Source organism: Mammaliicoccus vitulinus, assembly GCF_029024305.1.
Taxonomy (GTDB): domain Bacteria; phylum Bacillota; class Bacilli; order Staphylococcales; family Staphylococcaceae; genus Mammaliicoccus; species Mammaliicoccus vitulinus.
Genome location: NZ_CP118974.1, coordinates 692057 through 749727, shown reverse-complemented (window position 1 = coordinate 749727; position 57671 = coordinate 692057). Strand labels below are relative to the sequence as shown.

The 57671-nt window shown below is 32.7% G+C and carries 68 protein-coding genes, 1 pseudogene and 1 riboswitch (2 of these 70 running past the window's edge); of the genes and pseudogenes, 8 read left to right on the top strand and 61 right to left on the bottom strand.

The window, feature by feature from the left end:
- From PYW35_RS03700 to PYW35_RS03625, 16 genes are all read right to left on the bottom strand, one after another.
- A protein-coding gene (locus PYW35_RS03700; protein WP_103322390.1) for a Tex family protein crosses the window boundary here: on the bottom strand, positions 1-847 show its 5' portion. Its footprint begins 1307 nt before the window's first position; the window shows 847 of its 2154 coding nt (coding positions 1-847); its start codon is at positions 845-847; the stop codon falls past the left edge of the window.
- Positions 848-978: 131 nt separating this feature from the next.
- Positions 979-1749, bottom strand: coding sequence for an RNA polymerase sigma factor SigB (gene sigB, locus PYW35_RS03695; RefSeq protein WP_103322389.1), 771 nt, complete (start codon positions 1747-1749; stop codon positions 979-981).
- Positions 1724-2200, bottom strand: a complete 477-nt coding sequence (gene rsbW / locus PYW35_RS03690) for an anti-sigma B factor RsbW (RefSeq protein ID WP_016910939.1) — start codon at positions 2198-2200, stop codon at positions 1724-1726. The genes sigB and rsbW overlap by 26 nt, the downstream gene beginning before the upstream one ends.
- 4 nt (positions 2201-2204) lie before the next feature.
- Positions 2205-2528 carry an anti-sigma factor antagonist gene (locus PYW35_RS03685; RefSeq protein ID WP_016910940.1) on the bottom strand — a complete coding sequence of 108 codons (324 nt, stop codon included), beginning with the start codon at positions 2526-2528 and terminating at the stop codon, positions 2205-2207.
- Between the two features lie 73 nt (positions 2529-2601).
- The gene (locus PYW35_RS03680; protein ID WP_016910941.1) at positions 2602-3606 is read right to left on the bottom strand and encodes a SpoIIE family protein phosphatase; all 1005 of its coding nucleotides are present in this window, start codon (positions 3604-3606) and stop codon (positions 2602-2604) included.
- Between the two features lie 102 nt (positions 3607-3708).
- Positions 3709-4080 (bottom strand): type II toxin-antitoxin system PemK/MazF family toxin, encoded by a 372-nt coding sequence (locus PYW35_RS03675; RefSeq protein WP_016910942.1) that lies wholly within the window; start codon positions 4078-4080, stop codon positions 3709-3711.
- Positions 4081-4248: a type II toxin-antitoxin system antitoxin MazE gene (gene mazE, locus PYW35_RS03670; RefSeq protein WP_016910943.1), complete on the bottom strand. Its 168-nt coding sequence runs from the start codon at positions 4246-4248 to the stop codon at positions 4081-4083.
- Positions 4249-4332: 84 nt separating this feature from the next.
- Positions 4333-5481: an alanine racemase gene (alr, locus tag PYW35_RS03665; protein WP_103322388.1), complete on the bottom strand. Its 1149-nt coding sequence runs from the start codon at positions 5479-5481 to the stop codon at positions 4333-4335.
- Positions 5482-5528: 47 nt separating this feature from the next.
- Complete coding sequence (gene acpS, locus PYW35_RS03660) at positions 5529-5897, bottom strand: holo-ACP synthase (RefSeq protein ID WP_016910945.1); 369 nt, start codon at positions 5895-5897, stop codon at positions 5529-5531.
- 11 nt (positions 5898-5908) lie between these two features.
- The gene (locus PYW35_RS03655) at positions 5909-6391 is read right to left on the bottom strand and encodes a PH domain-containing protein (RefSeq protein WP_016910946.1); all 483 of its coding nucleotides are present in this window, start codon (positions 6389-6391) and stop codon (positions 5909-5911) included.
- Positions 6381-7892, bottom strand: a complete 1512-nt coding sequence (locus PYW35_RS03650; protein WP_103322387.1) for a PH domain-containing protein — start codon at positions 7890-7892, stop codon at positions 6381-6383. The genes PYW35_RS03655 and PYW35_RS03650 overlap by 11 nt, the downstream gene beginning before the upstream one ends.
- Complete coding sequence (locus PYW35_RS03645; protein WP_016910948.1) at positions 7882-8361, bottom strand: PH domain-containing protein; 480 nt, start codon at positions 8359-8361, stop codon at positions 7882-7884. The genes PYW35_RS03650 and PYW35_RS03645 overlap by 11 nt, the downstream gene beginning before the upstream one ends.
- Positions 8362-8446: 85 nt before the next feature.
- Positions 8447-9991, bottom strand: a complete 1545-nt coding sequence (cshA, locus tag PYW35_RS03640; protein ID WP_103322386.1) for a degradosome RNA helicase CshA — start codon at positions 9989-9991, stop codon at positions 8447-8449.
- Between the two features lie 172 nt (positions 9992-10163).
- The gene (locus PYW35_RS03635; protein ID WP_016910950.1) at positions 10164-10844 is read right to left on the bottom strand and encodes an alpha/beta hydrolase; all 681 of its coding nucleotides are present in this window, start codon (positions 10842-10844) and stop codon (positions 10164-10166) included.
- Positions 10841-12193, bottom strand: a complete 1353-nt coding sequence (locus PYW35_RS03630) for a UDP-N-acetylmuramoyl-tripeptide--D-alanyl-D-alanine ligase (protein WP_103322385.1) — start codon at positions 12191-12193, stop codon at positions 10841-10843. The genes PYW35_RS03635 and PYW35_RS03630 overlap by 4 nt, the downstream gene beginning before the upstream one ends.
- Positions 12194-12201: 8 nt before the next feature.
- Positions 12202-13275 (bottom strand): D-alanine--D-alanine ligase, encoded by a 1074-nt coding sequence (locus PYW35_RS03625; RefSeq protein WP_103322384.1) that lies wholly within the window; start codon positions 13273-13275, stop codon positions 12202-12204.
- Positions 13276-13455: 180 nt separating this feature from the next.
- On the opposite strand from PYW35_RS03625, the gene PYW35_RS03620 reads away from it, so the two are divergent.
- Complete coding sequence (locus PYW35_RS03620) at positions 13456-14664, top strand: FtsW/RodA/SpoVE family cell cycle protein (protein WP_016910953.1); 1209 nt, start codon at positions 13456-13458, stop codon at positions 14662-14664.
- A gap of 53 nt (positions 14665-14717) precedes the next feature.
- Here PYW35_RS03620 and PYW35_RS03615 read toward each other — a convergent pair whose 3' ends face one another.
- On the bottom strand, positions 14718-14852 hold the full coding sequence (locus tag PYW35_RS03615) for an Lmo0850 family protein (RefSeq protein WP_016910954.1): 135 nt from the start codon (positions 14850-14852) through the stop codon (positions 14718-14720).
- A 137-nt stretch (positions 14853-14989) separates the two neighbouring features.
- Positions 14990-15193, bottom strand: coding sequence for a copper ion binding protein (locus tag PYW35_RS03610; RefSeq protein ID WP_016910955.1), 204 nt, complete (start codon positions 15191-15193; stop codon positions 14990-14992).
- A gap of 149 nt (positions 15194-15342) precedes the next feature.
- Here PYW35_RS03610 and cls point away from each other — a divergent pair, with 149 nt between their 5' ends.
- Together cls and PYW35_RS03600 are read left to right on the top strand one after the other, a co-directional pair.
- Complete coding sequence (gene cls / locus PYW35_RS03605) at positions 15343-16824, top strand: cardiolipin synthase (protein ID WP_103322383.1); 1482 nt, start codon at positions 15343-15345, stop codon at positions 16822-16824.
- 69 nt (positions 16825-16893) lie between these two features.
- Positions 16894-17559: an HD domain-containing protein gene (locus PYW35_RS03600; RefSeq protein ID WP_103322382.1), complete on the top strand. Its 666-nt coding sequence runs from the start codon at positions 16894-16896 to the stop codon at positions 17557-17559.
- 27 nt (positions 17560-17586) lie between these two features.
- On the opposite strand, the gene yidC is transcribed toward PYW35_RS03600, so the two are convergent.
- The 6 genes and pseudogenes from yidC to PYW35_RS03570 all read right to left on the bottom strand — a co-directional run bounded on the left by yidC (position 17587) and on the right by PYW35_RS03570 (position 22924).
- Positions 17587-18450: a membrane protein insertase YidC gene (gene yidC, locus PYW35_RS03595; RefSeq protein WP_016910958.1), complete on the bottom strand. Its 864-nt coding sequence runs from the start codon at positions 18448-18450 to the stop codon at positions 17587-17589.
- A gap of 81 nt (positions 18451-18531) precedes the next feature.
- The gene (gene thiE / locus PYW35_RS03590) at positions 18532-19173 is read right to left on the bottom strand and encodes a thiamine phosphate synthase (protein ID WP_103322381.1); all 642 of its coding nucleotides are present in this window, start codon (positions 19171-19173) and stop codon (positions 18532-18534) included.
- Positions 19174-19965, bottom strand: a complete 792-nt coding sequence (thiM, locus tag PYW35_RS03585; RefSeq protein WP_103322380.1) for a hydroxyethylthiazole kinase — start codon at positions 19963-19965, stop codon at positions 19174-19176.
- A complete protein-coding gene (thiD, locus tag PYW35_RS03580; protein WP_016910961.1) occupies positions 19958-20770 on the bottom strand; it encodes a bifunctional hydroxymethylpyrimidine kinase/phosphomethylpyrimidine kinase in 813 nt (270 codons plus the stop codon). Before thiD ends, thiM begins: the two co-directional genes overlap by 8 nt.
- Before the next feature lie 115 nt (positions 20771-20885).
- Positions 20886-20984, bottom strand: a riboswitch (TPP riboswitch).
- A gap of 125 nt (positions 20985-21109) precedes the next feature.
- Positions 21110-21382: pseudogene (locus PYW35_RS13290) on the bottom strand (aggregation-promoting factor C-terminal-like domain-containing protein); the annotation flags it as partial.
- Positions 21383-22345: 963 nt separating this feature from the next.
- Positions 22346-22924, bottom strand: coding sequence for a single-stranded DNA-binding protein (locus PYW35_RS03570; protein WP_016910963.1), 579 nt, complete (start codon positions 22922-22924; stop codon positions 22346-22348).
- Between the two features lie 181 nt (positions 22925-23105).
- Here PYW35_RS03570 and PYW35_RS03565 point away from each other — a divergent pair, with 181 nt between their 5' ends.
- Positions 23106-23543, top strand: a complete 438-nt coding sequence (locus tag PYW35_RS03565) for a YwpF-like family protein (RefSeq protein WP_016910964.1) — start codon at positions 23106-23108, stop codon at positions 23541-23543.
- 34 nt (positions 23544-23577) lie between these two features.
- On the opposite strand, the gene fabZ is transcribed toward PYW35_RS03565, so the two are convergent.
- From fabZ to PYW35_RS03415, 30 genes are all read right to left on the bottom strand, one after another.
- Positions 23578-24015, bottom strand: coding sequence for a 3-hydroxyacyl-ACP dehydratase FabZ (fabZ, locus tag PYW35_RS03560; protein WP_016910965.1), 438 nt, complete (start codon positions 24013-24015; stop codon positions 23578-23580).
- Entirely contained in the window at positions 24015-24299 is a 285-nt protein-coding gene (locus PYW35_RS03555) for a DNA-directed RNA polymerase subunit beta (protein ID WP_103322378.1), read from the bottom strand. Before PYW35_RS03555 ends, fabZ begins: the two co-directional genes overlap by 1 nt.
- A 1-nt stretch (position 24300) precedes the next feature.
- Complete coding sequence (gene murA, locus PYW35_RS03550) at positions 24301-25596, bottom strand: UDP-N-acetylglucosamine 1-carboxyvinyltransferase (protein WP_016910966.1); 1296 nt, start codon at positions 25594-25596, stop codon at positions 24301-24303.
- Between the two features lie 152 nt (positions 25597-25748).
- Positions 25749-25979, bottom strand: coding sequence for a DUF1146 family protein (locus PYW35_RS03545; protein ID WP_016910967.1), 231 nt, complete (start codon positions 25977-25979; stop codon positions 25749-25751).
- 57 nt (positions 25980-26036) lie between these two features.
- Positions 26037-26441 (bottom strand): F0F1 ATP synthase subunit epsilon, encoded by a 405-nt coding sequence (locus PYW35_RS03540; protein ID WP_016910968.1) that lies wholly within the window; start codon positions 26439-26441, stop codon positions 26037-26039.
- A 22-nt stretch (positions 26442-26463) separates the two neighbouring features.
- Complete coding sequence (gene atpD, locus PYW35_RS03535; RefSeq protein WP_103322377.1) at positions 26464-27879, bottom strand: F0F1 ATP synthase subunit beta; 1416 nt, start codon at positions 27877-27879, stop codon at positions 26464-26466.
- Positions 27880-27897: 18 nt separating this feature from the next.
- Positions 27898-28767 (bottom strand): ATP synthase F1 subunit gamma, encoded by an 870-nt coding sequence (gene atpG, locus PYW35_RS03530; protein WP_016910969.1) that lies wholly within the window; start codon positions 28765-28767, stop codon positions 27898-27900.
- 31 nt (positions 28768-28798) lie between these two features.
- The gene (gene atpA, locus PYW35_RS03525; RefSeq protein WP_016910970.1) at positions 28799-30313 is read right to left on the bottom strand and encodes a F0F1 ATP synthase subunit alpha; all 1515 of its coding nucleotides are present in this window, start codon (positions 30311-30313) and stop codon (positions 28799-28801) included.
- A gap of 18 nt (positions 30314-30331) precedes the next feature.
- Positions 30332-30871, bottom strand: coding sequence for a F0F1 ATP synthase subunit delta (locus tag PYW35_RS03520; protein ID WP_016910971.1), 540 nt, complete (start codon positions 30869-30871; stop codon positions 30332-30334).
- On the bottom strand, positions 30871-31395 hold the full coding sequence (locus PYW35_RS03515; protein ID WP_026023175.1) for a F0F1 ATP synthase subunit B: 525 nt from the start codon (positions 31393-31395) through the stop codon (positions 30871-30873). Before PYW35_RS03515 ends, PYW35_RS03520 begins: the two co-directional genes overlap by 1 nt.
- A 99-nt stretch (positions 31396-31494) precedes the next feature.
- Positions 31495-31713, bottom strand: a complete 219-nt coding sequence (gene atpE / locus PYW35_RS03510) for a F0F1 ATP synthase subunit C (RefSeq protein WP_016910973.1) — start codon at positions 31711-31713, stop codon at positions 31495-31497.
- A 52-nt stretch (positions 31714-31765) separates the two neighbouring features.
- Entirely contained in the window at positions 31766-32488 is a 723-nt protein-coding gene (atpB, locus tag PYW35_RS03505) for a F0F1 ATP synthase subunit A (protein ID WP_016910974.1), read from the bottom strand.
- 30 nt (positions 32489-32518) lie between these two features.
- On the bottom strand, positions 32519-32869 hold the full coding sequence (locus PYW35_RS03500; protein ID WP_016910975.1) for an ATP synthase subunit I: 351 nt from the start codon (positions 32867-32869) through the stop codon (positions 32519-32521).
- A 162-nt stretch (positions 32870-33031) separates the two neighbouring features.
- Positions 33032-34168: a non-hydrolyzing UDP-N-acetylglucosamine 2-epimerase gene (wecB, locus tag PYW35_RS03495; RefSeq protein WP_103322376.1), complete on the bottom strand. Its 1137-nt coding sequence runs from the start codon at positions 34166-34168 to the stop codon at positions 33032-33034.
- 21 nt (positions 34169-34189) lie between these two features.
- On the bottom strand, positions 34190-34819 hold the full coding sequence (gene upp / locus PYW35_RS03490; protein WP_016910977.1) for a uracil phosphoribosyltransferase: 630 nt from the start codon (positions 34817-34819) through the stop codon (positions 34190-34192).
- A 22-nt stretch (positions 34820-34841) separates the two neighbouring features.
- Entirely contained in the window at positions 34842-36083 is a 1242-nt protein-coding gene (locus PYW35_RS03485; protein WP_016910978.1) for a serine hydroxymethyltransferase, read from the bottom strand.
- Positions 36084-36107: 24 nt separating this feature from the next.
- A complete protein-coding gene (locus PYW35_RS03480) occupies positions 36108-36629 on the bottom strand; it encodes a TIGR01440 family protein (protein WP_103322393.1) in 522 nt (173 codons plus the stop codon).
- Positions 36629-37066, bottom strand: coding sequence for a ribose 5-phosphate isomerase B (gene rpiB, locus PYW35_RS03475; protein ID WP_016910980.1), 438 nt, complete (start codon positions 37064-37066; stop codon positions 36629-36631). The genes PYW35_RS03480 and rpiB overlap by 1 nt, the downstream gene beginning before the upstream one ends.
- Before the next feature lie 86 nt (positions 37067-37152).
- The gene (locus PYW35_RS03470) at positions 37153-37569 is read right to left on the bottom strand and encodes a low molecular weight protein arginine phosphatase (protein WP_103322375.1); all 417 of its coding nucleotides are present in this window, start codon (positions 37567-37569) and stop codon (positions 37153-37155) included.
- A complete protein-coding gene (locus tag PYW35_RS03465; protein ID WP_103322374.1) occupies positions 37566-38612 on the bottom strand; it encodes an L-threonylcarbamoyladenylate synthase in 1047 nt (348 codons plus the stop codon). The genes PYW35_RS03470 and PYW35_RS03465 overlap by 4 nt, the downstream gene beginning before the upstream one ends.
- Before the next feature lie 91 nt (positions 38613-38703).
- Positions 38704-39558 carry a peptide chain release factor N(5)-glutamine methyltransferase gene (prmC, locus tag PYW35_RS03460; RefSeq protein ID WP_103322373.1) on the bottom strand — a complete coding sequence of 285 codons (855 nt, stop codon included), beginning with the start codon at positions 39556-39558 and terminating at the stop codon, positions 38704-38706.
- On the bottom strand, positions 39545-40621 hold the full coding sequence (gene prfA, locus PYW35_RS03455) for a peptide chain release factor 1 (protein ID WP_016910984.1): 1077 nt from the start codon (positions 40619-40621) through the stop codon (positions 39545-39547). The genes prmC and prfA overlap by 14 nt, the downstream gene beginning before the upstream one ends.
- Positions 40614-41213, bottom strand: coding sequence for a thymidine kinase (locus PYW35_RS03450; protein ID WP_016910985.1), 600 nt, complete (start codon positions 41211-41213; stop codon positions 40614-40616). Before PYW35_RS03450 ends, prfA begins: the two co-directional genes overlap by 8 nt.
- A gap of 118 nt (positions 41214-41331) precedes the next feature.
- Positions 41332-41586: a type B 50S ribosomal protein L31 gene (locus PYW35_RS03445; RefSeq protein WP_016910986.1), complete on the bottom strand. Its 255-nt coding sequence runs from the start codon at positions 41584-41586 to the stop codon at positions 41332-41334.
- 108 nt (positions 41587-41694) lie between these two features.
- Positions 41695-43011 (bottom strand): transcription termination factor Rho, encoded by a 1317-nt coding sequence (gene rho / locus PYW35_RS03440; protein ID WP_016910987.1) that lies wholly within the window; start codon positions 43009-43011, stop codon positions 41695-41697.
- A 174-nt stretch (positions 43012-43185) separates the two neighbouring features.
- Positions 43186-44613 (bottom strand): aldehyde dehydrogenase family protein, encoded by a 1428-nt coding sequence (locus PYW35_RS03435; protein ID WP_103322372.1) that lies wholly within the window; start codon positions 44611-44613, stop codon positions 43186-43188.
- Positions 44614-44793: 180 nt separating this feature from the next.
- Positions 44794-45123, bottom strand: coding sequence for a winged helix-turn-helix transcriptional regulator (locus PYW35_RS03430; RefSeq protein WP_016910989.1), 330 nt, complete (start codon positions 45121-45123; stop codon positions 44794-44796).
- A 72-nt stretch (positions 45124-45195) separates the two neighbouring features.
- Entirely contained in the window at positions 45196-46452 is a 1257-nt protein-coding gene (locus tag PYW35_RS03425; RefSeq protein WP_016910990.1) for a UDP-N-acetylglucosamine 1-carboxyvinyltransferase, read from the bottom strand.
- Positions 46453-46732: 280 nt separating this feature from the next.
- Complete coding sequence (gene fdaB, locus PYW35_RS03420) at positions 46733-47590, bottom strand: class IIb fructose-bisphosphate aldolase FdaB (RefSeq protein ID WP_016910991.1); 858 nt, start codon at positions 47588-47590, stop codon at positions 46733-46735.
- Positions 47591-47676: 86 nt separating this feature from the next.
- Positions 47677-48030: a response regulator gene (locus tag PYW35_RS03415; RefSeq protein ID WP_103322371.1), complete on the bottom strand. Its 354-nt coding sequence runs from the start codon at positions 48028-48030 to the stop codon at positions 47677-47679.
- A 60-nt stretch (positions 48031-48090) separates the two neighbouring features.
- Between PYW35_RS03415 and PYW35_RS03410 the strand changes: the two genes are divergently transcribed.
- Positions 48091-48615 (top strand): DUF2529 family protein, encoded by a 525-nt coding sequence (locus PYW35_RS03410; protein WP_103322370.1) that lies wholly within the window; start codon positions 48091-48093, stop codon positions 48613-48615.
- A gap of 753 nt (positions 48616-49368) precedes the next feature.
- On the opposite strand, the gene PYW35_RS03405 is transcribed toward PYW35_RS03410, so the two are convergent.
- From PYW35_RS03405 to PYW35_RS03395, 3 genes are all read right to left on the bottom strand, one after another.
- Positions 49369-50970 (bottom strand): CTP synthase, encoded by a 1602-nt coding sequence (locus PYW35_RS03405; RefSeq protein ID WP_103322368.1) that lies wholly within the window; start codon positions 50968-50970, stop codon positions 49369-49371.
- A 157-nt stretch (positions 50971-51127) separates the two neighbouring features.
- On the bottom strand, positions 51128-51640 hold the full coding sequence (rpoE, locus tag PYW35_RS03400) for a DNA-directed RNA polymerase subunit delta (protein ID WP_103322367.1): 513 nt from the start codon (positions 51638-51640) through the stop codon (positions 51128-51130).
- Between the two features lie 104 nt (positions 51641-51744).
- On the bottom strand, positions 51745-52605 hold the full coding sequence (locus PYW35_RS03395; RefSeq protein WP_169925675.1) for a GNAT family N-acetyltransferase: 861 nt from the start codon (positions 52603-52605) through the stop codon (positions 51745-51747).
- A gap of 231 nt (positions 52606-52836) precedes the next feature.
- Here PYW35_RS03395 and coaW point away from each other — a divergent pair, with 231 nt between their 5' ends.
- The 3 genes from coaW to PYW35_RS03380 are packed head-to-tail and all read left to right on the top strand — an operon-like array spanning position 52837 to position 55066.
- Positions 52837-53634, top strand: a complete 798-nt coding sequence (gene coaW, locus PYW35_RS03390; RefSeq protein WP_103322365.1) for a type II pantothenate kinase — start codon at positions 52837-52839, stop codon at positions 53632-53634.
- A 19-nt stretch (positions 53635-53653) separates the two neighbouring features.
- The gene (locus PYW35_RS03385) at positions 53654-54283 is read left to right on the top strand and encodes a pentapeptide repeat-containing protein (RefSeq protein ID WP_103322364.1); all 630 of its coding nucleotides are present in this window, start codon (positions 53654-53656) and stop codon (positions 54281-54283) included.
- 12 nt (positions 54284-54295) lie between these two features.
- On the top strand, positions 54296-55066 hold the full coding sequence (locus PYW35_RS03380; RefSeq protein WP_103322363.1) for a TrmB family transcriptional regulator: 771 nt from the start codon (positions 54296-54298) through the stop codon (positions 55064-55066).
- Between the two features lie 72 nt (positions 55067-55138).
- Here the strand turns inward: PYW35_RS03380 and PYW35_RS03375 are convergent, their stop codons facing one another.
- The 4 genes from PYW35_RS03375 to PYW35_RS03360 all read right to left on the bottom strand — a co-directional run.
- Positions 55139-55672, bottom strand: coding sequence for a hypothetical protein (locus tag PYW35_RS03375; protein WP_103322362.1), 534 nt, complete (start codon positions 55670-55672; stop codon positions 55139-55141).
- Positions 55669-56289, bottom strand: coding sequence for an ABC transporter ATP-binding protein (locus PYW35_RS03370; protein WP_103322361.1), 621 nt, complete (start codon positions 56287-56289; stop codon positions 55669-55671). Before PYW35_RS03370 ends, PYW35_RS03375 begins: the two co-directional genes overlap by 4 nt.
- A 721-nt stretch (positions 56290-57010) precedes the next feature.
- Positions 57011-57535, bottom strand: a complete 525-nt coding sequence (locus tag PYW35_RS03365; RefSeq protein WP_239102398.1) for a hypothetical protein — start codon at positions 57533-57535, stop codon at positions 57011-57013.
- An 88-nt stretch (positions 57536-57623) separates the two neighbouring features.
- Positions 57624-57671: the 3' portion of a hypothetical protein gene (locus tag PYW35_RS03360; RefSeq protein ID WP_103322392.1), read on the bottom strand. Its footprint extends 723 nt past the window's final position; 48 of the gene's 771 nt are visible here — the last part of the coding sequence; the start codon falls outside the window, past its right edge; it ends in the stop codon at positions 57624-57626.

The window sequence follows — 57671 nt, the reverse complement described above, 5'->3', positions numbered from 1 at the left end:
TTTCTCGTTCAATTGAAGGTAGGATTAATCTTTTTAAGCTATCTTCAATTGCTTCAGTGATAATTCCAACATGTTTATGATTCTCTTTAATGTATTGAGTTACTAAATATTTTTTCATTGTATCATTATCAATTTCGAAACTCACTTTCAAAATACCTTCTGCTTCACCACGGTTAATAGCTAACACTCTATGAGGCACTATTTTTTTAAGTGGTTCTTCATAATCATAGTACATTTCAAATACGTTTTTTTCATCTTCTGCTTTCTTTTTCTTTTCTGTAACCAATTTACCTTGTCTTTCAATATTATTTAAAATATATTTACGATATTTCGGTTCATCTGAAACAATTTCAGCAATAATATCTTGTGCACCTTTTATAGCATCTTCAATCGTTTCTATTTCTTCAGTTAAATAGTGAGATGCTTCATTTGTTAATGACTCTTCAGAATTTCCTTCAATGATCCATTTCGCTAACGGCTCAAGTCCTTTGCGTTTCGCTTCAGTTGCTCTCGTTTTTTTCTTTTTCTTAAATGGACGATACAAATCTTCAATTCTTTGTAATTTTGTTTGTTTGAGTATATCGCTTTTTAAATCTTCAGTTAGTAACCCTTGTTCATCTATTAAACGAATAACTTCTTCTTTTCTTTTATGTAAGTTAACCGCGTATGTATATTCATTTTCAATGAGTTTGATTTCTACCTCATCTAATCCGCCAGTTAACTCTTTTCTATATCTTGCTATAAAAGGCACTGTATTTTTATCTTCTAGCAATTCTAGTACAGTTTTAATTTGTTTTTCTGTAAAAGGATGATTATTTTTTATAATGTCTATTAATTCTTGATTCATAATTTCCTCCTAAAAATGGTTATATTCTATTTTAACATAAAAATAATGTACGCTTTATGTGGTTGTAGCTGAATCTTTCACATATAAAATAAAAACAACCTGATCGAATAAAATCGATTAGATTGTTTTTATTATTTCATTGCTGCTTCTTTTAATTTTTTGATTGCCGTTCTTTGTAATCTTGAAACATGCATTTGGCTGAGACCGATTTTTTCTCCAGTCTCTTTTTGACTCAATCCAGTTATAAACGTATATTTAATAATTTTTCTTTCTCTATCTGTTAAGATAGGAAGAATTTTTTCTAATATCATTCTTTTTTCTGTTAAGTCATAACCATCTTCAGATTCACCCATTATATCTAGTAAAGTCACAGTCGAACCATCTTTATCAGCTTCAATCGAATGGTCCACACTTAAAGCATTATAGCTTTGACCCATTTCCATAGCCTCTAACACATCTTCTTCTGTAACTTCTAGCCTATTCGCTATTTCAATAATTTTAGGTGATCTTCCTAGCTCATTTGTCAGTTCTTCGTTAGCTTTTTTGATTTTAGGACCTATTTCTTTAATACGTCTCGGTACGTGTACACTCCACGTTTTATCTCTTAAATACCTTTTTATTTCACCGATTACTGTTGGTACTAAAAAAGCTTCAAACTTTCGCTCGAAAGATACATCAAACCTTTTAATAGCTCCTAACAAGCCGACCATACCTACTTGTACTAAATCCTCATGGTGAGCTTGCCCTTTAGAATATTTATATGCTAGAGACTCTACTAGTTTTTGATAATGTATAACAAGCTTTTCTTGAGCTTGTTTATTATCATTTTCTTGGTAATCTGCAATCCATGCATTAATATCTTTTGGAGAAACTTCTTTATAAGCTTTGGACTCTTCCGTCATGTGTTTGCACCTGCTCTTTAGATAAATACTTTGTCATACTCATAGTAACACCAGCATCTTTTTGAACGCTTACTTCGTCCATTAATGATTCAATAAGAAATAGTCCTAAACCACCTTGTCTTAAGAAATTAATATTATCACTTTCTTGATAAGGTCCAAGTACTTTTTTAGCTTCTTCATAGTTAAAGCTTTTTCCTGAATCAGATACAATGATTTCTATTTTATCTTCGAACACAAGATAGCCAATAAGAATTTCGCCTTCAACATTTTCAGTATATGCATGTTTAACAGCATTTGTTACTGCTTCTGATACAGCGATTTTCGAATCTTCTATATCTTCGTATGAAGCGCCAGCTCTATTGAATACACCCGACAAAGTCAATCTGACTAGTCCTACGTATTCTGGAGCAGCAGGAAATCTCATCTCTATATAATCATAGTTAGATGTCATCTTCTTATACCTCCGTTCCTTTGTTGACATGCATTAATTCTTTAAGGCCCGTAATATCAAATAATCTCTCAATTCTTTCAGACACACCAAGTACATATAGTGATTTGTCATGTTCATTGAGCGATTTTAATGTGCCAACAAATAAACCTAAGCCAGTAGAATCCATATAACTTACATTCTCCAAGTTAACATGTATATCATGTGTTCCTTTTTGTCTAATTGGTTGTAATACTTCTTGTAGTTCAGGCGCTGTATAAACATCTAGTTCTCCGCCAACTTTAATTTCATAGTGTTTTTCATGCTCAGTAGTTTCAATGTTAAGATTCATTCCTTGTTACACCCCTAAATATATTAGACTTTCATCATTTATGTTTACCCGATTATATATTTCTTAATCTTAATTATTTAACACGTTTTACAATAAGTATTGTTAAATCATCTCTTTTGTTAGGATTTTGTAATTTAACAAGTTCTTCATATAGTATTTGTACGATATCTTGTGGATGCAGTTGTTTATGCTCATTAATCATGTTAAGTAAATCTTTAGTTTTAATAAATTCATCTTGTTGATTTCTCAACTCGGTTACACCGTCTGTAAACACAATAATCATATCTTGTAATTCTATTTTAACTTCGCTTTGTTTATATCTTGTATGTTTATGGACACCCAGTACAATCCCTCGTTCTGACATCTCTTTAAACTCGCCAGTTTGACTTCTGAAAATATAACCTGGTTCATGACCTGCAGAACTATAGTAAAGCATATTATTGATTTCTTCATAAAGGCCATAAAACATTGTCACAAACATATTTTGATTAACGTTCTTTTCAACAACTCGGTTTAGACGCTTTAAACCATCACTTGGAAGTTGAGAATGTCCATAAGAGTCCATTCCAAATTTAATCATACTCATAGCCAATGCTGCTGGTATACCTTTACCGATTACATCGGCTACAGCAAAACTCATCGTACCATCATTATGATCAATTAAATTAAAATAATCTCCACTTACTTTCTGTGCCGGCACAGAAATGGCCCCTATTTGAATACTATCAAATTGAGGTATTTGTGGTTTAAGCATAGTTTGTTGCAGACTAGAGGCAACTTCCATCTCTTTATCATGCATTTTAATTTTGTTTAATAACTTTTTATAGTCACGGTATGTAAATCCATAGCCTATCATTACTTCTAAGAGAACATCAAATGAACTGATAATCTGTGATTTATCAAGACTTTGTTCATTATCTACGATTTCTTGATGTAATTGCACAATCTCTTCTGGCGAAACATTATCTTCAATTGCTTCAGTCGAATACGTTTGACAAGCTGATAAAAATTCATCATTACCAGTATTCACATAATCTACTAATAATTGTTGATACTGTTGCTTCTTTTGATCTGACACAAAGTCACCTCGTTTCAAATAGACTAAAAAAGCTTTAGGCTAATCCTAAAGCGGAGAATGTTTTAAAGGTATATTGATTCTTTTAAAACATTTTTAAATTGTTTATGTATTACCTAATGCATCAAATTTTTGTTGCAAAGTTAGGTTGAGGCTGATTGCTATAGCTGTATCAACCTCTTTCATCTTTGCATCAGATAAATATGTTAATTTTTCTTTTAAACGTTTCTTATCAATGGTTCTAATTTGTTCTAGCAAAATAACTGAATCTCTATCTAGTTTATATTTCGCTGCTTCAATTTCTACGTGTGTAGGTATTTTAGCTTTATTTATCTTACCAGTAATTGCTGCTACAATAACAGTCGGACTATATCTGTTACCCGTATCATTTTGGATAATTACGACTGGTCTTGTCCCCCCTTGTTCAGAACCAGTGACTGGTGAAAGATCTGCGAGATATACATCTCCTCTTCTCATCTATTCACCTTGTTGCGATGCTAAGTGCGATTCATTAGAATCACAAGCTTCACATTCACTATAGTATGCTTCAGATGCAAGGGAGAGATTTAAATCAGCCATAGAACGATATCCTTCTTTCAGTGTTTGTTCTATACTTTGAGTACGATTTTGTGTTAAAGATGTCATAACAAATACCTCCAGATAAATTAAGTGTAAATTATGTTCATTAAGTTATTAATATCATAACAAATGTAACTCTGTTTGACTATGCTATTTTAACAATTCGTTTGTAACTTCCTTATTTTCACCATCGTGATAAATACGGGGTAACCTCTTTTTTAAGTTACAAAGTACTTCATAATTAATTGTATCTAAAGCATTTGCAATCTTTTCAGCTGATTGTTCAGAATCAACGTGATTATCCATTAAAATCACTTTATCACCTGTTTCAATATCATCAGGTACTTTAATCATTGTTTGATCCATGCAAACTCTTCCAATAACAAGACAGTTAATACCATTTACATTAACTAAAGTATTTTGCATTTTTCTTAAGTATCCATCTGCGTACCCTATAGGGAGTGTAGCTACTTTAATACGCTCATCAGCTGTATAAGTAGTACCATAACTTACCGTGTCTCCTGGTTCTAAATACTTAGTTTGAACAATTTCAGTTACTAATTGGGCTGCTGGTTTCAATTTTAAATTCGAAATTTCTTGAATATATTTTGAAGGGTAATACCCATATAAAGATATTCCAAATCTTATCGCAGTACAAATTGAGGCATTGTATCTAAGTGCACCAGCTGAATTTTGTGAGTGAATATACTCAGGCGTTTCTGAAGATTGTACAAACTCTTCAAATAAGTCATATTGATTTTCAGAAAAATCATTTGGCTCATCTGCTGAAGCAAAGTGCGTATACACACCTTCAAATATTAAACGATCTTGTTGTTCTATTTTATTAACAACAGTTTGATAACTTTTAATGTCTCTCAAACCAATTCTACCCATACCAGTATCTATTTTTACATGCATCCATAACGGTTTGTCAGTATCGTCATCAAGTGATTCGATTGCTTCGTCTAACCATTTTTCAGATGGGATGGTCAGTGCAACTCTATGTTGAACTGCTTTATTAATATCTTTCGTGTTAATAACGCCTAACACTAATATTTTAGCTTTTATGCCGTGCATTCTTAACTCAATTGCTTCATCTAGAGTAGCAACCGCAAAGAAGTCAACGCCTTCATTCATTAAATAAGATGCAATCTGCACGCTACCTAGCCCATAACCATTCGCTTTAACAACGGCCATAATTTTCTTGTTTGGATGTAGCCTACCTACAGCTTGATAATTCTCTAATATTGCCTTTAAATCAACATTGATATAAGTTGGCCTATAATATTTTTCGGACAACAGCAAGGCACCTCCTCTTATAATATTTGTATTTTATCATATAGATATTATTCTTGCTTAATATCTTCTGTTTCTATCATAACAATAGCTTCTGCATAATGTTTTGTATGTGTAATAGAAGCATGCACATGAAAACCGTCACACGCTATTTCAGGTTTGCCATTTTCATCAGGTAAACAATTAATAGAATGAAATCCATATTTTTTTCCAATGCCCGAACCCATCGCTTTACTAAAGGCTTCCTTAACTGCAAAACGTCCTGCTACAAATTCAACTTTTCTATCTTCTAAATTTATGTTATTAAAAATTTTCAGTTCATCATCTGTTAAAATTTTGTTAACCATTGTTGGTCTTTTGACATACCAATCTCGGATACGATCTATTTCAACTAAATCAATTCCAATACCATGAATCATATTTTACACCTTCATTTATGTTGATTAAAGTCATTTTCAATTCTATTTTGTATTGCGTGTTTTAAATCATTCGCTTTATCTTTATTTAAATACTGTATCGTTTCATTACCACCAGCTGTAGATAACGTGATATTAGCTAAATGATACTTTCTCATAATGAAACCTTCATATAAGTCGACATTTTGAATTCTTCCCATTGGTATCGTTGTTTCTCTAATCATAAAAATTCCAGATTTAATATTAATTTCATCATCATGAATTTCATAACGAAAGTTTCGATACATGTAATAAGGTTGAATAATCATGCCATATATACATGTAAATACAATGAGTGCTAATGGAATACTTAAAAACCATTTAGAAACATCCTTCAACCAAATTTCAAACACTACTAACAATATAATAAATATCAATGTAAAAATTGAAATTGTAATTAAAGAACCGATTCTTTCTACGGTCATTCCTTTTTTATCCATTCTATATCTAGGAAGCATCGTCTCTACCTCCTTTATACCAATTGTAAATATTTAACGCATCTTTTTTATGAATAAATCTCATCCCTCTTGAAATCATGCTATTTCCATAAGCTAAATGAATATTGAAATGAGCTATATCTTTTCTTATGATAATAGGATTTTCATGTAATTCGAACGTTAAAATCTTATCTCTTTTCGCCCAAATGGTTGAATATTCAAATGGTGATGCATTCAATAACACAATCGAATCATCATAAACTTTGAAACCTGACTTCAAAGTAATAACAGTTGCAAAAAGTAGCATAATTAAAAATATCACGAGTCCAATTATCCATGTATATGACCATAAATATATATGGATAGGCACGACTGCTATCAATAATATTAACGTTGGTATAAATATTCTTCTGCGTATTCCTTGAATTGGTAGTCCTTTATCAACAGAATTAAATTGAAATTGTGGAATGATTTCTTCTAGTAATTTATAAGCTTCTTTCTTTTTCGTAAATGGAAGTATTGTAACATTCCCTATATCTGTTTCTTCATTACTATCAAAATGCCCATCTGTCGTAATAATTGCAGAAATTTTCGTATAACCAATTGCACGTCTAAATAGTGATTCTTCTTCTTTTAAAGCTTGAATTCTTCTGATCGGAACAGTTCTTTTTTGCACAGTTAATAAACCATATTTAACAGTAAGTAATTCACCATCAAACGTTAATTGATATTTATAGTTTCTAATGAACACGATAAGCGACCCTATAATGTAGCTGATAAAAATAAATAAAATGACAAATGAAATAATAACAAATGTTAAATTTACGATTTGATTAAGTAATGGGCTAATATAATCTTCAACATCTATAACTTGACTTAGAAATCCTAGTAATGAACCTAAGGCAGCAAAGACAATGAAAATACCACCGCTTGTAAAACTCATTTTTAATAAGTCTTTAACCGATAGCTGAAAGAAAACGACATCTTCTTTCGGTTTATACTCAGCTAGATTACTTTCATTTTGCTCACTTTCATTTTCTGAAGGTTCAACTTCAACTGCTTCTTTGTTTTTGAGTTTATGCTTTCTTTCTTTAATATATTTAGATAATTCATCACTTTGTTTTTTTGTAATTGTATCTAATTCTATCCCGTCACTAGGTGTTTTTACACTTAAATTAACACCACCTAATAATTGGTGCGCAATATTTTGTGAAGTATCCACAGATTGAATTCTTTCAATGTTTAGCTCTTTTCTATTTTTAGAAAAGACACCCCAAGTCATAATCAATTGATCATTTTCAATCCAATAACGCGTTTTATAAATTTTGATTGCTTTAAACACACTACTAATTAAAGAAATAGATAAAATAGCGACTGGAAAGATAAGGTCACCTATATTGTCGAGACCACGTGTCATAACGATAAATACTGCAAAAATTAATGGAAATACATTTTCTTTTAAACTTCTTAAAAAACCACTTACGTATGAAATTGGATGTAATTTTTGAGGATTAAACATCATCTGTCACCTCTTTAACTTTTGACATGATATTTAATCTCGTTTGTTCAGCAATATTTCGGTCAACCATGGGTAATATTTGAGAACTACCAGCCGTTACAACAACAACAAAGTATATATTTAACATTCTCGAAATGGGTCCATGCTTCACTTTTACAAACTGGACTCTATTATATGGTTGTACTAACCTTTTTTGATAATATAAACCTTTCTGAACTTCTATATATTGTTCGCCTATTTCAAATGAGGTTCTTCTTAATCTAATAATAGGATTAATAAATCCTGCCAAAATAATAACGATGGCTATTGGTAAAATTAAATAAATAAGATACGTCCACCATTCAAATTTGTACCATAAAAATACAAATACACTAAACAATATTAGGATAACTATGACATTTAAAATATGATGAATATACTCGTATTTTATAGACTGCTTTGACATTTTATTATCGAGTACTTGTTTATACATATAATCTCCTTATTAAACAATTTAAGTGTATTATATCACAAAAAAAGTGTGTGTAACCTTAGAGATTACACACACTTTCATGATTTTATTTTGAATGCTCAGCGAATGTTCTACCTGAGAATTGTTTTTTTGAACGTGGTTTACTTGAATTAGTATTTTTACCTTTATTGCGGTCAAAATTACTATTTTTGTCGTTATTACGGTCGTTACTACGACGGTTGCTGTTTTTACCTTCGAATCTAGTTCTAGATTTACCACGAGAGTTTCCTCCACCGCGATTACCTTGCTTACCTCTTTGACCAGATTTTTTAGATAATGGTTTTTCAAATGTTAATTGAACATCTGCATCGTTACTTGAAGTGATTAACTCTTGTAATAAAGCAGCAACTAATTTTTGGTCACCATATTCGCTGATTAACTCTTCAGCTATTTTTTCAACGCGACCTTCGATTGGGCTTTCTACCCAACCTTTAACTTTAGCTTTAACATCTGATTCTTTAGCTTTCATTACTTCACCAGGTGTTGGTGGACGTAATGACGTCATTTCACGTTTGAAAGCTTTTTCGATTTGACGGATATAATCCATTTCAACTGGGTTAACAAATGTTACCGCAGCACCTTTTTTACCAGCTCTACCTGTACGGCCAATACGGTGAGTATAGCTTTCAGTATCTTGTGGTATATCAAAGTTATAAACGTGACTTACGTCTGAAATATCCAAACCACGTGCAGCTACATCAGTAGCAACTAAAATGTCGATTTGATCATTTTTGAATTTCTTCAATACTTCTAAACGTTTAGCTTGTGTAATATCTCCGTGTAATCCTTCAGCGCGATAACCTTTAGTAATTAAAGCACTTGATAATTCATCAACACGACGTTTCGTACGACCAAACACAATCGCTAATTCTGGGTTTTGTACGTCTAGTAAATTAGTGAATGTCTCAAATTTTTCTAATTCTTTAACGATTGTATAATACTCATCGATTTGAGGATTTGATAATTCGTTAGACATTGTTTTAACGATTTGTGGTTTCTTCATGAATTTTTGCACTAAATCTTGGATAGCTTTAGGCATAGTCGCTGAGAATAGTAATGTTTGACGATTTTCAGAAGGAAGTTTAGACATTATAAATCTCATATCATCTATAAAGCCCATGTTCATCATTTCATCTGCTTCATCTAATATTAACGTTGTAATAGATTCCGTTTTTAACGTCTTTCTATTTAAATGGTCAATAACACGACCAGGTGTACCTACCACAATTTGTGGACCTTTTTTAAGTGATTTAATTTGTCTGTCTATTGGCATACCACCAAATACAGTTACAACAGTTACACTTTGTCCTTTACTAAAACTACGTAATTGCTCTGCTACTTGGTTAGCTAATTCACGTGTTGGTGCAAGGATTAATGCTTGAACACCTTGTTTATTTGCTACTTTATCTATTAATGGGATACCAAATGCACCAGTTTTTCCTGTTCCAGTTTGTGCTTGTCCTAGCACGTCCGTTCCTTTTACTGTGTGAGGAATACTTTCGATTTGTATTGGTGTCGGTTCAGTAAAGCCCATTCCGTCCAAAGCGTTTAAGGTAGCTTCGGAAATACCTAATTCTTTAAATTTTTGCAAAATAATTCTCCTTTTATATAGTTAATTCTTCTCTTGTTTTTATTCAACTTCTATATACTACCACCCTTTTACCAATAGCGCAATCGGATTAAACTGTCGTTTACATTTTGTTTTCATAGATTGAAACATGAAAAAACTGCACTAAAAAGGGATTTAGTACAGTTTTACATCATTATTTATTTTTAAATATAAATTTTTCAACTTCATAAAAAACCTTATTATTTACTTTTGACAGGCAAATTTCATGTGGTCCTCTATCAATTTCGACTAAACGAGCATTCTTCATTCTTTTTACAAGTTCTCGAGATTTATCAATTGGAACAAGGCCATCAATCGTACCGTGTATTATTAATGTTTTAGCATCAATTTGTTCAGGTACATATAATGCACTTTGTTGTAAGTTTTTAAATGCTAAAAAAGATTTGTAATTTATTTTAACTGTTCTTAACAACATAAATTCTAATATTTTTAAATCGGCGTGTCGCATATTATTGATAAAACGATATGGCGATTTAACAAAATGTTGAATATTAATATTTTCATAGGCTGGAGCGATTAAAATTAATTTATCTGGCTGCTCAATTTTAGCTAGTAGACCAGCAATAACCCCTCCCATTGAAAAACCAATAACAATAACGACATCCGATTTTTCTCTAAGTATTTCATATGACTGTTGCGCTCTTTCATACCACATATGTTCATTTGTATCTTTTATTAATAAATTGATACCATGTCCAGGATATTCTGGCGCTTCAAGAACAAAATCATAGCGACTACTTAAATATTCGATCAAAGGAAGTAATTCATATCTTCCACCAGTGTACCCATGCAAAAATAAAATGCCTATTTTCATATTAATGAATTAATAATCGTTTCGAGTGACATTCCCCTTGATCCTTTAAATAAAGTTACAGAATCATCATTCAAATTCGTTTTTAAATAGTCTGCTATTTCTTCTTTAGATTCAAAATGATATACGTTTTTAATATATGCGCTAGCAATCTTTGATATATGAGCCGCTTCATCACCAAATGTAATCAATGTTTGAATATGCTTATCTTCTAAGTAATATCCAACTTGTCGATGCATGTCTTTACTCATGTCACCTAATTCTAAAACATCTGCTAATACCAATGTCTTGTCATCTTGCTCCATGATGTGAAGCGTATCAATTGCTGCTTTCATACTTGTTGGACTAGCATTATATGCATCATTAATGAGTAACCCATATTGATTTGTTTCAATACGTTGCATTCTCATATCAGTTAATACTAAATTATCTAACGTACTTTGAATAACGTCTTCTGTCACGCCGAATTGTTTTGCAACTTGTATCGCATATGTAGCATTTTTAACATTATGCTCACCTAAAATATTCAAATGGTAAATAATATTGCTATTATTCAACTGAAAATTAATGCCGTTACTAGACGATTGATTCGTTTTGATCATCACATCATTATCATCGTTTATGCCAACAGAAACTTTAGCGTTATTTATTGAAGATTCTAGGGATTTGAGCAGCGGCTCATCCCCATCATAAATAAATAAACCATCATCATTAAGTCCTTCTGTTATTTCAAATTTAGCTTTCGCAATACCTTCTCTTGAACCGAGATCTTGCATGTGCGACTCGCCAATATTAGTAATAATTGCGATATCAGGTTCAGCTAAAAGTGTTAATTCTCTAATTTCTCCAAAACCGCTCATACCCATTTCTAAGATGGATACCTCAGTATCTTCATCTAAATCCAATATCGTAAGTGGACAACCGATTTCATTATTGTAATTACCTTGCGTTTTTTTCACTTTGAAAGATTCGCGAAGTACACATTCAACCATATCTTTAGTCGTCGTTTTACCATTTGAACCAGTAATGGCCACCACTTTAGGATTAACGTATTTTAAATAAGACTTGGCTAATTCTTGCAATGCTTCAAGTGTATTATCTACAAATATAATCGGCCCTTTAGGTGGATTAGGTATATCTTTTTGCCAAAACGAAGCACCTGCACCATTTTCTAACGTTTGATTTACAAATCGGTGGCCATCAACATTCTCGCCTTTAAAAGGAATGAACAAATTTGATTGTTCAATTTTTCTAGAGTCAATACAAGTTCCTTGTACTACATGATCTAGATATTCTTCCTGAATGTCACAATTAATCCATTCTTTTATTTTACGTAATTTAATATTCATTATGATTACCCTCAGTCAATTTTGTATTTAATATTTTTCTTGTTATCGTATCTCTCAATAGCAAGTTCAATTAACTTCGTTATTAATTCAGTATAGCTTAAATTCATATTCTCCCATAATAATGGATACATACTATATTGTGTGAAACCTGGCATTGCATTTGTTTCATTAATATAAATCGTATTGTCTTCTGTTAAGAAGAAATCTGCTCTCACTAACCCTGAACAATCCGTTGCTTTAAACGCTTCTATAGCCATATTTCTTAAAGTAGTAGCTGTCTCTTCATCGATATCAGCTGGAATTTGAAGTTGTACTTTTCCATCTTTGTATTTCGATTTATAGTCATAAAACTGTACGTCTTTAACAACTTCACCAGGTAAAGTTGTTTCTGGATAATCATTACCCAATACTGCAACTTCAATTTCTCTTGCATCAACACCTTGTTCAATTACGAGTTTACGATCAAATTGAAATGCTTCATCAATACCAGAGATAAGCTCTTCTTTATTTGTACATTTACTTATACCAACACTTGAACCTAAGTTAGCTGGTTTTACGAAAACAGGATATTCAAGTTTGTTTTGAATTAATTCAACTATATTATGTTCGTATTTTTCATATTCACTTTTTAAGAAGCTTACATACGGTAATTGAGGTAATCCTCTATGTGCAAATAAATGTTTCATCACTAATTTATCCATTGAACTTGAAGCTGCTAGAACACCGTTACCGACATATGGAATGTCTAATACTTCAAATAGACCTTGAATCGTACCATCTTCGCCATTAGGACCATGTAATAATGGGAATACAGCACTATAAGCTTCTCCATCATTACTTACTTCTAATAATTTAGAAATTGGCGTTAATTCATCACATTTTAATTTTAATTGTTCTATATCATTGATCTTTTCATTTATTGATTGATTACTTTTAATCCAATCACCATCATTTGTTATGTATATGATATCAATAATGTATTTTGATGTATCAACAGCATTTATAACATTTTGAGCTGTTAATATTGATACATCGTGCTCAGCACTTTTCCCACCATATATAACACAAATATTTTTTTTAGACATAAAGACGCCTCCATGTAGATTATTAGCCTACATTTTATCACGTTTTGCTCCTTCGATGCACCTATCAACATTACTATTTTAAAAATAAGCATTCTGAGAATAGCAAAATTGTACCACTTTATGTACAATCAAGTTATAATGATAATTATGAAATTCAGCGTTAATTAAAGGAGTCTTTTAATGGAAACTTCTACTCGAACATTAAATAAATCGTTCCTAGAAAGAATTGATTGGCGATTAATTACAATCATTCTTATATTATTCGGAACAAGTTGTTTAATCATCAATTCTGCAATGTCTGGCGGACAATATGAAACAAACTTTCTACTTAAACAAATCTTATACTATGTACTTGGATTTCTTTTAGCAATTGTCTTAATGTTTATTTCACCTAAGACTTTAAGGAAATATGTATGGCTTATTTACATAATTGGTAACTTATCTTTAGTTGGGTTATTAATATTACCAGAATCTAGTTTCACACCTATCATAAATGGTGCAAAAAGTTGGTATAGACTTGGACCTATAAGTCTACAACCATCAGAATTTATGAAGATTATTTTAATAATGGCGCTTGCTAATGTCGTATATCAACATAATCGGTTTACATATAATAAATCTTTATCAAGAGACTTGAACTTACTTATGAAAATTGGTTTAACGTCATTAGTTCCTATGGCATTAATTCTCCTTCAAAATGATTTAGGTACAACACTCGTACTCATTGCGATTATACTTGGTATCGTGATTGTTTCAGGTGTTACGTGGAGAATACTCGCCCCTGTTTTCATTGGTTTATTTGCAATCGGTTCAAGTATTATATTGCTCATGATTTTCAAACCTAGTGTGATTGAAAAGATATCTGGTATTAAGACATACCAACTAGGACGTATCAATTCATGGTTAGATCCATATGCATATAGCTCTGGTGATGGCTATCATTTAACTGAATCTTTAAAAGCAATTGGATCCGGACAAATATTTGGTAAGGGACTTAATAATGGTGAAGTTTACATTCCTGAAAACCATACCGATTTTATATTTTCTGTTATTGGTGAAGAATTAGGATTTATAGGAACTATGGTTGTTCTCATCGTATTCCTAGCATTATTTATTCACTTAATAAAATTGGCTACTACTACAAGCCATCCATTTAATGTGATTTTTATCATAGGATATTTGTCATTTGTGCTATTCCATGTCGTTCAAAATATCGGCATGACAATACAGCTACTCCCAATAACAGGTATACCTCTACCATTTATAAGTTATGGTGGGTCAGCGTTATGGTCTCTAATGGCTGGAGTCGGAATCTTACTATCTATTACTTATCACGAAAAAGATAAATTCACGATAGCTAAAGAAATTACAGAAAACGAAAAAGAATAAAACATAAAAAACGCACCCTCAACTGAGGATGCGTTTTTTAATTCATCATTATATTATTTTAGTTTATTTGTAGCTACGTTAGGTAAGCTACGCATAATTTCTATTCGTGACTTAGTTTCAGTTATGTTAACACCTAATGATGATAAAAGTTTGACCGCATTCTTTACCTTTGATTTAGGTTGTTTCATGGGTACCACCTCTTATTCAATTTAATTACCTTAACTACATTCTACTCTAAAATAATATATTTGACTATAGTTCATTCGGACTATATTGTTATTTTTTTGTTTAATTTGTTAATTTTTTATAATAATTATAAAAATGATTATACGACTTCATAACCTGCATCAAAAATTGCATTTTCAATATTATCTATGCTAGCAGGATCCTGATACACTACTCTAACTTGGTTATCATCTGGACTTGCTACTACTTCAGTCACACCGATTAATTGTCCAACTGATTCTTCTACTGCTTGTTTACAATGAGCACATGACATGCCTTCAACGTTTATAATTTGTTCTTTCATGTTAAACACTCCTATATATTTATTTGATTTAAGTTCATACCTTTTCATTTAATTATATGCATATGTGTTATAACGGTCAAATACAACCTTTTCAATTTTATTTTAAATGTATTATACTAGTTTAAAGATAAAGAAACGGAGGCATTGATATGAACTACTTATCATATTTTTCATTTGATTTTTCACTCATAGTATCAGTGCTACTTATTACGGCTTTTGTTTTAAACGTCGTATTTGGATTCATTATTATCTTTTTAGAACCGAGAGAAGCTGGTGCAATTTGGGCATGGTTATTAGTACTATTATTTATTCCTATATTAGGCTTCATACTTTACCTACTATTTGGAAGACAGATTCAAAGAAAAAGTATTTTTAACTTAGATGAAAATGATAAAATTGGTCTTGAACATATTATTAATGAGCAAATTAAAGCAATAGATGAAAATAATTTTGAAATTGATAAACCTGAAATATCTAATTACAAACATCTTATTCATATGCTTTTATATAATAATTCAGCATTCTTAACAACAGATAACAAAGTTGAAATGTTTACTGATGGTCATGATAAATTTGATGCTCTGATTGAAGATATTCGAAACGCTAAAGAATATGTCCATATTCAATATTATATTTTCAAAAAAGATAACTTAGGCAAGAAAATCTTAAATGAACTTGAAAAGAAATTACAACAAGGTATAGAAGTTAAAATGTTATATGATGATATGGGTTCTCGTAAATTGAATTTAGCATCATTCAAGAAATTCAGAGAACAAGGTGGCGAAGTAGCGAGTTTCTTCCCATCAAAATTACCTTTGATCAACTTTAGAATGAACAACCGAAACCATAGAAAAATTGTTGTGATAGACGGAAAAATTGGCTACGTTGGTGGATTTAATGTGGGCGATGAGTACTTAGGTCTAGATAAAAAGTTTGGATACTGGAGAGATACGCATTTAAGACTAGAAGGAGATTCTGTTAACGCATTGCAATTAAGATTTATGATGGATTGGAACTCTCAATCGACTCGTGATAAAATGCGCTACGAATCTAGATACTTTCCAGATGTGGAATCCGGGGGAAAAGTTGGTATTCAGATTGCTTCAAGTGGGCCTGATGAAGAATGGGAACAGATTAAATACGGTTATTTGAAAATGATTTCCGAAGCAAAAAAACGTATATATATTCAAACGCCATATTTCATACCTGACTTGTCATTTTTAGATGCCATTAAAATAGCTTCCTTATCCGGTGTAGAAGTAAATGTGATGATTCCTAATAAACCTGATCATCCTTTCGTATATTGGGCTACATACGCAAACGTAGGCGAATTAATTAAAGCTGGCGTAAATGTTCACATTTATGAAAACGGCTTTATACACACCAAAATGGTGGCCATAGACGATGAAGTAGTGAGCATTGGTACTGCGAATATGGATAATAGAAGCTTTGTACTAAACTTTGAAGTGAATGCATTCATTTATGATCATGAAATCGCAAAAAATTCACGACTTGCATATGAACACGATATGACGCATTCATCTTTACTTACTGTTGAAAAATATGAAAACAGAAGTACATGGATTAAATTAAAAGAAGGCATCGCTAGATTATTATCACCAATATTATAAAGTTTAAGCAGATAGAAGCGATTGTATATATATATCACTTTTCTATCTGCTTTTTTAAGGAGAAAAAAGATGAATAAAGAAGAAATTATTAAAAAAGCAGAAAAATACATTGAGCAGCTACATCAACACGATACAACTGGACATGACTTTAATCATATATTGAGAGTAAGGCATCACGCGTTAGACATTGCGCAATTTGAAGAGGTAGATGTATTTGTTGTTGAATTAGCGAGTCTTTTACATGATGCTGTAGATAAAAAATTATTCAAAGATACCACTACAGCATGGGAGCAATTAAACCTATGGATGAATGATGTGCAAATAAGTTCAGACATTCAAGAAGAAATTACTCATATTCTGAAATTCATGAGTTTTAATGGTGGTAAAAACAATGGGAAATTAACAAGTTTAGCCGGTAAAATTGTACAAGATGCAGATAGAATTGATGCACTTGGTGCGATTGGTATAGCAAGAACATTTCAATATGCAGGCCACTTTAAAGAACCTATGCATATATCAACTTATAAGGCTAGAGATTTAACTACTTTAGAACAACATCAATATCATGATGAACCGAATACAGCAATTAATCATTTCTATGAAAAATTATTATTATTAAAAGACATGATGAATACTGAAAGAGGTAAACAAATTGCACAAGAACGACATGCATATATGGAAAACTTTTTAGAACAATTTTATAAAGAATGGGATATAACTAAAAAAACAAACTAATCGATGTCGATTAGTTTGTTTTACTTTTTATTTCTTTTTGTTTGAAACAAGCTTAGCTGGTTTCTTATCTTTGTTTGCTTCTTTTTGATTTTTTTCATGTGCTTCGATAATTGGTTTCATTTCTTCTTCTACTTTTTTATTGTAGAACACATTACCTAACCAAGTTTGAACAACTAAGAATGCACCACCGACAGCCCAATATAAACCTAAAGCTGAAGCTGAGATATATGACATATAAATGATCATAATTGGAGATATGAACATCATCATTCTCATCATGTTCTTTTGTTCATCAGGAACATTTGCATATTTCATTGATACAAATGCTTGCAACGCATAAATAATACCTGCAATGATTGTAACGTAAAGGTCTGGTAAAGTTAAATTAAACCATAAGAAATTAGGATATTCTGTAATCCCACCTTCTGTAGGGTATTTTAATACATAGAACAGACCCATAACGATTGGCATTTGAATGACAATTGGTAAACAACCCATATTCATCGGATTAATACCATGTTTCTTGTATAAAGCCATCATTTCTTGATTGGCTTCCATTTTTTCTTCTTGCGTACGAGAACGTTTAACTTTCTCTTGAATTGCTTCCATTTCTGGTTTAGCAAGTTTCATTTTTTCACGCATTAATTTTTGATTTTTATACGTCTTCATCATAAATGGGAATAACGCAAAACGAACAATTAATGTTAATACTATAATAGCTAGACCATAGTCATTATTCAAATGAGCACCAAGCCAATGAATGACACTATCCATTGGTTTTACGAATGTATTATAAAAGAACCCATCCCTATTCTCAGGTTTAGAATAATCACAACCAGCTAGCACAACCATTACACCAAATAATAATGGCCACAAAGCTTTTTTCTTCATTTTTCCACCTCTATTGATATACTCACATAAAGGTTATTCTATCATAGAATGATGACAACATAAATCAATATATTAATTTTATTAAAGATTTTTATATTGATTATGAAAGCCCTTCACAGTTTGTTCAATATTTCCACTTCTTGCAATTGCTGAAATTACACTGACACCATTTGCACCAGCATCAACTAAAGGTGCTACATCTACTTCTGTGATACCACCTATAGCGACAATTGGTATTTCATTATCAATTTCCCTAAGATTTTTGATTAAATCATACCCACCTTCTTCTCCAGCATCAGCTTTAGAGTTTGTAGAATGTATTGGGCCTGTACCGATGTAATCTACTTCTGTAATATCTGATTGCTGATATTCTTCTCTATTAGCGACACTTAGACCGATAATTTTACCTTTAAATTTATTTTTAAATTCAGACACATTGCGATCATCTTGACCAACATGTATCCCATCAGCATTTAATTTTACAGCTAAATCTACATCATCATTTACTATAAAAGGTACTTCATACTTTTTACATAGTTCAAATAATTCTTTAGCGAGCACTTCTTTTTCTAATCCTTTTTTACTATTTTTTCCTTTTTCACGAAACTGAAACATCGTAATGCCACCTATTAATGCTTGCTCAACGACCTTGTATAAATCACCGTTAGGCACATCTTGACTTCCTGCAATAAAATATACTTTCAAAGTATTTATATTGAACATTTATTTCACTTCTTTCACATTCTTTTTCTCTGCTACTTGTTCATCTGTTATTATATTTAATTGGTCTATAAAAGCAATTTGGAATGTTCCAGGTAAATGAGCGCCAGGCTGTTGGCTTGCTAACTCACTTGCAATATTATAAGTTGATAAAGCTTCTTCTAAAAGTTCTATTTTTATAGATTTTTCGTTAGATAAAAATGCAGCTACAACAGCACCTAATAAACAACCTCCACCAGTCACTTTAGTCAACATTTCACTGCCGTTATGCAATTCTATAATTTTATTATTACAGGCAATAACATCTACTTTTCCAGTTAAAATAATTGGTAAATTTAATTGTTGATGTGCTTTTTTGGCGATTTTAACAGCGTCTAAAGAACCATCACTGTCAGTACCTTTCATCGTCGTATCTTCTTCGATAAGTGCCAATATTTCAGATGCATTACCTCGAATGACATCTACAACTTCATCATTTAATAAAGTTGTACAGAAAGTCTTTCTTAACAGTGATGCACCTACTGCTACTGGATCTAGAATAACTGGCACGCCATGTTCGTGCATAATTGCAGCATACTCTTTCATATCATATGCTTTATTTGTTGTAATCGTGCCGATATTAATTAAAAAGGCACCAGCTGCTTTTGAAAATTCTTCTGCTTCATCAGGTTCTTCACTCATAGCAGGACTAACACCTAACGATATTAATCCATTCGCCGTAAAATTCTTAACTACATCATTTGTATAACAAACGATTAATGGACTGTTTTCTCTTATTTGTTTTAGTTTACTCATAATCTAATCCCTCGATTTTTTGATATGCAAAGTGATTTACTGGTCCTCTGCCTTTACCGATTTCAGGCGTGTGTTTAATTGCTAAAGTAATAAATCTCTTTGCTACTTCCACCGCTTCTTCTATGGCATGACCTTTCGCTAACTCCGCAGTTATTACAGCACTGAAAGTACATCCTGTGCCATGCGTATGTTTTGTACTAAATCTTTCACTTGTCCAAGTTCTCATGCCATTATTTGTGAATAAATAATCAATTGCATCACCTTCTAGATGTCCACCTTTTATGACGACTCCTTTAGATCCAATTTCATTTAAGAAAAAGTCACCAGCTTTTTTGATTTCCTCTTCAGTTTGAATTTTAAAACCAGTAATGTCTTCCGCTTCAGGAATATTTGGTGTAACGACAGTAGCTTTAGGTAATAATATTTCCTGCAATTTACGCTTACCTTTATCATCCATCAATGAATCACCGCTTTTAGCAACCATTACTGGATCAATAACATATGGTTTACCCGATTGTTCTATAAACGGTTTGATGACGTTCATCATATCTTCTGATGCTATCATACCTGTTTTAATAGCGTGTGGCGCTTCATCATCGAACACACTCTTTAACTGACTTTCTATAACTTCAACAGGTAAATGGTAAACATCTTGAACCCCTAATGTATTTTGGGAAACTATACTCGTTGCTACGGCCATACCATAAACACCAGAAGCTTGAAAAGATTTTAAATCAGCCATTATACCTGCTCCACCTGTTGGATCAGTACCAGCTATTGTTAATGCTATGTTTGGTTTTTTCATGCTATTCCACCTCAAATTTATTTTTTAATAATTTATTATATCTCTACATAGTTATTGTTTAGTTCATAAAAAAATGACCTCTTTTGTAAAAAAGAAGTCAATTAAGTGTATAACATACGTTAATTGACTACTTTCCTACGTTGGCATTATCCAAATCAGGTGTTAAGGGACTGATTAATATCATCTCAGCCAACAGGCGCCCCTAGTAGTCATTTATCTATTTAGTTAATTTAAGATTATCAAATTGAAGCTACACGGTCAAATTAAAAAATCGCCTAGGATATTTCCTAGACGATTGGATTAATACATATTAAGTCACTTTGAATTAAAGTGTATGGCTTACCACCAGTTATTTTGAGAACGGAATGCTAATGCAGCATCTACTGAACCATAACGTTGTTTCGCGTAGTTTAACATACCTTTAGTTTGTTGTTCTACTGAACCAGTTCCCCAACCTTCTTTAGTTTGACCAAGACCTCTGTAGCCATTAGGACTTACAGCATTTGGATTACCACTTGATTCAGGTAAAACGATTGTATTCCACATAGCTTCAGTACCACCTGCAGCCAAGAATTGAGCTTTTGTTGATCCACCAGTGCTAGCTGTTGAAGTTTGAGTTGTTCTAACTTTTTGAGCTGGCGCTTGGTAAGATTGTTGAGCTGGTGCTTGGTAGCTTTGCTGTTGAGCAGGCGCTTTATATGATTGTTGCGCTGGTGCTTTATATGATTGTTTAGGTGCTTGATAGCTTTGTTGTTGAGCTGGTGCTGCAACTTGTTCTTGAGCTTGTTGAACTGGCGCTTGTTGAGCTACTGGCGCTTGAGCTGGCTCAGCTGATTGAGCAGGCGCTTGTAATGATAATTTTTGTCCAACGATGATTAAGTCTGAAGATAAGTTGTTCCATGCTTTTAATTGAGATACTGTTACATCATATTTAGATGCAATTTTACCTAAAGTATCTCCTGAAACTACAGTATATTCTGTAGTTGATGCTGAAGCTGCTTTAGCTTCGTTAACTTTGATGACTTGGTTTGGTAAAATCAAGTTAGATTTTATACCATTTTCTGATTTAATAGCACTTACTGAAGTACCATATTGTTGTGAAATACTAAATAAAGTATCACCAGATTTAACTGTATGAGTTGCTGCATCAGCTGTAGCTGTTACCCCTGTAGTAACTGCAACTGCCGCTGTTGAAACTGCTAATAATTTTTTCATGATTGAATGTTTCCTCCTGTAAGGTTTTCACTTTTTATATGATTTTTACTTTCTAAACTATACCATTTTTTTTATTGTCATAGGTTACAGATATATGAAAAAACATCATTGAATATTACAGTTAGATTACAACAATTTTCAGACTTTATATATGTTGGAATGCTCACATAAACTGTTATGAAAGCTTTTATAAAGATTGGGCAAAATTAATTATCAGACAATTTGTCATATAGGTGTAATTTATTATACAATTGTAATCTTTTATGTATCCTTGCTGTCCTACAGCAAGACAGCAAGTTTCGGAATTTAGAATCAAGAATTATATAACTTAGATTGAAGTTTAAAATTGAAGGTATATTACTATGAGGTTGGAACTTTAGGATTGGAAGATGGATTTTCATTATTTGAACTATCTTCAATTTCTTTCATGACTTTTACAACATTACTATATTGGTTGTATATTTCATCATTAATATTATTTTCGTTATTATCTTTAGCAGTATTTTTCGCTCTTAACTTTTCTTTATTAAAATTAGAAGATAGATCGTTAGAATAACTTTCAGCACTTTCACTTATTAATTCACTTATTTCTTCTTTAGACTGAGGGATAATCGATTTACTCGATGCAGGCATATTTAAAAATTTAATCGTCTCGCAAATGATTTCTGTTATATATTGTTTCTTGTCATCTTTAATATATGCACGAGACTGTATTTGCCCCGTTAATGCAACAAGTTGTCCTTTCTTCGTATACTCATGAATGTTATAAGCAAGCTTGCCGAAAGCTTTACACACTATAAAATCTACAGCAATATTACCATCTTTCGTTTTATATCCACGTTCAACAGCTAAACAGAAAGTTGAAATCATAATATCACCTTTTTTGAAATATGCAGGATCTTTAGTCAAACGTCCTACTAATACAGATTTATTTAACATAACCTCACCTCCTTATAGTACTAATATAATAAGATGCATATTTTTCGTCAAAGTCCATAATATTATAATTGAGGTTATAATTTTTTACTTTATTTAGAGATTATTGTTAATTCGCTTAAAAGTGCTTTATAATAAGAATCAAAGTTAAACATTCGTATATTTAACTATAAGGGGGATGTTTATGAAGACATTTAAAGCAGTGCGTTTTCAAATTGTAAATGACGAACAAATTACAGAATTCGAATTGTTAGATGGCATTATCATTAATAAAGAAAACAGTGGAACAGGTTGGCTTTTAGAAATCTTAATATCTGATATCCATTATGAACAAATGAAAGAATATCACGATAGTCAAACTTTGCTCGATACTCGTGTAGTTATTACGAGACCTTCCAATGACCCAGCTTTATTCGATGCAACAATCAAATATATTGAACAACTTGAAGATACGATTTCTGTTGTATTTGAATGCCACATTTATACTTTAAGACAAGTATATGCTGAAAGATTATTGGAACAACTTATTGATGAAGGACTTACCGGTGATGAACTTAAAACATCTTTTAATAGATTGATGCAATCTAAACCAAAATTGAAAGACGAGAAAAGCAACATATAAAAAAAGAAAGAACAGATAACTGTTCTTTCTTTTTTTATTGATCTACAAGAGCAAAGCTAATTTCACAACTACATGCAATTTCTCCATCGACAGTTGCTTTAGCAGTACCTTTGCCTATTGGGCCTTTAATTTTATTAATTTCTACTTCTAATCTTAAAGTATCACCAGGTGTTACTTGTTTTTTGAAACGACATTTATCAATTCCTGCAAACATAGCTAGTTTACCTTCGTTTTCTTCTAAACGTAACATCGCTACTGCTCCAGTTTGAGCTAAAGCTTCTACTATAAGAACACCAGGCATAACAGCATAATCTGGAAAATGTCCTTGGAAAAATGGTTCATTACCAGCTACTTGCTTAATACCTACACAGCGCTTACCATCTTCTAATTCTACTATTCTGTCTAACAATAGAAATGGGTAACGGTGTGGAATTATTTTTTTAATTTCATTAAAATCATAAATTGTCTCCATTATGAGCTCCTTCCAGTTAAATCAAAGATGTGTTGCCAAGTTTCAGGATTAAATACCCCAAAAGGATTATGAAGTATACCGTATCCAATCATAGTCCCAACAATAAATAACAAAATCATTAATACTAATAATATAAGTAATTTAATCCATAATGGAATAACTCGATGCTCAACATCTACTCCTTGAATTGTTTCTACTCTATTCTTTTGAATTTTTTCTTTAAAATTTTTATATGGTGACTTTTTTTGTTTATTGTCAGACCTTGATGATTGTGTTTCAGTCATACTAAACCCTCGCTTTATCGTTTAACTTCCCATTATCATTAATACGTTCTACGTCCGCACCTAATGCTTTAAGTTTACCATGAAAATCGACATAACCTCTATCTAAATGTTTAAGTTCTGTAACATTTGTATATCCATCAGATACTAATCCAGCAAGAATTAAAGATGCACCTGCTCTTAAATCCGTAGCTTTAACATCAGCACCTTGTAATTTGTTGTTTCCAGTAACCATTGCACTTCTTCCATTAATGAAGATATCAGCATTCATACGTTTGAATTCTTCTACATGCATAAATCTGTTTTCAAATACTGTTTCAGTCACTTTACTTGTTCCATTGGCTGTTAATAATAAGGCCATAATTTGTGACTGCATATCTGTTGGGAAACCTGGATGAGGCATCGTTTTAATATCTATTGCTTTTATTTCTCCTGGTACTTGGATGTTCAAACCGTCTTCAATATCTGTGATTTGAACGCCAGCTTCTTCTAATTTAGAAACTAAGCTTGTCATATGTTCTCTAATTGCACCAATAACATTGACATTTCCTCTTGTAATTGCACTAGCAATCATAAATGTTCCAGCTTCGATTCTATCTGGAATAATTGAATGTTCTGCTCCATATAATTGTTGTACACCAGTAATTCTTATCGTATCAGTGCCAGCACCATGTACTTTAGCACCCATTTCATTTAAATAGTTTGCTAAGTCAACAATTTCAGGCTCTCTAGCAACGTTTTGAATTTCTGTTTTACCTTCTGCTAATACAGCTGCCATCATAATATTTTGAGTAGCACCTACACTAGGAAAGTCTAAATAAATTTTCGTACCTTTTAGTCCATTAGGTGTTTTTGCTTCAATAAATCCATTATGAAGTTCAATTTCTGCACCTAATGCTTCAAAACCTTTTAAATGTTGCTCGATTGGTCTAGATCCAATTGCACAACCACCTGGTAATGCAACTCTAGCGTGACCTTCTCTTGCTAATAATGGTCCCATTACTAATATGCTCGCTCTCATTTTACTAACATATTCATAAGGCGCTTCAATTTTCAATTGATTTGATGCATCAACTTTAACTGTATTTTTATCTGCTTCATACTCAACATCAGCATTTAAATGTGTTAGTACTGTATTTATAGTATCTACATCACTTAGTTTAGGTACATTAGTTAATACACTTTGACCTGTGCTTGGTAAAAGTGTAGCTGTTAATATAGGTAGTACTGCGTTTTTTGCCCCTTCGACTACTACTGTGCCATTAAGACTTGCTCCGCCTTTTACGACGATTTTATCCATATAATTATCCTCCAAAAAAAACTTCACTGTTATTTATTTTACAAATGTATATATATATTTAATACACATTTTTCTTGATTCATAAACATCACCAAAACATTATACTACTTTTTTGTTCTTTTTTCATTTATTTATGTAATTTCTAGTAATTATTAGAATAGTAGTTTTAATTGTAGCGAATATTGGAGTATATCTAAAATAAAACGACTTACAGCTGTGCCTAATATAATAGATAAAATAATTATAAATGTCTGTGCCTGTGCAACATGATTTTTTTTGAATATATATTCTAATCGAACACCTTGTAAAGCCCAAAATGCCAAACAAACACAAATGACATGTAAAACAAGTCCAATGATGCCTAATTGTCCATAATATTCCATAACAAAAATCCTTTCTATAGTATAAAAAGCTGTCTCATATAGAGACAGCTTAATATATTATCTAAATTTAGCCACTTCAATTCGATTAACTGCACGATGAAGTGCACGTTCAGCACGTCTAAAGTCTACTTCGTCTTGATTGCTATTCAATCGCTCTTCAGCACGTTCTTTAGAATTAATCGCACGCTCTTTATCTATTTCTTCAGCAGTTTCTGCCGATTGAACTAGAACTGTAACTTTATTGGTTCTTACTTCAACAAATCCTTCGGAAACAGCTAAATACTCTGTACCACTTGCTTTGTTTACTTTAACGTATCCAGTTTTTAAAGCTGCAACAGTTGGAATATGTCCAGCCATTACACCCATTTCACCAGTTTCAGTATGTAAAACAACAAGTTCTACTTCTTTTGCTGAGTAAACAGATCCATTAGGAGTGACAACATCTAAGGTAAATGTATTCATTTTCCATTCCTCCTAATTATTATTAGACCTCTACACCCATGTTTTTAGCATTTTCAAGAACTGCTTCAATACCACCGACTAAACGGAAAGCATCTTCTGGGATATGGTCATATTGCCCCTCTAGTATTGCTTTGAAATCTTGTACAGTTTGGCTAACTGGTACATATGATCCTTTTTGACCAGTAAATTGTTCAGCTACATGGAAGTTTTGAGATAAGAAGAACTGGATACGGCGTGCACGTTCAACCGTTTTCTTATCATCATCAGATAACTCATCCATACCAAGGATAGCTATGATATCTTGTAATTCTCTATATTTTTGTAAAGTTTGTTGTACTCGACGTGCAACATCGTAATGCTCATCTCCAACAATTTCAGGAGTTAATGCACGTGATGTTGATGCTAATGGGTCAACTGCAGGATAAATACCCATCTCAGTTAATTTACGTTCTAAGTTCGTTGTTGCATCTAAGTGAGCGAAAGCAGTTGCTGGCGCTGGGTCAGTATAGTCATCGGCAGGTACGAATACTGCTTGAATAGAAGTTACTGATCCTTTATTTGTAGATGTAATACGTTCTTGTAATTGTCCCATTTCAGTAGCAAGTGTTGGTTGGTAACCAACTGCAGAAGGCATACGACCTAATAGTGCTGATACCTCTGAACCTGCTTGAGTAAAACGGAATATGTTATCGATGAATAAAAGAACGTCTTGTCCTTGTTCATCACGGAAGTATTCTGCCATTGTTAAACCAGAAAGTGCTACTCTAGCACGAGCACCAGGTGGCTCATTCATTTGACCGAAGACCATAGCCGTTTTCTTAATAACGCCTGACTCGCTCATTTCATAGTATAAATCGTTACCTTCACGTGTACGTTCACCTACACCTGCGAAAACTGAAATACCACCATGTTCTTGAGCGATATTATTAATTAATTCTTGAATAAGTACAGTTTTACCTACACCGGCACCACCGAATAGACCGATTTTACCACCTTTAATATATGGTGCTAATAAGTCTACTACTTTAATACCTGTTTCAAGAATTTCTACGTTAGTCGTTAAGTCTTCAAATTTAGGAGCTAAACGATGAATTGGGTCACGACGTACACTTTCATCAATTTCTTCACCTAAATCAATTTTTTCGCCTAATACATTAAAAACGCGACCTAATGTTACATCACCAACAGGTACTGATATCGCTCTACCTGTATCAGTAACTTCTTGTCCACGCTTAACACCGTCAGTTGACGCCATTGCTATAGAACGTACTACATCATCACCAAGGTGTAATGCAACTTCTAATGCTAAGTTAAAGCTAGTACCGTTTGGACGGTCTACTTTAACTGTTAAAGCATTATTAATTTCTGGCAATTCACCATGTGGAAATCGTACGTCAATAACTGGGCCTGTAATTTGCGTTACTCGGCCTATTGCCATGTAAATTCCTCCTAATCATTATTCGAGTGCAGCTGCTCCGCCGACAATTTCAGTAATTTGCTGAGTAATTGCAGCTTGTCGAGCTCTGTTATATTGTAACGATAAATCATCAATTAATTCTGAAGCGTTATCTGTTGCATTCTTCATAGCTGTCATTCTAGATGCGTGCTCACTAGCTTTACCATCTAATAATGCACCATAGATTAAACTAATTGTATATTGCGGTAAGATAACTTTTAAAATTGTTTCTTTATCTGGTTCAAATTCATAACCAGCCATCATACTTGAACCTTTTCCTGTATCTTCATCAGATAATGGTAAGATTCGTTTAGATTTTACTTGCTGTTCAAGTACACTTACAAAATGACTGTAGTAAACAGTTAATTCATCATAGAATTCTTCGTTAAATAAATCTACAGCTTTTTCAGTTAACGCTTGAACGTTTTTAAATGTTGGTTGATCTGGTAAGCCTACATATTCTTCAACTACATTATATCCTCTAGCTTTGAAGAAATCTCGACCTACTCGACCTACAACAATAATTGCATATTCATCAGCGTTGTTGTTATGTTTTTCTTTTATATCATTTACTACATTTTTTAAAATGTTAGCGCTGTATGGTCCTGCTAATCCTTTGTCACACGTAATAACTAAGTAACCAGAACGTTTTACAGGTCTTTTCTTAAGCATTGGATGTGAGACATCTGTGCTTTTAGAAGCGATTGCCGTTACTGCATCTTGAATCTTATCCATATAAGGTTGAAATGCATGAGTATTCTCTTCTGCTTTACGCAATTTTGAATTCGACACCATATTCATCGCTTTAGTAATTTGACTCGTTTTTTGCGTAGAAGTGATTCTTCCTTTGATTTCTCTTAGTGAAGCCACAATTTCACCACCTTTTATTTAAAGCTTAATATTACTCTACGTGAGATTTATTAAATACTTTTTTGAATGCATCGATTGCTGAAACAAATTTATCATCAGATGGTAATTGTTTTGTTTCACGAATTTCTTTAAATAGATCGCTAGCATTAGCATCGATCCAATTTAAAAATTCATCTTCAAATCGTGTAATATCTTCAACTGGAATATCATCTAAATGTCCTTTAGTTAAAGCATATAAAATCACAACTTGACGTTCTACAGTCAATGGTTTGTTTTGATCTTGTTTTAGAACTTCAACAGTACGTTTACCACGTTCTAATTTAGATTTAGTAGCTTGATCTAAATCTGAACCAAATTGAGCAAATGATTCTAATTCACGATAAGATGCTAAATCAAGACGTAATGTACCTGCAACTTTTTTCATTGCTTTGATTTGAGCTGAACCACCAACACGTGATACAGATAAACCAGCATTAATGGCAGGTCTTACACCTGAGAAGAATAAGTCAGATTGTAAGAATATTTGTCCGTCTGTAATAGAAATAACGTTTGTAGGTACATATGAAGAAATATCTCCTGCTTGAGTTTCAACAAATGGTAACGCAGTAATTGAACCGCCACCTAAATCATCATTTAATTTAGCAGCACGTTCTAATAAACGGCTATGTAAGTAGAATACATCACCTGGGTATGCTTCACGACCTGGTGGACGACGAAGTAATAGTGATAACTCACGATATGCTGCTGCTTGTTTAGTTAAATCATCATATACGATTAAGACATGTTTACCATTAAACATGAATTCTTCACCCATACTTACACCCGCATAAGGCGCGATGTAAAGTAATGGCGCAGGTTGTGCTGCAGATGCAGATACAACAATTGTATAATCAAGAGCACCGTGTCGGCGTAATGTTTCAACAGCAGTACGTACAGTAGATTCTTTCTGACCAATAGCAACGTAAATACAAATCATATCTTCGTCTTTTTGGTTAAGAATTGTATCGATAGCTACTGTTGTTTTACCAGTTTGACGATCTCCAATGATTAACTCACGTTGACCACGTCCAATTGGTACTAATGCATCAATTGCTTTAATACCAGTTTGTAATGGTTCATCAACTGATTTACGATCCATTACACCTGTTGCTGGTGATTCAACAGGACGTGTTTTAGATGTGTTGATTGGACCTAGTCCATCGATAGGTTGTCCTAAAGGATTCACAACACGTCCGATTAATTCTTCTCCTACAGGTACTTCCATAATACGACCAGTACGTTTAACTTCGTCGCCTTCTTTAATACCATCTGCAGGTCCTAAAATAACAATACCTACATTATTTTCTTCTAAATTTTGTGCTAAACCTAAAACGCCAGTATGGAATTCTAATAGTTCGCCTGCCATAACGTCGTTTAAGCCATGAGCTAATGCAATACCATCTCCGACTTGGATTACTGTACCAACATCGGTAACTGACATTTCTGACTCATAGTTTTCAATTTGAGAGCGTAATAAAGCACTGATTTCTTCAGCTTTAATGGCCATCTATGTCACTCCTTAATATTATTTCATTTGTTGAAATGATTTTGATAATTGATTTAAATCATTTTGAATTGATCCATCGTATACTTTTGTACCAATGGATACGCGTATGCCACCAATTAATGCATCATTAACTTGATTTTCTAATATGAGTTTTTTCAAACCCGTTCTTTTAATAAACGCTTTACCAATTTCATCTAATTCTTCATTAGATAACGGATAGACAGATTCAACTTTCATTAAATCTTGGCTATGTACCTGATTATAAATATTTCTATAATCTTCATATATTTCTGGGATTAAAGATAATTTATTATTATTAGCTAGTAAGAATAATGTATTTAGTAATGGTTTAGAAACACCTTTAAATACTTTTTCAACAAATTGTTGTCTTTCATCTTTAGCTAATTTAGGATTGCTATCTATTGATCTTAAATCACTTATTTGATCTTTAACACTTATTGTTATTTGATCAAGCTCATTTAATATGTCATTTGTTAAATTTTGCTCTTCTGCTACATCATATAGAGCTTGGGCATATTTTTGACTAATGTTCGCCATTATTTATCCCCTGCCTCTTTAATGTATTTTTCAACAAGGTCTTTTTGATCTTGTTCAGAGATTTCTTTATTAATTACTTTTGAAGCAATTAATACAGAAAGCTCAGATACACGATTATTGATATCAGAAATAGCTCTTTGTTTTTCTTGTTGAATTTCTGCTTGAGCTGTTTGAACTAAGCCATTCGCTTTAACATTTGCTTCATTAATCATTTGCTCTTGTTGTATTTTTGCTTGATGTTTAGCATCGTCAAGAATTGTTTGCACTTCTTCTTGAGTTTTTTTAAGTAAATCTTTGTTTTCTTCTTCTAATTTTTTAGCTTTTACTTTTGCATCGTGAGCATCATCGATATCTTTATTGATTGAGTTTTCACGCTCGTCCATGATAGATTTTAATGGTCCCCAAGCAAACTTTTTTAATAAAGCTAACAAGACGATAAATGTGACTAATGTGAACAAAGCTGTTCCCCATTCGACACCGCCACTTGCTGCACCTAAAACTAATACGTTTTGATCCACTGCCAATTACACTCCTTTCATTGCAATTCAAGATGTAAAACATCTCATAAATGAATGGCGAAATCCTTTTAAGGTAGACTCCGCCTGTTCTGAAAATATGTTAAATTATTTATTCATTACCATGAATGCTACTACTACTGCAATGATAGGAAGGGCTTCAACTAAACCAACACCGATAAACATTATTGTCATTAATGGACCACGTGCTTCTGGTTGACGTGCAACACCTTCTACTGTTCTTGATACGATAAGACCGTTACCAATACCTGCTCCTAATGCTGCTAAACCAATCGCGATTGCTGCTGCTATTACACCTAAACTCATTATAAATTTCCTCCTAGAATTAAAAATATTAATTGTTTTTTTAAATTATATATTAATGATCGTCTGCCACTTTATGAGACATATAAACCATTGATAACATTACGAATATGTAAGCTTGAATTGACCCGATGAATATTGAGAATCCTTGCCATACTATCGCTGGTAAAATTGCTCCGAAAAGACCAAGTGCGCCTCCTGTAGCTAATGTTGCTAATAAACCTAGTAATACTTCACCTGCAAATATATTACCGTATAAACGTAGACCAAGCGTTAATGTTGAAGCGAATTCTTCAACAATTTTGAAAGGGACCATGAATGCCACAGGTTGTACGAATGATTTCAAGTACGCCCCTGTTCCACGCATTTTAACACCATAATAATGTGTTAGTAGAACCATCAATGTCGCTAATGTTAGGGTAACTGTTGGATCTGCAGTAGGTGATTTCCACCATAATGTATGCCCAACAACAATTGAGAATGGTAACCCTAGCATATTTGATACAAATATGAAGAATATTAATGTAACTGCCAAGAAGTGGAATTTCCCTCCGTCTTTCCAAGCCATATTACTTTGGATAATGCCTTTTACAAAGTCAAATATCCATTCAATAAAATTTTGAGCACCAGTAGGTCTAACTTTTAGGTTCCTAGTACAAAAAACAGCTATTCCGAAAACGATTACGGCAGTAACGACTAACATTAACATACTCGAAAGATTGAATAGTAAATCAAATCCTCCTAAATTGATGGACCACATAGGTGATTCGTGTTCCATATCTTCACCTCTTTTCACAATTTTAATTATTTAATCGAGACTTTTTAACGACCTAAACATAATTAACACATATGCAATCATAAGTCCTACTAAAATCCCGATAATATCAACGATTAGTGGATATTTAAGCCAAAAACAACATGCAACAATAGTCACAAGATATCTGACCCAGTTTCCTGTTGATAATTGTAATGATTCAGCATTTTTTGCTCGATTGAGGTAAACTTCCCATGAAAACAAGTTAACAGCTGATGCTATTGTTCCAATAATAAGCCCTAAAACGAACTCATGTTTCAAGAAGAAATACACTACAAATAGAATAATTATGAAGAAAATAAAATACTGTAAATAAGACTTAAAAAAGCCCTTTATATCAAACATTCTGCTGAAACTCCTTAAATAAGTGTTATATCTTTGAAAACCGTTTCATCACACAATTTTCATGATAATATAGTGGCTCTATAGTGTCAATGCTATGACAAAAATAGAAAACAAATTTTTGTCATTCATTTGTCACAGAATTGACACAAACCACCACTTTTATTATTTTGTTTTAAATGGTTCTGGTGCTTCAGTCAAAATATCAAAATAATATTTAATATTTTCACAAATTCTCTTAGATGCTAAGCCATCACCATATGGATTTTGAGCGATACTCATTCTCTCATATAATGCTTGATCTGTTAACAATGCTTTCGTTTCTTTATAAACATTGTCTTCCTCTACTCCTACAAGCTTCAACGTACCAGCTTCAACACCTTCTGGTCTCTCAGTTGTATCTCTTAATACAAGAACTGGTTTACCCAATGAAGGCGCCTCTTCTTGTACACCACCTGAATCTGTAAGGATTAGATGAGAGTTTGCAGCAAAGTTATGGAAATCAATAACTTCTAAAGGTTCAATCAATTCTATACGTTCATGATCACTTAAAATTTGATTGGCAATACTTCTAACTTTTGGATTTTTGTGCATTGGATAAACAACGACAACATCTTCATGCTCTTCAACAATTTGTCTAACAGCATTAAAGATATTTTCCATAGGTTTACCAATGTTTTCACGTCTATGCGCAGTTAATAACACGATACGTTTACCTTCATGACGTTTAATAATATCACTTTTATAACCGTCACTTACAGTAGTTGATAACGCATCGATCGCTGTATTTCCTGTAACAACAATAGATTCGTCATTTTTATTTTCTTGAAGTAAATTATGTTTAGACTGATCAGTTGGTGAGAAGTGTAAATCAGCAAGGACCCCCGTCATTTGTCGATTCATTTCTTCTGGGAATGGAGAGTATTTATTCCAAGTTCTTAACCCTGCTTCTACATGACCAATGGCAACTTCGTTATAAAAAGCTGCTAAACTGCCTGCAAAAGTAGTTGTTGTATCTCCATGTACCAATATCATATCTGGCTTCGCTTCTTGAATAACACTTTCTAGCCCACCTAATACTCTTGATGTTACTTCTGAAAGTGTTTGCCCTTGTTTCATAATATTTAAATCATAATCTGGTGTTATATCAAATGTCTCTAGAACTGAATCTAGCATTTCTCTATGTTGCGCTGTTACAACTACAATAGGTTGTAGCTCCGGATCATTTTTTAATTCTAAAACTAAAGGTGCCATTTTAATAGCTTCAGGTCGCGTACCAAATATCGTCATAATTTTCTTCATTGTAATAAAATCCTCCTATTATTATTTAGTGCCAAATAATCGATCACCAGCATCACCTAAACCAGGTATGATATATGCATGGTCATCTAATTTTTCGTCTAATGCAGCAATATAAATATCTACGTCATCATGTGCTTCTTGTAATGCTTTAACCCCTTCAGGTGCAGCAATCAAGCCCATAAAACGTATTTTATTCGCTCCACGATTCTTTAATGATTGAATCGCTTCGATTGCTGATGCACCTGTAGCAAGCATAGGATCTACTACAATAATTTCGCGTTCTTCAATATCTTGTGGTAATTTCACAAAATATTCTACCGCTTCTAACGTTTCAGGATCACGGTATAAACCTACGTGACCAACTCTTGCAGCTGGTACAAGTTTCATAATACCGTCTGTCATACCTAATCCTGCACGCAAAATAGGTATAAGCGCTAATTTCTTACCGGATAATCTTTGAGCTTTCATCTTAGTTACTGGTGTTTCAATTTCGACATCTGTCGTTTCGAAATCTCTCGTAACTTCATATGCCATTAGCATACCTACTTCGTCGACAAGCTCTCTAAACTCCTTAGTGCCAGTTTTTTGATCACGTATATAACTCAGTTTGTGCTGAATTAACGGGTGATCAAAAACATGTACTTTACCCATAAGTCTAGCCTCCATTAAATATTTATTTGTTGTAAAGTGGGAATTTAGAAGTTAATGATAATACACGTTCATGTGCTGTTTTCAATGTTTGTTCATCTTCAGGGTTTTTAAGCACTAACGCTATAATTCTACCCACTTCTTCAATTGCATCTTCATCGAATCCACGTGATGTAACAGCTGGTGTTCCAAGACGAATACCACTTGTTACGAAAGGCTTTTCTTGATCAAAAGGTATCGTATTTTTATTACATGTTATACCTACTTCATCTAAAGCATTTTCAGCTAATTTGCCTGTAATACCAAGTGAGCCCTTAACATCTACACAGATTAAATGATTATCAGTACCTCCAGAAACTATACGTAAACCTTCTTCTTCTAGAGTCGCTGCTAATTTTTGAGCATTCTTAATTACTTGTTTTTGATATTCCTTAAATTCTGGTTTTAATGCTTCACCGAATGAAACAGCTTTACCAGCGATAACATGCATTAATGGACCACCTTGTATTCCTGGGAAAATCGTTTTATCAATTTCTTTAGCATACTCTTCTTTACAGAAAATCATGCCCCCTCTTGGTCCTCTTAATGTTTTATGCGTTGTTGTTGTAACAAAGTCAGCATATTCAATAGGATTTTGGTGTAAACCTGCTGCTACTAAGCCAGCGATATGTGCCATATCTACCATTAATTTAGCGCCAACTTCATCTGCTATTTCTTTGAATCGTTTAAAATCAATTTGTCTTGGGTAAGCAGATGCTCCGGCAACAATTAATTTTGGTTTTGATTCTTTTGCTACTTTTAAAATTTCATCATAGTCGATTTGTTCATTTTCTTTTGAAACACCGTACTCAACAAAGTTATATAATTTCCCACTGAAATTAACTTTTGCTCCGTGAGTTAAGTGTCCACCATGACTTAAGTTCATTCCAAGTACAGTATCACCAGGCTCTAAAGCTACAAAGTATACAGCCATATTCGCTTGTGATCCTGAATGAGGTTGTACGTTAACGTGATCTCCACCGAAAATAGCTTTAGCTCTATCACGCGCTAAATCTTCTACGATATCAACATAGTCACAGCCACCATAATAACGACGACCTGGGTAACCTTCTGCATATTTGTTAGTTAATACAGAACCTTGAGCTTCCATTACTGTTTCAGAAACAAAGTTCTCTGATGCTATAAGTTCAATATTATTATTCTGTCTATCAAACTCTTTTTCCATTGCTTTGAAAAGTTCTTCGTCTTGCTTTTTAATTAATGACATGTACAATCCCTCACTTTTAAGAATTTAATACTTTGCTCTTGCGCCACCAATTAATTTGGGGCGACTTTTAGCTACTGTAACAATAGCTTCTCCAATACATTTAGTTTCAATGGATATTGGCACTGCGACGTGCTTTAAATGCATACCAATCAGAGTTTGACCAATATCAATGCCTTTATCACATTGAATATGTTCAACAACAACTGGGTCTTTCATATGTTGATATGCATAAGTTGATAAGCTTCCTCCAGCGTTTACTTGAGGTACGACAGAAACTTCAGTCATAGAATGCGCATCGAATAGTTCACGTTCAATTGTTATAGCACGATTAATATGTTCACAACCTTGAAACGCAAAATGAACACCTGTCTCTTTATGTATCAATTCAAGACTATTAAACAACTCTTTTGCTATGTCCATTGATCCATTCGATCCAATTTTAGAACCTCTAATTTCTGACGTTGAACAGCCAATGATGCATAATTCATTCTTGTTAAAGAATTCAATTGATTTAAGTTCATCCAATAATTGTTTTAAATGCTCTATCATGAACAACCGCCTTCAATCTTATCTATGCGTCTTTGATGTCTTCCGCCTTCGAATTCACTAGTCAACCATGTTCTGACGATGAGAAGTGCTAAACCTTCGCCTATAACACGTTGGCCCATTGCTAATACGTTAGAATCATTATGCTGTCTCGTAACTTCTGCGGTAAAAACATCATGCACAAGTGCACAACGAATCCCCTTTACCTTATTCGAAGCGATAGACATACCAATTCCAGTTCCACAAATCAAAATCCCTTTATCAAATGAGCCATCTGCAACACTTTCTGACACTGGTCTTGCATAATCGGGATAATCTACTGACTCACCTTCATGTGTACCAAAGTCTTTATATTCAATGTTCATTTCATCAAGTAAACGTTTTATTGCTTCTTTGTATTCAAAGCCACCGTGATCTGCTGCAATAGCTACTTTCATCTTCCCACCTCCCAAATTGTTTATACTATAATATTATAACTTATTTTCAATGTGTGTTATAGCAATTCTTCAAATTATTTAAATTCTTAACTGCTCTGTAATAATTCCTTAATGAGCATACTTAGCTCTTCGTAGGTGTTTTGATAAATATTTTGTGGCTGCCCATAAGGATCCAAGACATCTCCTTTTTCACCTTTCACATAGTGTTTTAAGGCATGAATATTTTCATGTGTGAATTGAGACTCTAAAATCGATTTGTGTGCTTCAGTCATAGTGAGTATTAAATCTGCATCTAAATCCTCTTCAGAAAATTGTTGAGCCGTTCCAGGAACTGGCAAATTATTACTCACTATTATTTCCATAGATTGCATTGAAATGGGCGTGCCATTAAAAGCAGAAATACCTCTTGATTGAATATCATAATTTGGCTTTAAATCTTTAGCAATGGCTTCAGCTAATGGACTTCTACATGTGTTTCCTGTACAAACAAAAACTATTTTCACAATTCATCTTCCCCTTTAATATTATGACCACTTGCTTTATCAATTCTATTCATGAGTGCAACAGTATTTTCATTTCTATTGTATCCACTAATATATATATGGTCTATATCTGTAAGTTGGTCGGCAATTCGCAATGCATCATATAAATCGTGATGTGCGCCTCTTATGTCGTTTTCATCATTTCCTAAAGGGATGAAAATCATTTCTTCTGAAATAAATGATTCAATGCTCTTAGGTCCTATAACAGCTATTTTATGATCTTTTATCACTGAACTTATTATAGGTTTAGTAATACCCCCTTCAACCAAAGTTACAGGTTGCGTAGGTGCGTAATGTTTATACTTCATTCCAGGAGCAATCGGCTTATCCATATCTATTTTTGTATCTACTACGCTGTATGGTAATACTTTATTGATCATCTCAGCTGTTATTGATCCAGGTCGTGCAATTTTAAATGGGTAACTTGTACAATCTATTACAGTACTTTCAATCCCTTCATCTATATCATCAGCTTGAATGATTCCAAAAATTCTACCATCTAAATCATGTTTCACATGTTCAAATTTTGTAGGAGAAGGTCTACCACTAATATTTGCACTTGGCGCAGCAATTGGTAAATGCGTCAATTGAAGTATTGCTCTACCGATAACATGGCTCGGCATACGTACTGCAACAGATTTTAAACCACCTGTTACGCGGTCGCTTAAGAAGCCTGATTTATAAGGCACTATAAATGAAATAGGTCCAGGCCAAAAAGCATCCATTAATATTTCTGTTTCTTTTGATATGTTCTGAGTAAAATCATCCAATTGAGATTTATCGTGAATATGAACAATCAAAGGGTTATCAGACGGTCTACCTTTTGCTAAATATATTTTTTCAACTGCTTGTTCATCTTTAGCGTTTGCACCTAAACCATATACTGTTTCAGTAGGTAATGCGATAAGCTCATTTTGATGATATCCCTCTACAATTTGATTGATTTGTGGATAACTTTGTAAGTTATGAACATACTTACGCACATCCCAAACATATGTTTCCAAGACGATTCTTCCCTTCTCTAAAGCGTTTATTATATGCAAATAAAAGTTATCCACATAACGTGGATAACTCCAACTATTTTGTGTATAACTTTTATTGATTCATCCAATTAAATTGTATCATACGATTGTTTTGATTTATATCTTTGATGATTTTCAAATTTTCTACATTATAATGTTCTAAAATATAAGCTTTTAAAATATCACCTTGTAAATGTCCAATTTCAAATATAACAAGGCCACCTTTAGTAATGACTTTATCAAGATTTGAAAGTATATCTTTATATATAGCTAAACCATCATCAGGTGCGAACAGTGCTAAATGCGGCTCATAATCTAATACCGTTCCTGACATTTCCTTTTGCTCTTCATATGAAATATATGGTGGATTAGACACTAACACATCTACTTTAATCTTTTTATCAATAAGCGGCTTAAGTGTTTCACCTAATAAAAATTCAACTTGAGCATCAAGCATCTCTGCATTTTCTTTAGCTATTGAAATAGCGCAAGCGCTAATATCCGTTGCAAAAACTGATAAATCTGGTCGTTCTTTTTTTAAGGAAATTGCAATCGCACCTGAGCCAGTCCCAATATCACACAAAATTTTATTTTTCGAGTTGAGCATCTCAAGTGTTTGATAAACAAGCTCTTCAGTTTCTGGCCTTGGTATCAAGACATCTCGGTTTACTTTAAACTTTCTGCCATAAAATTCAGCAAAACCAGCAATATATTGTACAGGTTCACCTTTATACATGCGCTCTCTATATGATAAATATTGATTTAAAATATGCTCAGGTACATTTTCTCGAAAGTTTAAAGCTATTTCTGTACGAGACATACCTGTTATATCTTCTAATAACCAATCAGCACGAGAGGTTTCAAACCCTCGTGCTGATAATCCATCATAAGTTTCTTTCAATAATTGTTGAAAATTATAATTGTCCATTATTAAGTTCTTCCAATTTTTCTGTTTGTTCATGCATTGTTAATGCATCTATAATTTCGTCAACTTTGCCTTCCATTATTTGATCTAATTTTTGCAAAGTTAAACCGATACGGTGGTCAGTCACTCTGTTTTGAGGATAATTATATGTTCTTATTCTCTCAGAACGGTCACCAGTACCTACAGCTGATTTTCTCTTCTCAGCATATTTAGCATTTTCTTCTCTAACCATCATGTCGTATACTCTAGCTTTTAATACTTTAAAAGCTTTTTCACGGTTTTTAATTTGTGATTTTTCTGATGAAGTCGCAACTATTCCTGTTGGTACATGTGTAATACGTACGGCTGAATCCGTTGTATTAACATGCTGTCCACCTGAGCCACTAGAACGATACGTTTCAATTTTTAAATCTTCTGCTCTAATATCGATTTCAACATCTTCTGCTTCAGGTAGCACCGCAACTGTTGCAGTTGATGTATGGATTCTACCACCCGATTCAGTTTCTGGTACACGTTGAACACGGTGCGCACCATTTTCATATTTAAGTTTACTGAAAGCACCATTACCTTGAATAGAAAAACTCACTTCTTTATATCCACCATGGTCACTTATATTTTCTTCGACAACGTCAATTTTATATCCATTCGCTTCAGCAAATCTAGAATACATTCTAAATAAGTCGCCTGCAAATATCGCCGCTTCATCTCCACCTGCAGCACCACGAATTTCCATAATAACGTTTTTACCGTCGTTAGGATCTTTTGGTATCAACAATAGCTTCATTTCTGATTCGAGCTCAGGAACACGCTTAGTTAAACTATTAATTTCTTCTTTTAACATATCTTGTTCTTCTTTATCTGTAGTTTCATCAAGCATTAATTTCGCGTCTTCTATATCACCTTTTACAGATTTATAAGTTCTATATACCTCGACCGTTTGTTGTAAATCAGATTGCTCTTTTGAATACTTTCTCAATTTATCAGTATCTGACACTACATCTGGATCGCTTAACATTTCATTTAACTGTTCATATCTATTTTCAACAATATCTAATTGATCAAACATTTATATCACTCCTTGTTTCAGTTCTTATTATATGATGATCTCTACATCTTGGTTCATAACTTTCATCTGCTCCGACTAATATAATCGGATCTTCAATGTGGGCAGGTTCACCGTTGATTAGCCTTTGTGTTCTACTCGATGGTGAGCCACATACTGCACAAACAGCTTGTAATTTTGTAACGATTTCAGCAACTGCCATCATTTCTGGCATTGGCTCAAATGGTACGCCTTTAAAGTCCATATCTAAACCTGCAACTACTACACGGTAACCTTCTTCTGCTAATTTTTGAGCCACTTCAACGACTTCGTTATCGAAAAATTGAACTTCATCAATACCAATTATATCTATGCCTTGCAAGTCTTGATGTAAGATTTCGCTTGAGTGTTCAATACTTATTGCATCTAGTTGATTGCCATTATGAGATACTACAGCTTCTTCACTATAGCGATTATCGATAGATGGCTTAAATACTTTCACATTTTGTTTAGCATATAAACCTCTTCTTAGACGTCTTATAAGCTCTTCTGACTTACCACTAAACATACTTCCGCAAATACATTCTATCCATCCGGAATGGTAATTTTCGTACATATTACTTATCCACCTTTTCCAACATAATCGCTTAATTATATCATATTCTTTTTACATATTTATTAATTATTACAAAAAAAAGCACCCTTTAAAAAAGGATGCTTGATTGGCTTCATATTTAGTTTTCTGATTTTAAACCAAATTTTTTGTTGAAGCGTTCTACACGACCATCCGCAGATGCGAACTTTTGACGTCCTGTATAGAATGGATGTGAATCTGAAGAGATATCTAAACGGATAACTGGGTATTCGTTACCATCTTCCCATTCCATAGTTTCGTTAGAACTACGTGTTGAACCACTTAAGAATTTGAAGTCTGTAGTTGTATCTAAAAAGATAACTTTATTATACTCTGGATGAATTCCTTGTTTCATTATTTTCAGCTCCTTTGCCCTGAACCATCTGGAACAGAGTTTATTTGTGACTTATTCACTCAATACTTACATATTATATATGTTGAAGAATTAAAATGCAACCTTAAATTATATAATCGGTTTACCTGTTTTAGCACTTTCAACCATTGCTTTTCTCAAAACTTCGAAAAATTCGGCGTTAGACTTAGTGCGTTTTAACTTTCTAATAAACCTTTCAGAAAAATCATTTTGATCAGTAAATAAATTACGTAACTGCCAAATCATTTCAAGTTCTTTCTTCTCTAGTAACAATTCTTCTTTACGAGTAGAACTTCTTCTAATATCAATTGCTGGGAACACTCTCTTTTCAGATAATTTACGATCTAAATGAAGTTCCATATTACCTGTACCTTTGAACTCTTCATAAATCATGTCATCCATACGTGATCCTGTCTCAACTAAAGCTGTCGCTAAAATCGTTAAGCTACCACCAGCTTCAATGTTTCTCGCCGCGCCAAAGAAATGTTTAGGTCTATGAAGTGATGCTGGGTCCAAACCACCTGATAATGTTCTACCACTAGGTGGCACTACTAGATTATAAGCTCTAGCAAGCCTTGTAAGTGAGTCCATCAAAATAATAACATCCTCACCAATTTCAACTAAACGTTTCGCTCTTTCTAATAACAATTCTGCAACCTTTACGTGGTGTTCAGGTGGCTCATCAAAAGTAGAGTTAACAACTTCAGCTTGTTCAACAGAACGTTCAATATCTGTTACTTCTTCTGGACGTTCTCCTATTAATAATACAAATAATTTCGCTTTAGGTTGATTAATCGCAATAGCATTTGCAATTTCTTTAAGCAATGATGTTTTACCAGCTTTCGGAGGCGCAACAATCATTCCACGTTGACCAAGACCTATAGGTGTAATTAAATCCATTATTCTTGTTGAATGCTTCTCATCTGTCGTTTCTAATCGGATACGTTCTTGTGGGTAGAGAGGAGTTAATGCTTGAAAGTGTGGTCTTTTCTTTACTTCTTCTGCATTTTGATCGTTTACAAAATCAACTTGCAGTAATCCGTAATATTTTTCGTTTTCTTTAGGTTTTCTAACTTTACCCGTTACTTTGTCACCTTTTTTAATCTCAAACCTTCTAATTTGACTAGCAGATATATAAATATCTTTTTCGCCTTTAGAATAATTTACAGTACGAAGAAAACCATACCCATCTGGCTGAATATCATCTAAGATACCCTCCATATAGTAATTACCGTCTTTCTCCATTTGAGCTTCCATAATTGCTAAGACTAGTTCTTTTTTATTTAATTTACTATAGTTTGTTATTCTAAGCTCTTTTGCCTTAGTTGTTAATTCTTTAGTTGTATAGTTCTTGTATAATTCGTGAAACGATTCATACTGAGGACTTGTTCTAACTCTTTCAGCCATTTTTATGACACCCATTTCTTAAAAATCTAATTCATTTATTGTAATACCAGATTTATAATCTGCCTTTAAACTATAGCATTTTTTTATGATGATGACAAAATATGTTTATAGATATAAACAAATAAAATCCGTTCTAAAGCTTTCGCTTTAAAACGGATTTAAAACATTTAATATTTATTTGAAATAACCAGGGATTGCTTTTACTTCAAGGAATTCTTCAATTCCATAATCTCCCCATTCTCTACCAATACCTGATTGTTTATAACCACCGAATGGTAAATTTGGTTTTCTTCCTGCATCATTGATTTCAACAGTACCTGCTTCTAATGATCTCGCTACTTTTTTCACTGTTTCTTTGTCATTTCCGTAAACGTAAGCAGCTAATCCGTAAATTGTATCATTTGCAATTTCGATTGCTTCATCAATATCTTTATAAGTGATGATTGTACCTACTGGACCAAATATTTCTTCTTGAGCAATTGTCATATCATTTGTAACATCTGTAAATAATGTCGGTTTAACAAAGTAACCTTTTTCGATTCCTTCAGGTTTACCAACACCACCATGTAATAATGTTGCGCCTTCATCAATACCTTTTTGGATATAGCTTTGAACAGTATCGAATTGTTTTTTAGATACTACTGGGCCAGCGTCTTGACCTTCTTCTCTAGGATTACCAACTTTAACATTTTCCATTGCTTTTTTAGCTGCTGCAATAAATTCATCTTTAATACTCTCTGGAACTAATGTACGCGTTGCTGCCGTACATACTTGACCTGTATTTTGTACAAATTTAGCAACTGCGCCTTTAGCAGCTTTCTCAATATCAACATCATCTAAGACTACTAATGGTGATTTACCACCTAGTTCTAATGAAACTTTTTTGAAATCTTTAGCTGAGTTTTCCATAATTCTTCTACCAGTTGGGCCAGAACCTGTAAATGACATCATGCGAACATCTGGATGAGAACTTAATGGATCACCAACACTTTGTCCATCACCATTTACTAAGTTAAATACACCTTTAGGTACGCCAGCTTTTTCAAATATTTCTGTTAAAATGATTGCTGCAAATGGTGTTTCTTCAGAAGGTTTTAACACTACTGGTGAACCAGAAGCGAAAGCACCAGCTAATTTTAATGAAGTCTGGTTAGTTGGGAAGTTCCAAGGTGTTACTAAACCTGAAACACCAATTGCTTCTTTAACAACTAAATCGTCACCGCGACGTTCTTCAAATGCGATTGAGTCGATTGCTTTGCTTGCTTCTCTAAAATGATTTAATCCCATTTGATAGTGAACTGATTCAGATTTTTCAATTGGAGAACCTAATTCATCTGTCATAACATCAATTAAATCGTCTTTTCTATTTTCATATTCGTCTGCAATTCTTTCTAATAAAGCTTTTCTATCTTCTAAAGAAGTATTTCTGAACTCTACATACACTTTTTTAGCTGCTGCAACTGCATCATCAACATCTTGTTTATTACCTGCAGCTATTTGTCCCATTACTTCTTCTGTTGCCGGATTGATTACATCAAGTGTTTGTCCGCTATGGCTACTTACCCATTCACCATTAATATATTGTTTGATATCTTGTCTCATCAATTATCTACTCCTTTATATTCGATTCATTGAATATTATAGTACGAATCATGCACTTAATAAAAATGATGTGTTTATAAATTGAGAATTTCTTAAAAACATTAATAAAAAATCCCATCAGCGAAAGTCTTCTTTACTTCGCTAATGGGATTTTTTTATTTTTACATATCTTAATTTCTATTAAGAATGGTTTTCTTCTAATTGCACATTACGCTGTGCCCATTCTTCCAATGGTACAAGAGCTTGTGCTAACTCATAACCTTTATTAGTTAGATGATATTCAACAGATAGAGGCGTTGTTGTAACAACTTTCTTTTCAACTAATTCCCAATCACTTAATTCAGTTAATTTAAGTGATAATGCTCTAGGTGTAATACGTTTAAGATCTCTTTTCATATCAGAAAAATGAGCAGAACGTTCATCACAACGTGATAAATAATTGAGTATTAAACCATTCCAACTGCGTCCTATTACTTTAAATGTTTCCTCTAAATAAGGACAAACTTCCATGTTACTCACCTCTTTAACTTCTATATTGCAATTATACTACACTTAGTATACAAAGTATACATTTTATACTCATTATACAGTTTCGGTCCAAATGTCTGCACCTAATGCTTTTAATTTGTCTACAATACCACTGTATCCTCTATATATATGGTTTACATTATAAACTGTTGTGACACCTTCAGAAATTAAACCTGCGATTAGAAGTGAAGCACCCGCTCTTAAATCACTTGCTGCTACACTTGCGCCTGTTAATTCTGAAGGATAATAAATAGCTGTTCCATTTTCTAAATTCACTTTAGCACCCATTCTTTTAAGCTCATCAACATGCTTAAATCTAGCTGGGTATATTGTTTCTGTTATTTTACTTTGACCATTAGCTTTTAATAATAATGGTGTAAACGGCTGTTGTAAATCAGTCGCAAAACCAGGGTAAACTGATGTTTGAATATCTACTGGTTTATACTCATCTTTACCTCTAATTATAATAGAGTCTTCACCTAAATCTATATCCGTACCCATTTCTTTTAATTTAGCAATTAACGGTTCTAAATGTAATGGAATAATATTCTCAATATACACTTCTTCACCCATGGCTGCTGCTGCACACATATACGTACCTGCTTCGATTCTATCAGGTATGATTGTATGTTTAGTACCATGTAATGATTCTACACCTTCAATTTTCAACGTATCCGTACCTGCGCCTCTAATTTTAGCACCCATATTATTTAAAAGTGTAGCAACGTCCACTATCTCAGGTTCTTTAGCAGCATTTTCGATTACTGTTTTACCTTTAGCTAGTGAGGCAGCTAACATAATATTAATTGTAGCACCAACACTTACAACATCCATGAAGATTTTTGCTCCAACTAATTCTTCAGCAATTAAATACATTGCACCTTGTTCATTTGTCACTTTTGCACCTAATGCTTCAAAGCCTTTTATATGTTGATCTATTGGTCTAGGACCTAACGGGCAACCACCAGGTAACCCAATCACACATTTTTTGAATCGTCCTAACATAGCACCCATCATATAATAAGAAGCTCTTAAAGATTGAACTTTATTATTAGCTAGTGGTAAATTAACCGCATTACTAGAGTCCACTACAAGTTGATCACCATTTAAGTCTGTCTTTATATTTAAATCGCCTAGCAGGCTCATTAATGTTTTTACATCAGAAATATCAGGAAGACCATCTAAAGTTACAACATCATTTGCCATTAAAGTAGCTGGAATTAATGCGACTGCACTATTTTTAGCCCCACTTATTTGCACTTTACCGTTTAACTTATTGCCGCCTTTTATTTTTATAACTTCTTGAGACATATGTTTACTCCTTTACTTCATCGTCTTAGAGAATGCATACTCTCTCAACATGAATAGATAATTATTTCCATTATATACTATTCAATAACATAAACGCAAAAACATAAAAAGTAAATAGTAACATCTTAAATAATTAAAAATTGATTTTATAAACAAAGATTTTTTGAGAAAAAATTATTGATAAAAGAGAATGTTGTTCTACTTTTATCAATAAAAAAACTACTCCAAGTCAATGACTTAGAGTAGTTTAAAATATTTCTATAAAAAGAACTTATTTTAATTAAGCTTGGTTAGAAGTACCAAATTCTTGGATTTTACCTTTAACTGTAGCTTTAATTGCTTCACGAGCAGGTCCTAAATATTTACGTGGATCGTAAACTTCGCTGTCGTTATTTAATACTTCACGAACGGCTTTAACAGATGAAATTTGGTTTTCAGTGTTAACGTTGATTTTAGCTGTACCGAAAGTGATTGCTTTTTTGATATCGTGTGTTGGGATACCAGTACCACCGTGTAATACTAATGGTACACCAGTTGAAGCACCGATTTCTTCCATTTCTTTGAAACCTAAGTTTGGTTCACCTTTGTAAGGTCCGTGAACTGAACCTAATGCAGGTGCTAAAGTATCAATACCAGTTCTTTCAACTAGTTCTTGACATTCTTTAGGGTCAGCATAGATAACGCCTTCTGCAACAACGTCATCTTCTTGTCCACCAACAGTTCCTAATTCTGCTTCAACAGAAACACCGTTAGCATGAGCATATTCAACTACTTTAGAAGTAATTTCGATGTTTTCTTCGAATGAATGATGAGAAGCATCGATCATTACTGAAGTGAATCCAGCATCAATTGCTTCTTTACATTTTTCGAAACTTGAACCATGGTCAAGGTGAATTGCAACTGGAATTGTAACGTTATAATCTTCAATTAATCCTTCAACGATTTTAACAACAGTTTTGAAACCACCGATGTAACGGCCAGCTCCTTCAGATACACCTAAAATAACTGGTGCATTTTCTTCTTGTGAAGCTTGAAGAATTGCTTGTGCGAATTCTAAGTTATTGATGTTGTATTGTCCAACAGCATAACCGTTTTCTTTTGCTTTAATTAACATTTCTTTCATTGAAACTAAAGGCATTGAGTTTCCTCCTAATGTGCAAGGCACGTATTATTTACAAAAGTAATTATATCAAACTTTATGAACATATGCACCTTTTGAAAGCCCTATCCTAAATGTTTTCTTACAATTTTCATAACTTCTTCAATTGTAAACGGCTTCATTAGCACACCTGTAATATTTGCTTCTTTTAAGATTTCTAGCTCTGTCGTTGATTGAAAAGCAGAAATGATATATACAGGTATCATTTTATTCGTCTTTCTAATTTCTGAAAACACTTCTTCTCCAGAAATTCCCGGCATTCTTTTATCTATAAATACCAATTTATAAGTATGCTCTTTAAATAAATCAATGCCTTCACGACCATTTTTGGCAGTATCCACTTTAAAATTATTTAATTCTAATATTTCCTTTAATAATTGTCTTATATTCTTTTCATCATCTATAATAAGTACATCCATTGAAGATACCCCACTTTTTCTATAAAATAAATTTAAGTACATATATAAGGAGAATATAAATTGCTTAAAATTTTCAATACACAATTGAATGGTATATTCAGTAAAATAGATGCTCAATTAGAAGAAATTGAAATTGCATCACAATTACTTATGCAAGCAGCTAACGGAGAAGGTAGCATATTTATAAAAACTTTTGATGAAATCGACTACTTTAATGATTTCATGACAAAAAGTAATGAAAGTCTACCACATTCTAAAACACTTGATCATTTAGACGAAGTACATACGATTGATTCAACAGATCGTGTCTTATTAGTAGGTTCGTTCTTTACAGCTGAATTAAATCATTGGATACAAAAATTGAATGACTTAGATATTGATTTTGTCGTGATTGCCAATAAAGACAAAGATCATAAATCACACGAAAACTTAATGCATTATATAGATTTATCAACACCAAGAGCAATCGTTCCAACAGCAGACTTTAGTAAAATTATTACCCCACATATAATGGCTTTAAATTATATATATTATATCATGTTTGCTGAAATGTACGAGATGACTCAAGATTTAAATGAAGCATAAAAAAGAAGATGGGACATAAATCTACGATTTTGTGAAGAATATCATGGTCCACTCAAAATAAAAAAGCATATCACACTACTGATATTTGTAAGTAATGTGATATGTTTATTTTTATATTAAAATCTTACGATTTTGTTCGTGCATGCTTGCCTAGGGGTATGGTTCGAGCCTGTAGTCTCTCTCGCATACTATTCCCCCGGGCGTCAGCACTTCACAAAATCGTGAGTAATATTCATTTTTCTTATATTTTTTTGTTTGTTCTTTTAAGTACATACTGTATGTTGCAAGACTGATCAAACAAGCGACATAGAACGCCTGTATATTGCAAGACTTACTAAACAAGCGACATAGAACGCCTCTATGTTGCAAGACTTACTAAACAAGCAACATAGAACGCCTCTATGTTGCAAGACTTACCAAACAAGCGACATAGAACGCCTCTATGTTGCAAGACTTACCAAACAAGCAACATAGAACGCCTCTATGTTGCAAGACTTACTAAACAAGCAACATAGAACGCCTGTATGTTGCAAGACTTACCAAACAAGCAACATAGAACGCCTGTATGTTGCAAGTCTTACTAAACAAGCAACATTCAGATACTGACTCCTCTCCCACCAACCTTATCCAATTACAAAATCGCTACAAATATCTAATTTCATATAAAAAAGAGCAGAAATTCAATTTTAAAAATGAATTTCTGCTCTTTTTAAGTTTTTAGGACATTTATGTCTCGACTATTTCGTCTACTTATTATTTGTTTTTTATACTTGCTTCTACAAATCCTCTAAATAATTTTTGTGGACGTGTAGGTCTTGATAAGAATTCTGGGTGGAATTGACATGCTACAAACCATGGATGATTTTCTAATTCCACTATTTCAACTAAACGACCATCTGGGCTTGTTCCAGAGAACTTCATGCCTGCTTCTTCTAATTTTTCACGATATTCGTTATTAAATTCATAACGGTGACGATGTCTTTCTTCTACTTCTGATTCGCCGTATACATCATGTGCAATTGTTCCTTCTTCAATTTTACATGGATATACGCCTAATCTTAAAGTTCCGCCTAAGTCTTCGATATCTTTTTGTTCAGGTAATAAGTCAATGATTGGATAAGGTGTGTTTGGATTTAATTCTGCTGAATGAGCGTCTTGTAATCCAACTACATTTCTAGCAAATTCTACTGTTGCTAATTGCATGCCTAAACAAATACCTAAATAAGGCACATTGTTTTCACGAGCATATTGAATCGCTAACACTTTTCCTTCAACACCTCTATCACCAAAACCACCAGGTACTAAAATACCATCTACATCTGATAATTCTTGTTGATAGTTTGATTCATTTAAGTTTTCAGAATTAATCCATTTAATATCTATATCTGATTTAAAGTCGTAACCAGCATGTTTCAATGCTTCAACTACTGATAAATAAGCATCTTGTAAACTTACATACTTACCAACTAAACCAATTTTCACTGTTCCTTCTAAATTACGTACAGTATCCAACAATTGGTTCCATTCCGTTAATTCCGCTTCTGCCGCAGCATCTAATGATAATCTTTCGATCACTATATCATCCATATGCTGTTCTTGTAGAGCTAATGGGATTTGATACAATGTATCAGCATCTCGACACTCAATAACAGCGCGTTTGTTAATATCACAGAATAATGCAATCTTATCTCTTAAGTCTTGTGTCATTTCATATTCTGTACGTACAACAATTAAATCTGGTTGAATACCTAAACCTCTTAATTCTTTAACACTATGTTGTGTTGGTTTAGTCTTCATTTCACCTGCAGCTTTAATATATGGAAGTAGCGTACAATGGATATACATAACATTTTCTCGACCGAGATCACTCTTAATTTGTCTAATTGCTTCAATAAATGGTAGTGATTCAATGTCACCTGTTGTACCACCGATTTCAGTGATAACAACATCAGCGTTTGTACTTTCACCAGCCATCAATAATCTTGATTTAATTTCATTTGTAATATGAGGGATAACTTGAACTGTTCCACCTAAGAAGTCTCCACGTCTTTCTTTTTTAAGAACGTGTGAATATACTTTACCAGCTGTTACGTTAGAATATTTATTTAAACTTATGTCAATAAATCTTTCATAATGTCCTAAGTCTAAATCTGTTTCCGCACCATCTTCAGTCACAAATACTTCACCATGTTGATAAGGACTCATTGTACCTGGATCAACGTTCAAGTATGGATCGAATTTTTGAATTGTTACATTTAGTCCTCTATTTTTAAGTAATCTCCCTAATGATGCTGCAGTGATGCCTTTACCAAGAGACGAAACTACGCCACCTGTTACGAAAATGAACTTTGTCATATCTTTACCTCCAATTGATAATTAAAAAATAAAAAACGCTCCCACTTACATTAATTAAAATGTAAGGAGGGAGCGTTATATTTATACGTTTGTCCTACTTAAAGGAGCCCAAATAGAATATTACCATCTTTTAAAGAAAAGTCAATTAAAATTCTTATTATTTTTCTTCTTCTTCTTCTTCGTCGTCTTCCTCTTCATCAACAACAAGACCAGCTTCTTCTAATTCATCCTCAACCTCTTCATCTTCTGGGTCTGCAGGATCATTTAGTCCTTCTTCATCATCTTGTACTATAGTAATGTCAAGGTCCTTCGTTTTATCTTCTTCACCTAGAAGTGAAATTTCTGAATCTACTTCATCTTCTTCATCAAGCACTGTGAATTTTTGGATTGTCGGAGCAATTTTTTCTTCAATGTCATCTACTGAATACCAATCACGTAAACCCCAAATGTTTTCTCCAACGCTTAAAAATCTTCCATCAGTATTTAAGTCTGTATAAAACTGTAAAATACGATTTTCAATTTCTGAATCTTTATAATTACCTAATCTTTTAAATTCGTCTACCATGTCATATAAGTTTGTTTCTTTGCCGTTCTCTGTTAATAAAATATAAGCCATTTCGATAAATGAATGCTCATCTACCATTTCTTTACTGAAATCTTTTAGTTTCATGCTTTACTCTTCCTTTCAACAATCGAACTATTGTCGCGCATTAATATTTATAATCATAACAGTTTACGATTATAATTGACAACCTGATTTTTAGCAAATGTTAGTTAATACTTAATATATTTCAACAGTTTGATATAGTCTTCTGATTTTTGTATTTCTACAAACCTCGCTTTTTCACATAAAGGCTTCAATTTATTGTTTGAGCCGAATAAAGTTATATGTATTTCTTTTTTATCTTCAAATCGTCTACGTACGAAAGCACTTAATTGTCTTAAGGCACTTTCAGCAATGCCTTCTTTTCTTTCATTTTCTTCGACTTCTATACTACGAATATCAAAATATTCCCCTTTATCTTCTAGTACGATAATGCCTACTTTTAGATTATCTTTCATTAAATGAATATCAACAAACTCATTGTCTAAATCGTCTTCTTTTATTACTAGCTTTAATGATGACACGTATTTAGAATCTAAATCCAAATAATATAAGCGCTCTTTTCCTAATGGTCCTTCTTCTTTAGTAGCTGTATGCATAAATCCTGCTCTTTCATATAAATTCCATGCAGCCTCATTTTCAGCATCTACTACTAAATATAAATGATCAAAATCAGGAAACACATACTGTACATATTCTGGTAAATTCATCATAATTGTTGTTCCATAGCCATTGCCTTGATACTTCTCATTAATTGATAAAGATCGAATATACACTACATTATCTGGCGTATCATACCCCTCATGCTGATAATATTTATGAAGTACAAAGAAACCAATAATTTCATCGTGTTCATTTACAACGATATTTGGTCTTCTATCAGGATCATTAATTGCACCATCTAATACATCTTTAGGCAAAGAAGAATAGATTTGTTGACGCTCATTGAGTTGAAAATCATATAGTGCTGTTCTCATACTTTCTTCAAAAGGTTTAATGACAATATCATCAAATTGTTTAGCTTTCATTATTTATATCCCCCTGTGTCTTTAAATATATCATAACGAATTTTACATTCATTGCGCAATTAAGAACCTATAATCTATATATAAATAATTATATGACGAGGCATTTTATAAACGTAATAGAATGAAGCCCCCTTCTAAATCGCTATTCATTTATCTCATTTCGTTAATTTATCAAATACAATTTTTTATAGTATAATAGCAATAATTTATTACTTAATATGAAGAGGTGCAATTGTGAAAATCGGAATTGATGCAGGAGGCACACTTATTAAAGTTGTCACTGAAATGAACAATGAAAGAACATATAAAAAGTGGTTAACTACAGAAATTGATCAAGTTGCTGAATGGCTAAGCCAATTAGATAATGTTGATATTTCCATAACTGGCGGTAAAGCACAATATTTAGATTCATTAATTAAGCATAATGTGAAACGTAGTATTGAATTTGATGCTACTTATAAAGGTATTCAACTCTTCTTAGAAGAAAATGACATTCATTTAAATACTTATATATTTTCTAATGTAGGAACGGGTACATCTATCCATTACGCTACAACACACAATCAAGAACGTGCCGGTGGTACAGGCGCTGGTGGCGGTATGATACAAGGCTTAGGTTATTTACTGACTCAAATCAGTGATTATGACGAATTAGTACAAACTGCATTAAATGGGAATAGAGACAAGATAGATTTAAAAGTAAAACACATCTATAAAGATGATAAAACGCCTATCTCAGGAGATTTAACAGCGGCAAACTTTGGGCACGTGTTACAACATATAAATGAAGACTTCCCAAATTCAGACCGATTAGCAGCCGTAATGGGAATTGTTGGTGAAACTGTTACGACAGTTTCTATTCATGCCGCAAGACAATTCAAAACTGAAAATGTCGTGTTTATTGGTTCATCATTTATCAATAATGAATTGCTAAAAAACATTGTCGTAGATTACACTGTATTGCGCGGTTTGAATCCATACTTCATAGAAAACGGAGAATTCTCTGGCGCACTAGGTTCAATTTATTGCTAAAAAGTAAGGAGGATTTCTCATGAAAATTATAGAACCAAAGTTAAAAATAGCATTTCAGTTTGCCGAAGATAAGTCATTTACGCTTTTACAATCTTCATATGACCTATATTTTAATAAAGCAGTGATTCATATGGATGAAGAAACAAGCCAAATAGATACCGTGTATTTCAATCAATGCACATTTGAATCGGTTGATTTCACGAAATTACATGCCTTAGATGTTGTGTTTAAAGGATGCGATTTATCAAATTGTACCTTCAATGACGCCTCTCTCAATAGAGTTCAATTTATCGACTGTCGTATGATGGGTGCAACATTTACAGACCTTAAACTTAAACATGTACAATTCTCTAATTGCCAATTGAAAATGAGTCAATTTTTAAACTGTAAGTTTGATCATGTACGATTCAATGAGAATCAAATGGCCGAAACTTATATTTCATTTTGCTCACAAAAATCAATGGAACTTGTACGTTGTTCACTTGAATCTTTAGAAGTCGTTGAAACATCGTTAAACAATATTGATTTATCCACTGATGAAATCGAGCAATTAATCATACAACCTTCCGACTTAAAAGGCGCCACCGTTTCAGAATACCAAGCATATGATATACTCCCATTATTCGGAGTGAGTGTGACTTCAAACTAGAAGGTGATTATTATGGATCAAATGATAGATATTTTAAAACGCTTTGGATTAAGCGAATATGGATCTAAAGCTTATATTTCTTTAGTACAAAATCCAGGTATAACAGCTTATAAATTAAGTGAAATATCAAGTGTACCTAGATCGAAAATATATGAAGCACTTAACAAAATCGAAGAACAAGGGATTGCATATTTCAACTTACAAGACCAAAAGAAATATTATTATGCATTACCTCCGAAACAAACGATTCATTTATTTGAACAAAAACAAAACGAAGAATTAGTTCAACTTGAAAAAGAAATCAACAAATTAAATATCGTAACCGAAAATACACCTATACAAATAGAAGTCCTTACAAACGAGACGACTATTTTCAATAATATTGAATACGCAATAAAAAAAGCAAATACACAAATCACCGTTTCAATTTGGTCAGATATATATCAAATCTTAACTAAAAACATCAACAAAGACATTCATGTACAAGGCATTACTTTCCAAGTCGATCAACCAGGATATGATTTAATCAATCATCGCTACACAAATTATGTGAAAAATTCATTAACATTGAAACCATTTGTAGTGATCGTCGATGATGAATATATGATTTATGGACAGACAGCTGAAACAAATATGCGTGCATATATTAGTCGTGACCGTACACAAATAAAAATGATGAAAGATTATATATGGCATGACGTATTAGTGAATACATATGTCAGTAAATTTGAAGAAGATATAGAAGACGAAATAACCCTTAAGAGAAAAACCTTTTTCTCTTAAGGGTTATTTTATGGGATAATAATTTTACTACGTTGGGATGTAGTAACTACTTTAGTAGTCACTAATAATGTATCAAACTATTTTCCCTCCGTCAACTTTAATTGGTAAATATAATTTCTTTAATTTGTGACCGTCGCGATCTAGATATGCAAACTCTAAATCATGTTCTCCATTAAGGTCTATAGGACTATAACTAAAAGTCATACGGCCTTCATAAGCACTATGCTTATTAAAATATGCTCGGTCTGGCGTTAATGTTTTACCATTTTTCAGTTTAAAGTCATCAGTTTGCTGTAAGACTTCATCATTTACGCGTAGAAATAAACTTGCATCAAAATTATTATAAAATTTATCTTTATAGTCAGCAGTTTTCTTAATTTTAACATCCATACTTACGAACATTTCTTTTCCTTTAACATCATAACTTAAATGACTAAATTCCATCGTTCCGACACTTATATTATGTTTATGATTGAGAATGATTTTCTCTTCAGTAAATTGATAGTCTTGATATTTCGCATTTACTTTATGATATTGAATGCAACCTAAAGTAATAAGTACAACCAAAACTATAAGAGTAGCTACTAGAATTATTTTATTTTTCATTCTAACGCACCTGCTTCAATATGAACCACCTTATCTACAACACTTTCAATATCTTCTAATTGATGTGAAGCGATTAAGATTGTACATCCTTGTTGCTTTAATCTTTCAAGAATTTGTACGAGTATTTCAATACTCTTTCTATCGAGTGCATTGGTTGGTTCATCTAATACAACTAGTTCAGGATCCCCCATTAAAGTTTGAGCAATCCCTACTTTCTGTTTCATTCCTAAAGAGTACTTTCTAACTTTCCGTTTATCTTTAGGATCTAAACCAAGTTCTACTAAATATTTTGTAATTTCATTGATATCCGTTATTCCTTTTAATGCAGCTACTAGTTTAAGATTTTTCAAAGCAGTAAATTCAGGTATAATACTAGGTTTCTCAATGAAGACACCTACTTTAAGTGGATATTTCGACCCAAATTTAAGTGGTTCATTATTAATGAGGACTTTCCCATCAACTTTAATCAATCCTAATATAGCTCGTAATAACATTGTCTTACCAGAACCATTTCGTCCTTTAAATCCATATACCTTTCCACGCTCAATTTCTAAATTTATATTCTTTAATAACATATGATGCTGATGTTCTTTCGATACACCTATCAATTTAATCATATTTCATCATCACCTCTTTGAAATTTCATGTGATGATCACGTCCTAATTCAAATAACAACAACATATTCACCACGATAATAAACAGTACACAACATAAAAAATACGTAAAAGAAAAGCCATGTATCCTCGAAATCAATGATTCATTTAATATATTAAAATCTAAATCAAACCTTGTTGTGACAATAATCCAAACTAACGATATCATAAAGCTTATATAAAATTTATAAGCAATATAACTCCAAATAAATACAATCATTAAGAAATAGACACTTATGATTAAATACAATAAGTGAACTACATTATTCCAAAATTCTCCATCAATAATAGAAATGATTAACCATATACCTAGAATGTAAATCAAACTTATAATGAAGGGTATCATGATAAGAATTATCCATCTGCTCTTAATATTTAATAGCATTTGCCACTCTACAATATAATATTGATAGATAACATGTATAAAGCGATAAATGAAAAAAAGAGCAAGAAACATTATCAATATATATAATCCCGGTATCCTATATAAATGCATGTTTAACTCAACATCATTATTGCCACGAAAAATAAAATACCATAAACTCCCTCTTATATATGGTCTAAATAACATTAATACCAAAATAAATATTCCGTTTATAATCATGAATGTTTTCCATAAACTTTGTATGACGCCAACAGTAAATTTTAGAATATTCATCTCATTATTTCCTTTTTCGTTATAATCTATTCAACAATTAAATATATAAACATTATGAGCACCAATTGATACATAATCCATGACCAAGAAATTGAAAATAATCTCTTTGAGTCAATAATCAACCAATTCCACTTTCCACCTTGCATTATGACAAAATCTATAAACACCATCATATTTACTAATACTAATGATATTGCACGATTAAAAAACTTTAAATACAGAGTAAGTGACAATAATGAAATCGTAAAATGACCTACTATCATCATGCAAGCTGTTACAACAAACACCATATTAAATCGAACTTGGAAGTTCATTGCAATCGTACTTGCCAACAACATTTCGATACTTAATAGTAATGATATAACACCCACATATAGCAACACATCGATCTTTAAATTCTTCCTATATTCAATAAACACTTTATGAACGAACTCATCTCGATAAAACACTATCGTCATAATAGTTAATATAGGTAAAACAACATAAGTAAGCGTAAACTTACTTAATACTAAATTTGTAAATTGAAATTCATCAGAAGGAAAATTACCCACGCTTCCCTTCTGATAGAAAGTCATTAAAGCAAAGAACAGAATATTCCACAGTAGAAATTTTGTATTAATCAATGATGTAAATCTATATTTAATCAAGTTCATATTTGCGTATACCTCTTATATAGAAATACATTGA

Excerpts from the sequence above, each read along its gene's own strand:
- sigB (WP_103322389.1), bottom strand. The coding sequence starts at position 1,749 with ATGACGGAAGAGTCCAAAGCTTATAAAGAAGTTTCTCCAAAAGATATT.
- rsbW (WP_016910939.1), bottom strand. The coding sequence starts at position 2,200 with ATGACATCTAACTATGATTATATAGAGATGAGATTTCCTGCTGCTCCA.
- PYW35_RS03685 (WP_016910940.1), bottom strand. The coding sequence starts at position 2,528 with ATGAATCTTAACATTGAAACTACTGAGCATGAAAAACACTATGAAATT.
- PYW35_RS03675 (WP_016910942.1), bottom strand. The coding sequence starts at position 4,080 with ATGAGAAGAGGAGATGTATATCTCGCAGATCTTTCACCAGTCACTGGT.
- mazE (WP_016910943.1), bottom strand. The coding sequence starts at position 4,248 with ATGACATCTTTAACACAAAATCGTACTCAAAGTATAGAACAAACACTG.
- acpS (WP_016910945.1), bottom strand. The coding sequence starts at position 5,897 with ATGATTCATGGTATTGGAATTGATTTAGTTGAAATAGATCGTATCCGA.
- PYW35_RS03655 (WP_016910946.1), bottom strand. The coding sequence starts at position 6,391 with ATGCTTCCTAGATATAGAATGGATAAAAAAGGAATGACCGTAGAAAGA.
- PYW35_RS03650 (WP_103322387.1), bottom strand. The coding sequence starts at position 7,892 with ATGATGTTTAATCCTCAAAAATTACATCCAATTTCATACGTAAGTGGT.
- PYW35_RS03645 (WP_016910948.1), bottom strand. The coding sequence starts at position 8,361 with ATGTATAAACAAGTACTCGATAATAAAATGTCAAAGCAGTCTATAAAA.
- PYW35_RS03635 (WP_016910950.1), bottom strand. The coding sequence starts at position 10,844 with ATGAAAATAGGCATTTTATTTTTGCATGGGTACACTGGTGGAAGATAT.
- PYW35_RS03625 (WP_103322384.1), bottom strand. The coding sequence starts at position 13,275 with ATGTCTAAAAAAAATATTTGTGTTATATATGGTGGGAAAAGTGCTGAG.
- PYW35_RS03620 (WP_016910953.1), top strand. The coding sequence starts at position 13,456 with ATGGAAACTTCTACTCGAACATTAAATAAATCGTTCCTAGAAAGAATT.
- PYW35_RS03615 (WP_016910954.1), bottom strand. The coding sequence starts at position 14,852 with ATGAAACAACCTAAATCAAAGGTAAAGAATGCGGTCAAACTTTTATCA.
- PYW35_RS03610 (WP_016910955.1), bottom strand. The coding sequence starts at position 15,193 with ATGAAAGAACAAATTATAAACGTTGAAGGCATGTCATGTGCTCATTGT.
- cls (WP_103322383.1), top strand. The coding sequence starts at position 15,343 with ATGAACTACTTATCATATTTTTCATTTGATTTTTCACTCATAGTATCA.
- PYW35_RS03600 (WP_103322382.1), top strand. The coding sequence starts at position 16,894 with ATGAATAAAGAAGAAATTATTAAAAAAGCAGAAAAATACATTGAGCAG.
- yidC (WP_016910958.1), bottom strand. The coding sequence starts at position 18,450 with ATGAAGAAAAAAGCTTTGTGGCCATTATTATTTGGTGTAATGGTTGTG.
- thiE (WP_103322381.1), bottom strand. The coding sequence starts at position 19,173 with ATGTTCAATATAAATACTTTGAAAGTATATTTTATTGCAGGAAGTCAA.
- thiM (WP_103322380.1), bottom strand. The coding sequence starts at position 19,965 with ATGAGTAAACTAAAACAAATAAGAGAAAACAGTCCATTAATCGTTTGT.
- thiD (WP_016910961.1), bottom strand. The coding sequence starts at position 20,770 with ATGAAAAAACCAAACATAGCATTAACAATAGCTGGTACTGATCCAACA.
- PYW35_RS03570 (WP_016910963.1), bottom strand. The coding sequence starts at position 22,924 with ATGTTAAATAAATCTGTATTAGTAGGACGTTTGACTAAAGATCCTGCA.
- PYW35_RS03565 (WP_016910964.1), top strand. The coding sequence starts at position 23,106 with ATGAAGACATTTAAAGCAGTGCGTTTTCAAATTGTAAATGACGAACAA.
- fabZ (WP_016910965.1), bottom strand. The coding sequence starts at position 24,015 with ATGGAGACAATTTATGATTTTAATGAAATTAAAAAAATAATTCCACAC.
- PYW35_RS03555 (WP_103322378.1), bottom strand. The coding sequence starts at position 24,299 with ATGACTGAAACACAATCATCAAGGTCTGACAATAAACAAAAAAAGTCA.
- murA (WP_016910966.1), bottom strand. The coding sequence starts at position 25,596 with ATGGATAAAATCGTCGTAAAAGGCGGAGCAAGTCTTAATGGCACAGTA.
- PYW35_RS03545 (WP_016910967.1), bottom strand. The coding sequence starts at position 25,979 with ATGGAATATTATGGACAATTAGGCATCATTGGACTTGTTTTACATGTC.
- PYW35_RS03540 (WP_016910968.1), bottom strand. The coding sequence starts at position 26,441 with ATGAATACATTTACCTTAGATGTTGTCACTCCTAATGGATCTGTTTAC.
- atpD (WP_103322377.1), bottom strand. The coding sequence starts at position 27,879 with ATGGCAATAGGCCGAGTAACGCAAATTACAGGCCCAGTTATTGACGTA.
- atpA (WP_016910970.1), bottom strand. The coding sequence starts at position 30,313 with ATGGCCATTAAAGCTGAAGAAATCAGTGCTTTATTACGCTCTCAAATT.
- PYW35_RS03520 (WP_016910971.1), bottom strand. The coding sequence starts at position 30,871 with ATGGCGAACATTAGTCAAAAATATGCCCAAGCTCTATATGATGTAGCA.
- atpE (WP_016910973.1), bottom strand. The coding sequence starts at position 31,713 with ATGAGTTTAGGTGTAATAGCAGCAGCAATCGCGATTGGTTTAGCAGCA.
- atpB (WP_016910974.1), bottom strand. The coding sequence starts at position 32,488 with ATGGAACACGAATCACCTATGTGGTCCATCAATTTAGGAGGATTTGAT.
- PYW35_RS03500 (WP_016910975.1), bottom strand. The coding sequence starts at position 32,869 with ATGTTTGATATAAAGGGCTTTTTTAAGTCTTATTTACAGTATTTTATT.
- wecB (WP_103322376.1), bottom strand. The coding sequence starts at position 34,168 with ATGAAGAAAATTATGACGATATTTGGTACGCGACCTGAAGCTATTAAA.
- upp (WP_016910977.1), bottom strand. The coding sequence starts at position 34,819 with ATGGGTAAAGTACATGTTTTTGATCACCCGTTAATTCAGCACAAACTG.
- PYW35_RS03485 (WP_016910978.1), bottom strand. The coding sequence starts at position 36,083 with ATGTCATTAATTAAAAAGCAAGACGAAGAACTTTTCAAAGCAATGGAA.
- rpiB (WP_016910980.1), bottom strand. The coding sequence starts at position 37,066 with ATGAAAGTAGCTATTGCAGCAGATCACGGTGGCTTTGAATACAAAGAA.
- prmC (WP_103322373.1), bottom strand. The coding sequence starts at position 39,558 with ATGGACAATTATAATTTTCAACAATTATTGAAAGAAACTTATGATGGA.
- prfA (WP_016910984.1), bottom strand. The coding sequence starts at position 40,621 with ATGTTTGATCAATTAGATATTGTTGAAAATAGATATGAACAGTTAAAT.
- PYW35_RS03450 (WP_016910985.1), bottom strand. The coding sequence starts at position 41,213 with ATGTACGAAAATTACCATTCCGGATGGATAGAATGTATTTGCGGAAGT.
- PYW35_RS03445 (WP_016910986.1), bottom strand. The coding sequence starts at position 41,586 with ATGAAACAAGGAATTCATCCAGAGTATAATAAAGTTATCTTTTTAGAT.
- rho (WP_016910987.1), bottom strand. The coding sequence starts at position 43,011 with ATGGCTGAAAGAGTTAGAACAAGTCCTCAGTATGAATCGTTTCACGAA.
- PYW35_RS03435 (WP_103322372.1), bottom strand. The coding sequence starts at position 44,613 with ATGAGACAAGATATCAAACAATATATTAATGGTGAATGGGTAAGTAGC.
- PYW35_RS03430 (WP_016910989.1), bottom strand. The coding sequence starts at position 45,123 with ATGGAAGTTTGTCCTTATTTAGAGGAAACATTTAAAGTAATAGGACGC.
- PYW35_RS03425 (WP_016910990.1), bottom strand. The coding sequence starts at position 46,452 with ATGTCTCAAGAAGTTATAAAAATAAAAGGCGGCAATAAGTTAAACGGT.
- fdaB (WP_016910991.1), bottom strand. The coding sequence starts at position 47,590 with ATGCCTTTAGTTTCAATGAAAGAAATGTTAATTAAAGCAAAAGAAAAC.
- PYW35_RS03415 (WP_103322371.1), bottom strand. The coding sequence starts at position 48,030 with ATGGATGTACTTATTATAGATGATGAAAAGAATATAAGACAATTATTA.
- PYW35_RS03405 (WP_103322368.1), bottom strand. The coding sequence starts at position 50,970 with ATGACAAAGTTCATTTTCGTAACAGGTGGCGTAGTTTCGTCTCTTGGT.
- rpoE (WP_103322367.1), bottom strand. The coding sequence starts at position 51,640 with ATGAAACTAAAAGATTTCAGTAAAGAAATGGTAGATGAGCATTCATTT.
- PYW35_RS03385 (WP_103322364.1), top strand. The coding sequence starts at position 53,654 with ATGAAAATTATAGAACCAAAGTTAAAAATAGCATTTCAGTTTGCCGAA.
- PYW35_RS03380 (WP_103322363.1), top strand. The coding sequence starts at position 54,296 with ATGGATCAAATGATAGATATTTTAAAACGCTTTGGATTAAGCGAATAT.
- PYW35_RS03375 (WP_103322362.1), bottom strand. The coding sequence starts at position 55,672 with ATGAAAAATAAAATAATTCTAGTAGCTACTCTTATAGTTTTGGTTGTA.
- PYW35_RS03370 (WP_103322361.1), bottom strand. The coding sequence starts at position 56,289 with ATGATTAAATTGATAGGTGTATCGAAAGAACATCAGCATCATATGTTA.